Source organism: Spirillospora sp. NPDC047418 (genome assembly GCF_040643275.1).
Taxonomy (GTDB): Bacteria; Actinomycetota; Actinomycetes; order Streptosporangiales; family Streptosporangiaceae; genus Spirillospora.
Map to the genome: position 1 here is coordinate 1 of NZ_JBEYTW010000055.1, position 56,389 is coordinate 56,389.

Sequence of the window (56,389 nt, forward strand, 5' to 3'; positions counted from 1 at the left end):
ACACACCTTCTTTTCGGGGGGAGTTTTTTTTAATCCCGCCCCCCCAAAAAAAACACCACGCCGCAGGTCAACGCGGCTGGTCTAGCCGCAGGTCGTGGACGGCGCGGGGAGGCGGCCCTGTAGGAGGTAGGCGTCGACGGCCTTGCGGATGCACGGATCCCCGGTGTCGTAGGCGCCGTGGCCCTCGCCGTTGAGGGTGAGGAGTACGGCCTGCCCGCCGAGTTCGCGTACCAGGGCCGGCGCCCACGCGTACGGGGTGGCGGGGTCGCCGGTGTTGCCGACGACGAGGATCGGCGCGGCGGACGGGGCGGACACCTCGCGGGCCGCGCCGTCGTCCCGCGCGGGCCAGCCGGTGCACTGCAGCAGGCTCCACGCCATCGACGCGCCGAAGACCGGCGAGGCGTTGCGGAACTTCGGCAGCAGCCGGCGGACGTCGGCGGGCGTGTAGCGGTCGGCGGTGTCCGCGCAGGTGATGGCGGTGTTGGCGGCGGACAGGTTGCTGTACGTCCCGTCCTCGGCGCGGCCGTTCTGGACGTCGGCGAGCATCAGCAGCAGCGATCCGTCGCGGCGCTTCACCGCGTCCACCAGGCCCTGCGCGAGGTACGGCCAGGCGTCGCGGGAGTACAGCGCCGCGGCGACGCCGGCCGTGCCGAGGCTCTGCGTGAGCTCGCGGCCGGACGAGGTGGCCAGCGGCCTCCGGTCGAGCCCGGCGAGGATCCGGCCGACGGACGCGGTGACCGACGGGCCGTCGGCCCCGAGCGGGCAGGACTCGCGCCCGAGCCGGGCGCAGGCCGCGGCGAAGTCGCCGAGGGCGCGCTGGAACGCGGCCGCCTGCTGGAGGGCGAGGTCGGCGCCGCCGATCCGGGTGTCCACGGCGCCGTCGAGGACGGCCCGGCCGACGCTGCCGGGGAACTGGTGGGCGTAGACGCCGCCGAGCCAGGTGCCGTAGGAGATGCCGAAGTAGCGCAGCTTCTCCTCGCCGAGCGCGACGCGGATCATCTCCATGTCGCGGGCGGCGTTCACGGTGCCGACGTGGGGCAGCAGGCCGCCGGAGCGGGCCGCGCAGCCGCGCGCGTAGCCGGCGCGGGCCTCGGTGTAGGCGGTCTGCTCGGCGCCGGTGTCGGGGCTGTCGTCCATGGCGGCGAGTTCGTCCATGCGCCGGCCGTCCACGCACCGCACGGCGCTGCTGCGCCCGACGCCGCGGGGGTCGAAGCCGATCAGGTCGTACCGGGTGCGGAGGGCGGCGTACTGCCCGGCGACCTGGGCGAGGGCGTCGACGCCCGCGCCGCCGGGGCCGCCGAAGTTGAACAGCAGCGAGCCGATGCGGTGCCGCCGGTCGGTCGCCGGCACCCTGATGAGGGCGATGCCGATCTTCGCGCCGGACGGCCGGGAGTAGTCGAGCGGCACCCGGAGCGTCGCGCACCGGACACCGGCCGGCCGTTTCCCGCCCGGCGGCGGGGAGGGCAGGCCCGTGCAGCGCTTCCACCGCGGCGGCGCGGCGGGAGGCGGGACGAGCGGCGGCGCGGCGGGCGGCGGAGGCGTGCCGAGCGCGGCGCGGGGGACGCCGGCGGTCGTGCGCCCCTGCCCCGTCATTCCCGGGAGGGAGATCAGACCGGAAACGGCCAGCGCCGCGGCGGACACCAGTGCAATGCCGGGTATGGCCCGATACCTGGCCATTCGTCCCTCCGTTCGTGTCACGGGGGGCGATCGGGACCTACCCAGGGCCTCCTATGCTGACTCCTGATCAACTCCATAGGCTCCGCACGAGGAGGGAAGCGCGGGAGGAACCGCCGGGCGTCCCCAAGGCCCTCCCCCGAAAGTCCGGATACCGCATCAGGGTCGTACTACTCAAGGCTGAGATGAAGACCATTCATTGCGGTGATCTCATTCAGGGGGCCCTGAGGCAAAGATAGGTAGCATGGCTCAACCCGCCCCCCCAGCAGCCCGCAGAGGCCAGGCCGCCACGCGGATGCGGCACCGGGTGCTCACCGCGCCCCCGGTCTGGCGCGAGCTCCTGCTGGTGGTCCTCTTCTACACCGGATATACGCTGACGCGCGTCGTGCTGGTTCAGGACGGCACGGGCCCGGCGTTCGCCCACGCGGAAGAGATCCTGCGCCTGGAGCGCGACCTGGGGCTGGACGTCGAGCTGAACCTCAACCACACGCTGCTGGCCGTGCCGTGGCTCGCCCGGACCGCCAACATCTTCTACGCCACGATGCACTTCATCGTGACGCTCGGCGTCGTCGTCTGGCTGTACCGCTACCGGCCGCAGCACTACCGGTGGCTGCGCGCGTCCATCATGATCGCCACCGGGGTGGCGCTGATCGGCTTCTGGCTGTACCCGCTCGCCCCGCCGCGGTTCCTGCACAGCGAGGGCTTCGTCGACCCGGTGACCGCGCTGCACTCGCTCGGCCTGTACGCCAGCGACGCGTCCGGAAGCCTCACCAACCAGTACGCGGCGATGCCGTCCATGCACGCCGGCTGGTCGCTGTGGTGCGGGATCATCCTGGTCAGGCTGGCGACGCCGCTGTGGGCCAAGGCCCTCGGCGCGCTGTACCCCGCGACGACCGTGTTCGTGATCTTGTCGACCGCCAACCACTACGTGCTGGACGCGGTGGCCGGGATGGCGCTGATCGGCGGCGCGCTGACCGTGTCGTGGCTGCTCTACATGCGCTGTCCCGTGCCGATCCTCATCGCGCGGGCCCGCATCACCCACCGGCTCGCGCAGCGCGGCGGGCGCACCGCGAGCCGCTCGGGGGCCGGGTCCGCCGCCGCGCCCTGCCGGGCCGGCCGGCCCTGACCGGCGTACGACCCCGGCGGTACGTACGACCCTGGTAGTACGTCGCCGCCCCCGGTGGTGTGGTATTCGGCGGGCCCCGAGTGCTACTCGGCGCCGTAGAACACGCGGTCGACGACGGCCCGCGCACGGCGGGTGTGGCGGCGGTAGTCCTCCAGCAGGTCCCCCGGCCCGGGGTAGCCGAGGACGCGGGTGACGGCGCTGCGCTCCCGGTGGTGGTCGGTCGGCAGCAGGTCGGACGCGCGGCCCCGCACCAGCATGATCGCGCCCCTGATGCGGGTGGCCAGGCACCACGCCTCGGCGAGGACCTCGGCGTCGGCGGCGTCCAGGAGCCGGGCCCGCACCGCGGCGTCCAGCGCGTCCAGCGTGCGGGTGGTGCGCAGCCCCGGGACCTCGTGCGCGTGCCTGAGCTGGAGGATCTGCGCGACCCACTCGACGTCGGCGAGACCGCCCGGCCCGAGCTTGGTGTGCAGCCGCCGCTCGACGCCGCGCGGCAGCCGCTCGGACTCCATCCGCGCCTTCAGCCGGCGGATCTGCCGGACGGCGTCCTCGCCGATGCCGCCCTCCGGCCAGCGGACCGGGTCGATCAGCGCGCGGAACCGGTCGCGCAGCCCCGCGTCGCCGATCAGCGGGTCGGCGCGCAGCAGCGCCTGCGCCTCCCACGGCTCCGACCAGCGGGCGTAGTAGGCGGCATAGGACGCGAGGGTGCGCACCAGCGGCCCCTGCCGGCCCTCCGGGCGCAGGTTCGGGTCGATCACCAGCGGCGGGTCGGGGGCGGGCAGCGCCAGCAGCCGGCGCAGCTCCTCGGCGACGGCGTGCGCGGCGCGCCCGGCGGCCGCCTCGTCCGCGCCGGGCAGCGGATCGTGCACGAACATGACGTCGGCGTCGCTGCCGTAGCCGAGCTCGTGCCCGCCGAACCGGCCCATCGCGACGACCGCCGTCCGGGTCGGCAGCGGCGCCCCCGCCGCCAGCTCGACCTTGTGCACGGCCGCCGCCAGCGCGGCCTCGATCGTGACGGTGGCGATGCCGGTCAGGGCGTCCCCGACCGTCCGGACATCGGTCAGGCCGAGCAGGTCGGCCACCGCCACCCGGAACAGCTCCCGGCGCCGCAGCCCGCGCACCACCCCGACGGCCTCCTCCGCCGACCGGCCCCCCTCGCCGGTGTCCTGCCGGAGGGACGGCCCCCCGGACGCTCCGGCGGAGCCCCCGTACCGCCGGACCGCCGCCAGCGCCTCGGCGCGCAGCGCCTCCTCCGGGCGCGGGGCCAGATCGCCCTCGCCGCCGAGCAGCGCGACCGCCTCGGGGGCGCGCAGCAGCAGGTCGGTGGCGTAGCGGCTGGAGCCGAGCACCCACGCCATCCGCTCGGCGACCGTCACCTCGTCGCGCAGCAGCCGCAGGTACCAGGGCGTGGTGCCGAGCGCGTCGCTGACCTGCCGGAACCCGAGCAGGCCCGCGTCCGGGTCGGGGGCGTCGGCGAACCAGCCGAGCATCACCGGCAGCAGCGTCCGCTGGATCGCCGCACGCCGCGACACCCCCGAGCTCAGCGCCTCGATGTGCCGCAGCGCGCCCGCCGGGTCGGCGTAGCCGAGCGCCTCCAGCCGGGTCCGGGCGGCCTCGGGCGTGAGCCGCGCCTCCTCCCCCGGCAGCCGCGCCACGGCCCGCAGCAGCGGCCGGTAGAACAGCTTCTCGTGGATGCGGCGGACCTCCCGCGCGTGCCGCCGCCACAGCGCGGTGAACTCCCCCACCGGGTCGGTGCGCAGCCCGAGCGCCCGGCCGAGGCGGCGCAGGCCGTCCGCGTCGTCCGGGACGAGATGGGTGCGGCGCAGCCGGTGCAGCTGGACGAGGTGCTCCACCCGCCGCAGGAACCGGTACGCCGACGTCAGCACCGCCGCGTCGTCGCGCCCGACGTAGCCGCCCCTCGACAGGGCGTCCAGCGCGTCCAGGGTGGCCCGGTCCCGCAGGGTCTCGTCGGCGCGGCCGTGCACGAGCTGGAGCAGCTGCACCGAGAACTCCACGTCGCGCAGCCCGCCCGGCCCGAGCTTGAGCTGCCGCTCGGCGTCGGCGGTGCGCCGGTCCAGGTCCGTCTCGACGCGGCGCCGCATCGCCTGGACGTCCTCGACGAAGCTCTCGCCCTCGGCGGCCTTCCACACGATCGGGGTGACCATGTCGAGATAGCGGGCGCCGAGGTCGGCGTCCCCGGCGAGGGGACGGGCCTTCAGCAGCGCCTGAAACTCCCACGTCTTGGCCCACCGCTCGTAGTAGGCGCGGTGGCTGGCCAGGGTCCGCACCAGCGGCCCGGCCTTGCCCTCGGGGCGCAGCGCCGCGTCGACCTCCCACAGCGCGCCCTCCTCGGTACTGGCCGAGCACGCCCGCATCATCGCCGACGCCAGCCGGGTCGCGGTGCGCAGCGCCACGTCCTCGTCCTGCCCGTCCCGCGCTTCCGCCACGAAGATCACGTCGACGTCGCTCACGTAATTCAGCTCGCGGCCCCCGGCCTTGCCCATGCCGATCACGGCGAGCCGGCACGTCCCGTGCTCGGGGACGCCGGCGCGGGCGATCGCCAGGCCCGCCTCCAGCGCGGCGGCGGCGAGGTCGGCCAGCTCGGCGGCGACCTCGGCGACGTCCGCCGACCCGATCAGGTCGCGGCCGGCCAGCGCGAGCAGCCGCCGGCGGTAGGCGACGCGGAGCGCGGCGAGCGCGCCGTCGCCCCCGGCCACCGGCTCCCCGGCGGACAGGTCGGCGCCCACCGCGGTCAGCAGTTCGGCGCGGGGGTCCCCGGCCGGGGCGGCCGGGCCGTCGCGCAGCACCCGCCAGTGGTCCGGGTGCCGGGCCAGGTGGTCGCCGAGCGCGGCGCTCACCCCGAGCACGGCCGTCAGCCGCTCCCGCGTCCCCGGCTCGGCGGCCAGGGCCCCGCGCAGCTCGCCGCCGACGCCGTGCTCGTCGGCGGACGCGAGGAGGCGCAGCAGCCCGTCCAGCGCGAGGTCGGGGTCGGCAGTACCGCCGAGCGCGTCGAGGAGGTCGTCGGCGGGCCGCGACCCGGTGCCGCGCTCGGCGTCCCGCAGCAGCCACTCGGCGCGCGCCGCGTCGGTGAAGCCGAGCCGCGCGAGGCGCCCGGCGAGAGAGGAACGGCGTTCGGGCGTCCGCGACTCGGTCACACCGCCAACCGTAGCCCGGCAGAGGGCGCCGAGCGGAGCCCGGCCGTTAGAGGACCGCCAGGAGGCGCCTGCGCTCGAACTCGGTCACCTGGCGGCGGTAGTCCTCCCACTCCTGCCTCTTGTTGCGCAGGAAGAAGTCGAACACGTGCTCGCCGAGGACGTCCGCCATCAGCTCGCTGCGCTCCATCGCGTGGATCGCGTCGTCGAGGTCCTGCGGCAGCGGCTCGATGCCGAGGGCGCGCCGCTCGGCGACGGTCAGCGCCCACACGTCGTCCTCGGCGCCCGGCGGCAGCTCGTAGCCCTCCTCGATGCCCTTCAGCCCGGCGCCGAGGATCGCCGCGAACGCCAGGTAGGGGTTCGCGGCCGTGTCCAGCGACCGGAACTCGATGCGGGTCGAGTGGCCCTTGTGCGGCTTGTACATCGGGACGCGGACGAGCGCCGACCGGTTGTTGTGCCCCCAGCAGATGTAGGACGGGGCCTCTCCCCCGGCGCCGGCGGCCGAGCCGACGTTGCCCCACAGCCGCTTGTAGGAGTTGACCCACTGGTTGCACACCGCGGTGATCTCCGCGGAGTGCCGCAGCAGCCCCGCGATGAACGCCCGCCCGACCTTGGACAGCTTGAACTCCGCGCCCGGCTCGTAGAAGGCGTTGCGGTCGCCCTCGAACAGCGACATGTGGGTGTGCATGCCCGAGCCGGGGTGCTCGGTGAACGGCTTCGGCATGAAGGACGCGTGCACGCCCTGCTCCAGCGCGACCTCCTTCATCACCAGCCGGAACGTCATGATGTTGTCGGCGGTGGTGAGCGCGTCGGCGTACCGGAGGTCGATCTCCTGCTGGCCCGGGGCGCCCTCGTGGTGGCTGTACTCCACCGAGATGCCCATCGCCTCCAGCATCATGATCGCGTTGCGCCGGAAGTCGTGCGCGGCGCTGTGCGGGGTGTGGTCGAAGTAGCCGCCGGAGTCGGCGGGCTCGGGCTCGCTGCCGTCCTCGGGCTTGTTGTTGAGCAGGAAGAACTCGATCTCGGGATGGGTGTAGAAGGTGAACCCGAGGTCGGCGGCCCGGCCCAGCGCGCGCTTCAGCACGTAGCGGGGGTCGGCGAAGCTCGGCGTCCCGTCGGGCATGAGGATGTCGCAGAACATCCGGCCCACGCCCGGGGACTCCGAGCGCCAGGGCAGCACCTGGAAGGTGGCCGGATCGGGCTTGGCGATCATGTCGGCCTCGTACACCCGCGCGAAGCCCTCGATCGCCGACCCGTCGAAGCCGATGCCCTCGCCGAACGCGCCCTCCAGCTCGGCGGGGGCGACGGCCACCGACTTCAGGAACCCGAGCACGTCGGTGAACCACAGCCGGATGAAGCGGATGTCGCGCTCCTCCAGCGTGCGGAGCACGAACTCCTGCTGACGCTCCAAAGCCTTCTCCCTCGGTACTGCCCTGCCGGTGTCATCGGGGCGGGGGACGCATGCCGGCCGCGAGAGACGGTCCGGCTACCTCGCAGTATGCCCGGTCGCTGTTACCACGACGTTACGTCCGGCCTTTCCCGCTGACGGGAAGATATCCGACTAGTCACCCTCCCCGATCCGCGCGGCGGCCGGATCGAGGACGCGGGACAGGAACGCCCTGGTCCGCTCGTGCGCCGGATCGGCGATCACCTGCTGCGGCGGGCCCTCCTCGACGACCACGCCGCCGTCCATGAACACCACCCGGTCGGCGACCTCCCGCGCGAAGCTCATCTCGTGGGTGACGACGAGCATGGTCATCCCCGCCTCGGCGAGCGAGCGCATCACGCCGAGGACGTCGCCGACCAGTTCGGGGTCGAGGGCGGACGTCGGCTCGTCGAACAGCATCACCTCCGGGCCCATCGCGAGCGCGCGGGCGATCGCCACGCGCTGCTGCTGCCCGCCCGACAGCTGCGCCGGATAGGAGCCGACCTTGTCGGCCAGCCCGACCCGCTCCAGGTTCTCCCGCGCGATCTTCTCGGCCTCCGCCTTGTCCCGCTTCAGCACCTTCCGCTGCGCGATCATCACGTTGCCGAGGGCCGTCAGGTGCGGGAACAGGTTGAACGACTGGAACACCATGCCGATCCGGCGGCGAACGGCGTCGATGTCCACCTCCGGGTCGGTGACGTCGGCGCCGGCGACCCGGATCGTCCCCGCCGACGGCTCCTCCAGCAGGTTGACGCAGCGCAGCAGCGTCGACTTGCCGGAACCGGACGGGCCGATCACGCACACGACCTCGCCCGGCTCGACATGGAAGTCGATGCCGCGCAGCACCTCGTTCGTCCCGAACGACTTGCGCAGCCCGGTGATCTCGATCGCGTTCGTTCGCGTGTCGAGGGTCGTCATCGCTGCCCCCTGCGCTGCCGCGCCTCCAGCCGCCGGGCCAGCAGGCTCAGCGGGATCGTGATGATCAGATAGCAGATCCCGGCCACGATGATCGGGGTCGTGTTGCCGACCTGGCCCGCCAGGTCGCGGCCGAATTTCGTCAGCTCCCGCTGCTCCAGGGTGATGCCGAGGAACAGCACCAGCGAGGAGTCCTTGCAGAGCAGCACCAGCTGGTTGGTGAGCGGAGGGATGATGATCCGAAACGCCTGCGGGATAATGATCGACCGCATCGCGCGGGCATGCGACATGCCGAGCGAGCGCGCCGCCTCCATCTGGCCCTTCGGGACGGCCTCGATGCCGGCCCGGATGGTCTCGGCCATGTAGGCGCCCGCCGTCAGGCCGAGGGCCAGGCCGGTCTGCCCGACCGCGCCGCCCGGCACGGTGGTGCCGAAGGCCAGCGGCACGCCGACGCTGATGAAGATGAAGATCAGCAGCAGCGGGAGGCCGCGGAAGACCTCGATGAACCCGGCGGCGAACCACCGGTAGGGCGCGACCGACGACAGCCGCATCAGCGCGATGACGAGGCCGAGCACCAGGCCGATCCCGAAGCCGGTGACGGTGTACACGGCCGTGTTGCGCAGCCCGACCGTGATGACGTCGGGGAACAGGTCCTTCGCGACGTCCCAGTTCGCGAAGTTGAGCCGCAGGGTGGGCCAGTCGGCGAGCAGCACGACCGCGACCACGACCAGCGCGAAGAGGCCGTACTGCCCGCCGAGCGACAGCTGCCGGCGGCGCCGGCGGGACAGCCCGCCCGGCGCCGCCGCCTTGATCGGTTCCGCGGTCACGAGCCGCCGCCGGCGCCCGCGGGCATCGGACCGATCCACTTCTCGTAGATCTTCTTGTAGGTGCCGTCCGACTTCGCCTGCGCGATGACCTCGTTGGTGAGCTTCACCAGCGCCGGGTTGTGGTCCTTGCGCATCCACATGCCGTACTGCTCGCCGGTGTTCAGGTTCACGACGATCTCGTAGGCCGAGTTCGCCGGGTCCTTCAGCCAGCCCTTGACGACCGGGTCGTCCTGGACGATCACGTCGACCTGGCCGGTGCGCAGCCCGTTCAGCTCGGCGTTGGAGTTGTCGAACGAGCGCGGGTCGAAGCCCTTGTCCTTGACGTAGTCCTCACCGGTCGTGCTCGCCTGGGAGCCCAGCTTCAGCTTCTTGGCCTTGACGTCCTCCAGCGAGGTGACGCCGCTGCCCTTCTTCGCCATCAGCGACTGGGTGGCGTCGAAGTACGGGTCGGAGACGTCCATGAACTTCACCCGGTCGGGCTTGATCGTCATGCCGCCCATCTGGATGTCGCACTTGCCCGCGTTCAGCGCCGCCCCGGTCTTCATCGTCTCGAAGGGGGTGTCCACGACCTTCTGCGTGACGCCGAGCTTCTTGGCGACCAGGTCGATGATGTCCACGTCGAAGCCGACGACCTTGCCCGACTTCTTGTCCTCCGACTGGAACGGCGGGTAGGGCAGATGGGTGCAGGACGTCAGCGCGCCCTTCTCGACGAGCTTCACGCCCTGCACGGTGGCGCCGTCGTCGCCGCCGCACGCGGTCGCCGTCAGCGCCAGGGCCGCCAGGCCGGCGCCCAGTGCCCATCGCACGGTCCCTCTGGACACTTTTCCTCCTGTTTGAGCGTGTTGCTGATCACCGAACTATCGCACGCCGCGCCCGCCCCCGGCAGGGGCGACCGGACGGGACGGACATGACCGCCCCCAGAGATCCGTTTCCCGGAAATTGACGTGGCGATCATGGTCGCTCGACGAAGTGATCATTAGCGTGAACAGGGTCGTGGACATCTCTCTTCTTCTCTCGATGAGCGACCGGGTGCCCGCGCTGGCGACCCCGTCGGCCATGCACCCGGAGTCGTGGCGGCTGTGCGCGCAGGTGGAGACCTGGGCCCGCGGCCGGGGCCTCGTGCTCGGGGACCCGGACACCTCGCCGCTCGGCCGGGCCCGCTGCGAACGGCTCGCCGCCCGCGTCCTGCCGTCCGCCGACCTCGCCGGGGTGGACCTGCTCGCGCGCTGGCTGGTCTGGACGCTCGCGCTCGACGACACCATGGACCATCCGCCGCTCGCCGACAGCGGCAGCGCCGTGCACGCCCTGTACGACGACCTGCTGCGCGCGATGCGGCGCGGCCACGCCCGGCCGGGCGCGCGGCCGCTGGAGGCCGCGCTGGTGGAGCTGTGGCACGCCACGTCCAGGCACATGAGCCGCGACTGGCGGCGCAGGTTCATGCTGCAACTGGAGTCGCACCGGGACGGGTGCGCCGAGGAGTCGGTCAACCGCCGGATCCGGCACGTCCCGACGGAGGCGGAGTACGCGCCGCTGCGCCGCCGCGCGTGCGGGCCGTTCATGTACGACCTGGTCGAACCGGTCCTCGGCGTCGAACTGCCGGCGCGGCTGCTGCGCACGCCCCGCTGGAAGACCCTCGCCGACGGCGTCGCCGACGTCGTGGCCTGGTCCAACGACCTCGCCTCGCACGACCTGGAGTCGGCCCGCGGCGACGTCCACGACCTGCCCGCCGTGCTCGCCCGCACCCGCGGGCTCGACGCCGCGCAGGCCGCCGCCGCGGTCACCGAGAAGATCGTCGACCGGCTGGAGGAGGCGTGGGCGGCGGCGCGGCGGCTGCCGGAGATGCTGGACCGGCTGGAGCTGACCGTCGCGCAGCGCGCCGCCGCCGCGCAGGTCGTGAAGGTGCTGCTGGACACGCCGCGCGCCCACCTCGACTGGCTCGCCGAGTCCGGCCGCTACGAGCGGGAGTCGGCGCCCGGCACCGGCCCGCTGCGCCTGGACGCACTCGCCTCACTCCGCTGACGCACCGTCCACAAAGGGCCACCACAACGTTGATCTGCGGCGTGTTGTTGTTTTCGACGCGCTCATAACAACAACACGCCGCAGGTCAACGGAGTCGGTGGGGCTTTAGCCGTCGGCGAGGGTGTCGCCGGACGGGGTGCGGACGTAGAGGACTCGGCGGCCCATGCGGTGCCCGGTGACGAGGCCGCACGCGCGCAGGACGCCGAGGTGCTGGCTGACCGCGCCGGCCGTCACGCCGAGCCGCCGGGCCAGGTCGGTCGTCGAGGCGGGCCGGGCCAGCGCGGCGAGCAGTTCGGCGCGGCGCCGGCCGATGAGCGCGGCGAGGGCGTCCGCCCTCGGCTCGGCCGGGCGGCCGCTCTCCCAGAGCGTCGCCACGCCGCGCGGCGGATAGCTGAGCATCGGCTGGTAGGGCGGCACCATCACCGACACGTTCGGCCACACGAACGCGCTCGGGACGAGCAGCATCCCGCGTCCGGCCGGTTCGCCGCGAAAGCTCCAGCGCCGGTCGACGGTCAGCGTCCCGTCGCGCCAGGACACCGCCTCGTGCAGGTCTCCGAAGACCCCGGCGGCCCCTTCGGCGGCGAGCGCGCCGGCGCGGCGCACGACCTCCCCCTCCAGCAGGTCGCGGACGCGCGGCCAGAACGGCTCCACCGCGACCTCCCAGTACCGTTCGAGCAGGCCGGCGAGCCGCTCCAGGGTGCGCGCGGGGTCGGCGGCCAGGGCCAGCCGGGCCGGTCCCGGCCGGTTCCCGCGCTCGGTCCAGCGCAGTTCGGCGGCGACGACCGCGGGCGGCGTCGCCCGCACGACCGCCAGTTCGGCGCCGATGTCGGGCAGCGGGGTCCGCGGCGGCGGGGTCAGGAAGTCCGGGATGTAGCCGGCCGGCGGGACGACCGCGAACAGCGGCTCCAGGCCGAGCCCGCGCAGCCGCGGCCGGACGGTGCGCGCCCACGGCAGGTGCAGGGCGTGGCCGGACGGGTCGGCCAGGACCCGCAGGCTGCGCACCATCTCCCACAGCGGCGAGAACGCGAACCGGACGCGGGCCACGTCGTCCGGCGCGAACACGAACTCGATCATTTAGTCCAGGCTAAATGATTACCGCCCGCGCGGCGGACGCCCCACGATCGGGCGGGTGACCACTCTGGAAGACCCTCCCGCCGCGCCCGGGCGGGGCGGGATCGCGGCGTTCCTGCACCCGCGCGTCGGCGGGTTCCCGCGGCCGTTCTGGGTGCTGTGGGCGGGGACCCTGCTCAACCGGCTCGGCACCATGGTCGAGCCGTTCCTCGGGCTCTACCTGACGACGATGCGGGGGCTGTCGCTGGCGCAGGCGGGCGTGGTGATGGCGGTGCTCGGCGCGGGCTCGCTCGGCGGCCAGATCGCCGGCGGCCTGCTCGCCGACCGGCTCGGCCGGCGCCCGACGCTGACGCTCGCGACCGTCGGCACCGGCGCGGCGATGCTCGCGCTCGGCTACGCGCAGGGGATCGCCGCGATCGTCGCGGCGGCGCTGCTGCTCGGCGTCCTGCTGGACATGTACCGGCCCGCGGCGCAGGCGATGGTGGCCGACATCATCTCCCCCGCCGACCGCCCGCGCGCGTTCGGGCTGCTGTTCTGGGCGATCAATCTCGGCTGGGCGGTCGCGATGGTGCTCGGCGGGACGCTCGCGCAGCAGGGCTTCCTGTGGCTGTTCTGGATCGACGCGCTCACCTGCGCCGGGTTCGGGGTGCTGGTATGGCGGGCGATCCCGGAGACGCGGTCGCGGGACGCCCGGTCCGGGAACCGCGGCGGGTTCGGGCGCGCCCTGCGCGACCGGGTCATGGTCGGCTACGTGCTGGTCACCCTCGTGTACACGTTCGTGCTGATGCAGGGCATGACGACGATGCCGCTCGCCATGAAGGAGGACGGCCTCGGCCCGCAGGCGTACGGCCTCGCCATCGCCGCGAACGGCGTGCTGATCATCATCGTCCAGCCGCTGGTGAACGCGTGGCTGGCCCGGCGCGACCACAGCCTGGTGATGGTCGCCGGATTCATCCTGGTCGGGATCGGCTACGGGCTCACCTCGCTGGCCTCGACCGTCCTCGCCTATACGGCGACGATCCTGGTGTGGACGCTCGGGGAGATCACGGCGGCGTCCGTCCTGCAGGCGGTCGTCGCCGACCTCGCGCCCGCGGACCTGCGCGGCCGGTACGGCGGCCTCTACGGGATGGCGTGGTCGGGCGGCTTCCTGCTGGCGCCGCTCGGCGGCACCCAGCTGCTCGGCACCGGCGGGGCCTCCGTGCTGTGGCTGACCTGCGCGGCACTGGCCCTGGTCGCGGCGGGCGCACAGCTCGCCCTGGCCCCCGCGATCAGGCGCCGGCGGGCCCTCGCGCTCGACGCGCACTTCTCGTCAAAGTGACGAAACCGCCTCCGGCGTTCTACCCTGGGAGGGTGGCACAGCTCAGGATCGCGCTCGCGCAGGTGAACCCGACCGTCGGCGACCTCGACGGCAACGCCGACCTGATCGTGGAATGGAGCCGGCGCGCCGCCGACGCGGGCGCGCACCTGGTCGCCTTCCCCGAGATGATGCTGACCGGCTACCCGGTCGAGGACCTCGCGCTCCGCGCGTCCTTCGTCGAGGCGTGCCGGCGGGCCCTGGACCGGCTCGCCCGCCGGCTCGCCGACGAGGGCCTCGGCGACCTGCCGGTCGTCACCGGCTACCTGGACCGCCGCACGGTCGGCCTGGTCCGCTCCGGGCAGCCCGCCGGGGCGCCGCTGGACGCCGCCGCGTGGCTGCACGGCGGCGAGGTGCTGGTCCGCTCCGCGAAGCACCACCTCCCGAACTACGGCGTCTTCGACGAGTACCGCATCTTCGTGCGCGGCGACCGGCTGCCGGTCGTCCGCGTCCACGGCGTCGACGTCGCCACCGTCATCTGCGAGGACCTCTGGCAGGACGGCGGCCCGGTCAGCGTCACCTCCACGTCCGGCGCCGGCCTGCTGCTGTCCATCAACGCGTCCCCCTACGAGCGCAACAAGGACGACGTCCGCCTCGACCTGTGCGCCGAACGGGCCCGCGAGGCGGGCTGCGCCCTCGCCTACGTCAACATGGTCGGCGGCCAGGACGAACTCGTCTTCGACGGCGACTCGGTCATCGTCGGCCCCGACGGCACCCCTCTCGCCCGCGCGCCGCAGTTCACCGAGCACCTCCTCGTCGCCGACCTCGCGCTGCCCGCCGCCGCGTCCGCCGAAACCGGCCGCACGCCCGTCGACGCCCGGGACGGCACCACGATCACCATCGACCGGCACGTCCTCACCGCGGACCCGCTGCCGGCCTACCCGGTGCTGCCGCAGACCGCCGCCGAGCCCATGGACGACCTCGCCGAGATCTACGCGGCCCTGGTCCTCGGCACCCGCGACTACGTCCGCAAGAACGGCTTCCGCTCGGTCGTCCTCGGGCTGTCCGGCGGCATCGACTCCGCGCTCGTCGCCACCATCGCCGCCGACGCGATCGGCCCGGAGAACGTGCACGCCGTCCTGCTCCCGAGCCGCTACTCCTCCGAGGGCTCCGTCGTGGACGCCGAGGACCTCGTCAAGCGCCAGGGCCTCAACTCGAGCATCGTCCCCATCGCCGACATGGTGGAGGCGTTCGAGAAGCACCTCGACCTGCACGGCCTCGCCGCCGAGAACCTCCAGGCCCGCATCCGCGCCAACGTCTGGATGGCCCTGTCCAACGAGCACGGCCACCTCGTGCTGACCGGCGGCAACAAGAGCGAGCTCGCCACCGGCTACTCCACCCTCTACGGCGACTCCGCCGGCGGCTTCGCCCCCATCAAGGACGTCTTCAAGCTCACCGTCTGGGACCTCGCCCGCTGGCGCAACACCCGGGCGGGCGTCGACCTGCCGTTCCTGCACCCGTTCGCGCAGGAGCCCGTCCCCGAGGCGATCATCGTCAAGGAGCCGTCCGCCGAACTCCGCCCCGACCAGCGCGACCGCGACACCCTCCCCGAGTACACGGTCCTCGACCCGATCCTCGCCGACTACGTCGAACGCGACATGGGCCGCGAGGCCCTGATCGGCGCCGGCCACGACCCGGACCTGGTCGACCGCGCCATCCGCCTGGTCGACCTGGCCGAGTACAAGCGCCGCCAGTACCCGCCGGGCCCGAAGATCACCCCGAAGAACTTCGGCCGCGACCGCCGCCTCCCCATCACCAACCGGTGGCGCGAGAGGTAGCGGGTCTCAGCCCCGGTGGTGGTTCTCGCCCGGCCAGGCCTCCTCGGGCCAGGCGGGGACCTGTTCGGAGGCGTCGGGGTCGATGCCGGGGACGATCTGCTCGCACCACACGACCTTGCCGGCGGCGGTGCGGCGGGTGCCCCAGCGGTGCGCGAGCTGGCTGACGACGAGGAGGCCGCGGCCGTTCTCGTCGTCGTCCTCGGCGCGGCGGAGGCGGGGCAGCGCGGCGGACCGGTCCAGCACCTCGCAGACGAGGGTGCGCTCCAGCAGGAGGCGCAGCACGATGGGGCCGGGCGCGTAGCGGAGCGCGTTGGTGATGAGCTCGGAGGCGAGCAGCTCGGTGGTGTAGTCGAGGTCGTCCAGGCCCCACTCCGCCAGCTTGGAGCTGACGAGGCCGCGGGCGCGGCGGACGGCGGCCGGGTCGGCGGGCAGCGTCCAGGAGGCGTAGCGGTCCTCGGGGAGGCGGCGCAGCCGGGCGATGAGGACGGCGATGTCGTCGCGGTGCTGGTCGGCGTAGACGCCGGCGAGGGTCGCCTTGGCGAGGTCCTCCATGGGGCGGTCGACCGAGTCGGGGCCGAAGATCTTCTGCAGCCGGGCGAGGCCGTCGTCGATGTCGCGGCCCCGGTTCTCGACGAGGCCGTCGGTGTAGATGACGAAGAGGCTGCCGTCCTCGACGGTGAACTCGCGGCTCTCGATGGCGGCGCCGCCCGCGACGCCGAGCGGCGGGGCCGGCGGGACCTGCAGGTACTCGTTGTCGCCCGCGGGGCTCGCCAGCAGCGGCGGCAGGTGCCCGGCGGAGGCGATCTCGATCGTGCCGGTCGTCGCGTCGTACACCGCGTACACGCAGGTCGCGAAGTGCGGCTCCTGCTCGCCGAGCTCGATCATCAGCTCGTGCATGACGTGCAGCGCGTCGGCGGGCGGCAGTTCCAGGTTCGCGAGGGTGTGCAGCGCGGTGCGCAGCCGGCCCATGGTGACGGCGGCGCGGACGCCGTGCCCGGCGACGTCCCCGACGATCAGGGCGACGCGGGCGCCGGGCAGCGCTATGGACTCGTACCAGTCGCCGCCGACCTCGACGAGCTTGCTGCCGGGCAGGTACCGGTGCCGGACCTCGACCGAGGACGGCGCCGACAGCCGCAGCGGCAGCAGGCTGCGCTGCAGCGCGAGGGCGGTGGAGCGCTCGCGGCTGAACTTGCGGGCGTTGTCGATGACGATCGCGGCGCGGGTCGCGAACTCCATGCCGATCTCGACGTCGTAGGCGTCGAACTTGCGGAAGCCGGGGACGCGGGTGCAGGCGATGAAGCCGAGCAGGGTGTCGCGGGCGATCATCGGCAGCAGCACCATCGACACGTCCGACAGCAGCTCGCCGGCCGGTCCGCGCCGCCACAGCCGGCCGATCTCGCTGGCCGCGTCCAGCGTGATGTGCGGCAGGTGGACGGGCCGGGCCGTCTCCATGACCTCCCGGTAGGGAGTGCCCTCGGGGAAGACGAGCACCTCGCCGACGGGGAACGTGGACGTCCACGCCGGGTTGCCGTCGTCGGAGGTGACCGCTATGCGGCGCAGCACCGCCGAGCCCGACTCGCTGTGCACCTCGTCGGAGGCGACCAGGCTCTCCAGCACCAGCACGGACGCGGCGTTGCAGTAGTGCGGGACGACGACGTCGACGAGGCCGCGGGCGGACTGGTCGAGGTCGAGGGACGCGCCGAACCGGGTGAGCTGGTCGTCCATCAGCGCGCGGCGCATGAGGGCCGGGTCCTGGTAGCGCTCGCTCGGCGGCAGCTCGACCCGGACGAACAGCAGCGCGGCGGGCGCGGCGCCCGCGTCGCCGCCGACCATCGGCTGCACGGTGACGAGGGCGTTGCCGGACCCCCCGTCGCCGCGCAGCACGGTCATCACGCCGTTGCGCTCCTGGTCGCCGACCTCCAGCAGGGCCTCCAGCTCGGCCTTGGCCTCGTCCCCCACCAGGTCGGTGGCGGGACGGCCGATCAGGTCCTCTGGGGCCCGGCCGAGGACGGCCCGGGCGTTCGGCCCGCACTGCACGATCCGCCTGGCACCGTCGATGCCCAGGACCAGGGTCCGGGACGGAGAATCGGTGGCGGGCGCATCGCCTCGCGGCGCCATGACGGATCTCACCTGACGCGCTCCAGACAGCCGGTCGTCTCAGCACTACCCAGCGACAGTATGGGGCATGACACCGCCGCGCGGGGAGAAGATCACGGTTACCGTGCCGAAATCGCCCGGGTTGCGTCGTCTGGACGTCACCGCGCGGCCGTTCCGATGCCCCGTATGAGGGTGTCGACGACGGCTTCGGCATGCCCGGCGGGGACGGTCTCCTGCGGCCGCCGCGGCAGCAGCGAGCCGAGCAGCATCGACATCGCCACCTCCACGTCGAGCCCGGCGCGCAGCTCCCCGTTCTCGACGCCGCGGCGCAGCACCCGGCGGACGATGTCGCGGCGCGGCTCGATGATGTCGCGCTTGTAGCGGGCGTACAGCTCGGGATGCCGCTCCGCGCCGCCGGCGACGTTCCAGAAGCACCGCGAGTACCGGTTCTTGCGCTCGTCGGTCAGCGCGAGCGCCAGCTCGACGAGGTCGTCCCGGACGGATCCGCCGGACGGCTCGGGCAGCGGCGCCTTCGCCGCGCCGAGCGCGTCCAGGATCAGCGCGTCCTTGCTGGGCCAGCGCCGGTAGATGGTCGTCTTCCCGACGCCGGCGCGGGCGGCGACGGCCTCGATGGACAGGCCCGCCAGCCCCGGCTCCTCGGCGAGGAGGTCCAGGGCCGCCTCGATGATGGCCTTCTCGGCGCGCTCACTGCGCGGCCGCCCGCCGCGCCGCCCGGTCTCGGTCATGGTTCCCTCACGCTCTCACACCCCCGCCTTCTCCGGCCGCCGCGGCGCGTCGGCCCCGGCGGCGGGAGCGGGCTGGGCGCGTCCGGGCATCCACTTGAGGACGACCAGCGCGCCGAGGACGGCGATGACCGCCGCGGCGGCGGACGCGGTGTGCATGGCGTTGACGAACGCGATGTCGGCGTTCCCGGCGAGCCGCTGCCCGGCGGCGCCGAGCTGGGCCGCGACCGCGTGCGCGCCCTCGATGGACTCGCCGGCGGCCTCCCGCGCGCCGGCGGGCAGCGCGGCCAGGTCGGCGTCCAGGTCGCGGCGGTAGACGGAGGCGACGACGGACCCGAGCACGGCGACGCCCATGGCGACGGCGACCTGCCGGGCGACGTTGTTGATGGCCGAGCCGGCGCCCGCCTTCTCGCGGGGCAGCGCCGACATGACCGACTCGGTGGCGGGCGGCATGACGTTGGCCATCCCGGTGCCCTGCACGAAGAAGATCACGCCGAGGATCCACATCGGGGTGTCGGTGCCGATGAACCGGTAGCTCGCCAGCGCGGCGGCGACCAGCAGCAGGCCGGTCGTGCAGACCGCCTTGGCGCCGAAGCGGCGGACCATCTCGGCGCTGCGCGGCGCGAACGCCAGCTGGGCGATCGCGAACGGCAGCACCATCGCGCCGGACTCCAGCGGGGTCAGCCCGCGCACCGACTGCATGTAGAAGTTGGCGAAGAAGAACACGCCGCTCGCCGCGAAGAAGCACAGCGCGATGGAGGCGACGGCGGCCGACATCCGCGGGTCCCGGAACAGCCGGACGTCGAACGCCGGGGACGAGGAGCGTGCCTCGTGCGCGACGAACAGCGCGATGACGGCGGCGCCCGCGAGGATGGGGCCGACCACGGACGGCGTCAGCCACTCGCCCTTCTCGCCGCCCTGGATGATCCCGTACGACAGGACGACCAGGCCGATGACCGACAGCACGACGCCGAGCGGGTCGAGCCGTCCGGGCTCGGGGTTGCGCGACTCGGGCACCAGGAACGCCATGAGCGTGACGCCGACCGCGATGACGGGCACGTTGACGAGGAAGACCGAGCCCCACCAGAAGTGGGCGAGCAGCAGGCCGCCGGTGAGCGGGCCGATCGCGACGCCGAGGCCGACCGCGCCGGCCCAGATGCCGATGGCGCGGGCGCGCTCGGCCGGCTCGAAGACGTTGGTGATGATCGACAGCGTCTGCGGCATGACCGCGGCGCCGCCGAGGCCCATCAGGGCGCGGGCGTAGATGAGCTGGTCCGGGGTCTGCGCGTAGGCCGACACCAGCGAGGCGACGGCGAACACCGCCATGCCGCCGATGAGCACGCGCTTGCGCCCGATCCGGTCGCCGATCACGCCGAAGGTGAACAGCAGGCCGGCGAAGACCAGCGTGTAGGAGTTGATCGACCACTCGAGCTGGCTCTGCGTCGCGCCGAGCCCCTTCTCCGGGTCGGCGATGGTCTTGAGCGCGACGTTGAGGATGGTGTTGTCGAGCACCACCACCAGCAGGCTCATGGTCAGCACGCCGAGGATGTACCAGCGGCGCCGCCGGATCGTCTGGGGGTCCATGTCGATACGCAACGGTATCGTTTCGGAACTTGTTCCCGGCCCGGCCGGACCGGGAATCGCGGGGGTTCCCGAATCGTTTTCCAAGTGGCACGATCGGTGCTGTCTGGGTACGCCACCGTGGCGCCTCAAGACGGGAGGATCTCGCATGTCTTCTTCTGCCATGCCCCCGGCGCAGCCGACCGCACTGTACGGCGGTACGAGCGGACGCAGGGTCACCGTACGCGACATCGCCGCCGCCAAGGAGCGGCACGAGAAGTGGCCGATGCTCACCGCGTACGACGCGCTCACCGCGCGGGTCTTCGACGAGGCCGGCATCCCCGTGCTGCTCGTCGGCGACTCGGCGGCGATGGTCGTCTACGGCTACGACTCCACCATCCCCGTCACCGTGGACGAGCTGATCCCGCTCACCGCGGCCGTCGTCCGCGGCTCCAAGCGCGCCATGGTCGTCGCCGACCTGCCGTTCGGCTCGTACCAGACGGGCGTCGGCGAGGCGCTGACGACCGCCACCCGCTTCATGAAGGAGGCGGGCGCGCACGCGATCAAGCTGGAGGGCGGCCGCCGCGTCATCGCGCAGGTCGAGGCGCTGGTCTCCGCCGGCATCCCGGTCATGGGCCACCTCGGCCTGACCCCGCAGTCGGTGAACGCCTTCGGCGGCTACCGGGTGCAGGGCCGCGGCCAGGACGGCGACGAGCTCATGGCGGACGCCAAGGCCCTGGAGGCCGCCGGCGCGTTCTCCGTCGTCCTCGAATGCGTCCCCGCGGACCTCGCCGCCCGCGTCACCTCGTCGCTGTCGATCCCGACGATCGGCATCGGCGGCGGCGCCGGGACCGACGCGCAGGTGCTCGTCTGGCAGGACATGGCGGGCCTCACCCCGCACACCGCCAAGTTCGTGAAGAAGTTCGCCGACCTGAACACCCTGCTCGGCGAGGCCGCCCGCGGCTACGCCGACGAGGTCGTCGGCGGCGCCTTCCCCACCGCCGAGCACTCCTACCGCTGAGTCCGCCGCGCGGGCCCGGCCGCGCCCCGCACCCGCGGGGACGCGGCCGGGCCCTCCCGCGTCACCGGCCGGACGCGCCGGCCCCGTCCTGCGCCTCGTCCTCGGTCGCGGCGCGCAGCCGCGGCGACGAGCGCACCACGATCAGCCGGTCGCCGGATTCGAGCGTCGTGCACTCGGGGTGGTCGAACGGCAGCGTCCGGCCGTCCCGGACGACGGCGAGCGCCGGCTGGCGCACCGCGCCGAGCGACCCGCCGACCTCCTCCGGGCGCACCTCCCGCGCCACCAGGTCGAGGCCGCTGCCCTGCTCCAGGAGGTCCTCGATGACCGCGCTGACGCTCGGCTGGCTGGTGGACATCCCGAGCAGCCGCCCCGCCGCCTCCGACGAGGTCACCACGCGGTCGGCGCCCGACTGCCGCAGCAGCGGGGCGTTCTCCGACTCGCGCACCGACGCCTGGATGCCGGCGTGCGGGTTCAGCTGCCGCGCGGTGAGGGTGATCAGCACCGCGGTGTCGTCGCGGGCGCTCGCCACCACGATCTCGCGGGCCCGCTGCACCGCCGCCTGCTTCAGCACCGAGCTGCGCGTCGCGTCCCCGACGATGCTGACGAACCCGGCCTCGGCCGCCTCCGCGACCACGCGCGGGTCCGGGTCCACGACGACGATGGAGCCGCGCTCGACGCCGGTGCTCAGCAGGGTCTTGATGGCGCTGCGGCCCTTCGTGCCGTAGCCCGCCACCACGATGTGGTCCTGCACGCGCGCCCTCCAGCGTGACTTGCGCCAGTCCTCGCGGGTGCGTTCCGCCAGTACCTCCAGGGTCGTGCCCACGAGGACGATGAGGAACAGCACCCGCACGGGGGTGATGAAGACGATGTTGACGAACCGCGCCGCGTCCCCCACCGGAGTGATGTCGCCGTAGCCGGTCGTGGAGACGGTGACGGTCGCGTAGTAGAAGGCGTCCAGCAGCGACAGGTCCCCGCCGCCGCTGTCGCGGTAGCCGTCGCGGTCGGCGTACACGGCGGCGACCACGGCGAACAGCAGCAGCAGCGCGACCCCGACGCGCTTGGCCACCGCGCGCAGCGGCCCCGTCGTGGGCGAGGGCAGCAGCACGAGCGGGCGCCGCGCCGCCTCCGGATCGTTCGAACTCGGCACCGGACCGAGCCTAACGATCAGACGTCGGTGATGCGCAACCCGGCGTGGGCCTTGTAGCGGCGGTTCATGGAGATGAGGTTCGCGGTGAACGCCTCGATCTGGTGGGCGTTGTGCAGGCGGCCGCCGTAGACGCCGCGCATGCCGGGGATGCGGCCGGCGAGGGCCTGGACGAGGTCGGTGGCCTCGCGGTCGTTGCCGAGGACGAGGACGTCCAGCTCCATCTCGTCCACGCCGGGGTCGAGCAGCAGCTTGGCGGAGACGTGGTGGAACGCGGCGACGACGCGGCTCTCGGTCAGCACGGCGGCGGCCTGCTGGGCCGCGCTGCCCTCCTCGACCGGCAGCGCGAACGCGCCCTTGCCCTTCTCGAAGCCGAGCGGGTTCACGCAGTCCACGACGATCTTGCCGGTCAGCTCGGTGCGCAGCGACTCCAGCGTGGCCTTGTGGCCGTCCCACGGGACCGCGACGACCACCACGTCCGACCGTCCGGCGGCGACCGGGTTCTCCGCGCCGGAGATCCGCAGGCCGGTGCGCTCGGCGGCCAGCTCGCCGGCGGCGGCCTGGGCGCGCTCGGCCTTGCGCGACCCGATCGTCACCGTGTGCCCGGCCAGCGCGAACCGGCGCGCGAGCCCCTTGCCCTGGTCGCCGGTGCCGCCGAGGATGCCGATCGACAGGCCGCCGACGTCGGGAAGGTCGTAGGGCGTCTTCTGCTGCTGCTCAGTCATGCGGCCGAGTCTGCCAAACCCGGTCCGGGCGGCCGCCCCCCGGGCTCCCGCATCACCGAAAACGGCCTGATCAGGGCTTGCGGTGCGGCACCATGGTGCCCGTGGACGCCGAGCAGATCACCATGTTGCGCGAAGTCCTGTCGACGACGGGCTGGCTGGAGCGGACCGGGGAGTTCGGCCGCGCGCTGCGCACCACCTCCCGGACCCCCGGCGGGCTGCTGCTGGTCGGCACGCCCGGCGGCGACCCCTGGCACCTGGCGGCGCACCTGGACGACGAGAGCCGGCTCGGCGGCGCGCCCGGCCTCGCGCCGACGCTGGTGCGCTGGACGCCGCCGCCGAACGCGCCCGCGCACCTGCGGATCGGGCTGGAGCGGCTGGAGGCGGCGCGGCGCGGCGAGACGCTGTTCGTCGTCGCCGAGGAGGACGCGCCCGCCCCGCTGCTGGAGCGGGTCGACAACGCGCGCCGCACCGGCGCCACGGTCCTCGCGCTGCAGGGCGGCGACCGGGAGCTCCAGGGCCTCGCCCACGAGGCGCTGACCGTCCCGAAGGGCGAGGCGCTCATGTCGTTCGACGGCGCCCAGCACCTCGTCAGCGCGGCGGCCGGGCAGGAGCCCGCGCGGGGTCCGCGCGGGCTCCGCCACCGCCTCGCCAGGCTGCTCGACACCGTGTCGGGGCCCGTCGTCGACTAGCGGGGCCGGCCCGCGGCTAGTCCTCGTTCCGCTTGCGCCACGCCTCGTTGCGCTCACGGGCGAGTTCGAGGGCGTTCGCGGCCTCGCCTTCGGACGTGTACGGGCCCATGCGGTCCTTGCCGGGGCAGCCCGCCCCGTGCTCGACCTTCATGTGCTTCAGGCAGAACCACCAGTCACCGTCATCGTCCGCCATCGGCGCTCCTCTCGATCGCGCTCGCACGGGATTCGTTGCCCCGATCCCGCTGACTACACTCCATCACTATGACGACCCAGCTTCTCCGGCCCGGCCACGTTTCACCGATGCGCAAGGTCCCCTCGAGCATCCCGCGGCCGGAGTACGTGGGGAAGAAGCGGCCGAAGACCGGGGAGCCCGACGTCAAGACGCCCGAGGTCGTCGAGCGGATGCGGGTGGCCGGGAAGATCGCGGCGCGGGCGCTGCAGGAGGTGGGCCGGCACGTCCGGCCGGGGATCACCACCGACGAGCTCGACCGGATCGGGCACGAGTACATGCTCGACCACGGCGCCTACCCCTCCACGCTCGGATACCGGGGGTTCCCCAAGTCGCTGTGCACCTCGATCAACGAGGTGATCTGCCACGGCATCCCGGACGACACCGTCCTGCGCGACGGCGACATCATCAACGTCGACATCACCGCCTTCATCGACGGCGTGCACGGCGACACCGACGCGACGTTCCTGTGCGGGGACGTCGACGAGGAGTCGCGGCTGCTGGTGGAGCGCACCCACGAGGCGACCATGCGCGGCATCCGCGCGGTCAGGCCGGGACGCGCGCTGAACGTGATCGGGCGGGTCATCGAGTCGTACGCCAAGCGGTTCGGGTACGGGGTCGTCCGCGACTTCACCGGGCACGGGATCGGCACGACGTTCCACTCCGGCCTGGTCGTCCCGCACTACGACGAGCCGAACGCCACGACGATCATCGAGCCGGGGATGACGTTCACGATCGAGCCGATGCTGACGCTCGGCAGCCACGACTACGACATGTGGCCGGACGGCTGGACCGTCGTCACCAAGGACCGCAGGCGCACGGCGCAGTTCGAGCACACCCTGCTGGTGACCGACGACGGCCACGAAATCCTCACCCTGCCGTGACATTCCTGTTGATCTAGGGTCCGATTCGCCCCCCTTACCGGCCGGGAGACTCTCTAGAGATGAACGCCCCAGCGCCGTACGAGCCGCGGGTTCCGTCCGACAGCATGCCGCCGGGGCGGGCCGCGCTGAGCGTGACGTGGGCGGCGCTCCCGTTCCTGACCCTCGGCTACGCGACGCCGTTCACGTTCGCGGCGGCGGCGCTGTGGCGGCGCAGCCTGCACCTCATGGTGTCGACGGCCGCGTACCTCGGCGTGTTCGCGGCGGCGATGTACCTGCTCCCCGGCATCGGCGAGGACGACGGCACCGAGCGGACGGTCGGCGTCCTGCTGTTCGTCCTCGCGGTGGTCGGCTGCGGGCACGCGTTCCTGATCCGCCGCCGCGTGTTCGACCCGCACGGGCTGTCGGGGGTCGACAACGACGCGGTGGTGGAGCGGGTCAAGCGGCAGCGGCTGCTGCGCGACAAGGCGCGGGAGCTGGCCGCCGCCGACCCCGGCCTCGCCAAGGAGCTGCGGATCGGGCGCCCCGACCTGCCGCGCCAGTACAACGACGGCGGGCTCGTCGACGTCAACCACGCCCCGGCGGAGGCGCTGACGCTGCTGCCCGGCATCACCCCGGAACTGGCGGGGAAGATCGAGCGGGTGCGGGAGGAGGCGGGCGGGTTCGTGTCCGCCGAGGAGCTGTCGGCCGTCGCCGGGCTGCCGCCGTCCCTGACGGGCGACGTCGCCGACTACGCCGTCTTCATCCGCTGATCGCGGGTATGCACCCTGCGTGGCTCCCGAGAAGCGCGCGGACGGCGGCGACCGGCTGGCGGAGTACCGGGGCAGGCGCGCCCCGGGGCGGACGCCGGAGCCCGTCCCGGAGGAGAAGGCCCTGCCGCGGGGCGACGACGACACGTTCGTCGTCCAGGAGCACCACGCGACCAGCCTGCACTGGGACCTGCGCCTGGAACGCGGCGGGGTACTGGTGTCGTGGGCGGTCCCGAAGGGCCTGCCGTGGAGTCCGGAGACCAACCATCTCGCCGTGCACACCGAGGACCACCCGCTGGAGTACGCGGCGTTCGAGGGCGAGATCCCGCGCGGTGAGTACGGCGCGGGGCGGATGACCGTCTGGGATCGCGGGACGTACGAGACCGAGAAGTGGTCCGAGCGCGAGGTGAAGATCGTCATCCACGGCTCGCGGGTGTCCGGCCGGTACGTGCTGTTCCGGACGCGCGGGAAGAACTGGATGATCCACCGGATGGACCCGCCGGCGGACCCGGACGCCGAGCCGCTGCCCGCGTCGGTGCCGCCGATGCGCCCGGTGGAGAGGGCCCGCCTCCCCCGCGACCAGGACGCGTGGGCGTTCGAGTTCGGCTGGGGCGGCAGGCGGCTGGCCGCCTACGCCGAGGGCGGCCGGACCCGGTTCACCGACGGCCGCGGCCGCGCCGTGGACGGGCCCGGCGGGCTCGGCTCCCGGCTCGGCGCCGAACTCGGCGTCCGGCGCGCCGTGCTGGACGGGGAACTGGCCGTCCTGGACGGCCGCGAGACGTACATGGTCTACGACCTGCTCCATCTGGACGGGCATCCGCTGCTGGACGTCCCGTACCGGGAGCGGCGCGAGCGGCTCGACGGCCTCGGCCTGTCCGGGCCGGCGTGGCAGACGGCCCCGTGGTTCCCCGGCGACGGTGACGCCGTCCGGGACGCGGCCAGGGACCAGCGCCTGCCGGGCGTCCTCGCCAAGCGCCTGGACTCCCCGTACGAGCCGGGCGAGGAGTCCGGCGCCTGGCGCTTCGTCCCGTCCTAGTAGGCGACGGTGATCCGCCGGCGGACGGCGTTGCCCTTCTCCAGCTCGTCGACCAGCGCGATGGCGTAGTCCTCGGCGCTGATGGCGCTGTTGCCCTCGGCGTCGCTGAGCAGCCGGTCGCCGCCCAGCCGGAACGTGCCGGTGCGCTCGCCCGGCTGGATGACGGCGGCGGGCGAGATGTAGGTCCAGTCCAGGTCGCCGGCCTCGGCCCGGATGACACCGAGCTGCTCGGCCGCCGCGAGCGCCTCGCTCCTGTACATGTCGGGGAACCCGGGGGTGTCCACGAGCCGCACGCCGGGCGCGGCCTCCAGGCTCCCGGCCCCGCCCACCACGATCAGCCGGCGGACGCCCGCCCGCCGCAGCCCGTCGAGCACGCCGCGCGTGGTGGCGAGCAGCGGGCCGGTCGTCTCCGACCCGTCCCGGGGCGGCGGGACCGACAGCACCGCGGCGTCGTGCCCGGCGGCCAGCCCGCCGATCGCGGCGGCGTCGCGCGCCTCGGCCCTGGCCGTCCCCGCGCCGCCGCCGCGGGTGACGCCGGTGACGTCGTGGCCGCGGCGGCGGGCCTCGTCCGCGATCCGGCTCCCGACCATCCCCGTCGCACCGATCAGCAGGATCTTCACAGTCGTCCTCCTCGAACGTCGTCGGCGCCGACGGTATCCAGCGGATACTGGTTACTTCAACGTGCCATTGGTACCCTCTGGAAACTATGAGAGGCGACGCCTTCGATCCGGACTGCCCGACCCGGCTGATCCTCGACCGCATCGGCGACAAGTGGTCGGTGCTGGTCGTGCTCAGCCTGACCGGCGGGCCGCGCCGGTTCACCCGGCTCCGCGACATGATCGGCGGCGTGACCCCCAAGGTCCTCACGCAGACGCTCCGCACGATGGAGCGCGACGGGCTCCTCGTCCGGACGGTCTTCGCCGAGGTGCCGCCCCGCGTCGAGTACGCCCTCACCCCGCTCGGCCTGTCGCTGCGGACGCCGATCAAGGCCGTCGCCGACTGGGCGGAGGAGAACGTCGGGGCCGTCCTGTCCGCCCGCGAGGACCACTCCGCGGCGCCCTAGCGGACGGCCCCCTCGGCACCCGGCCCGCTCCCCGGACGGTCCTCGCCCGCCGGTGGAACCGGAGCGCACTCTCCCGCATCAAAGGGACGTTGCACCCGCTTCGGCGCGTCGCCACAGAAACCGATCAGGCGCCGGTTAGAGTCCCGCCCTGAGTACGGGCGGCGCACGCTCCGGAAGGCGGGGGAACGGCACATGATGGGCAAGACGCACGCCCTGAGCGGCGCGCTGGCGTGGCTGGCCGCCGTCCCGGTGCTCGGCTACGAACGGCTGCTCGGCGACCACGCGGTGTCGCTGTCGGTGGAGCAGGTCGCCGCCGGCGCCGTGGTGTGCGCGGGCGCCGCCATCCTGCCGGACATCGACCACCACAACGGCCGCATCGCCAACACGTTCGGCCCCATCACCCACCACATGTGCAAGTGGATCGGGAAGCTGTCCGGCGGGCACCGGCACGCGACCCACTCGATCCTGTTCGCGGTCGGCATCGGCTGGGCGATGGACACCCTCGCCACCCACTACGTCTACGCCTGGTGGGCCTGCCTCTTCATGATCGTCGGCCTCGGGCTGCGCGGCGTCGGGCTGGACTTCGAGGGCAAGGAGCCCCAGTCGGCGCTCGCCGACTGCGCGCTCGCCCTGGTCGCCGTCTGGCTCATGCACAAGATCGATATGAGCTTCGTCGGGTTCGCGGTCACGCTCGGCTGCCTGGCGCATGTCGTCGGCGACTGCCTGACACCCCGGGGCTGCCCGGTGTTCTGGCCGCTGCCGTGGCGGATCGACATCCCGGTCGTCCCGCGGACGGACGGCAAGGTGGAGCGCTGGGTCGTGATGCCCGTCCTCACCCTCGGCATCGCCGTCCTCGCCGTCCGCTCCGTCCTCGGCGAGGCCACCACCGACTGGCTGACCAGGAACTGATCATTCGAGCAGGTCGGCGAACTGGCCGCAGGTCACGGCCGCCCATGCGGCCCCGTCCGGGTTCGGGGCCCCCCACAGGTTGACGCCCTCGACGCCCGGGACGGCCTGCGCAGTGCAGGCGATCTGGGCCGCCGCGATCCGCGACCAGATCTTCGACCGGTACCGGGCGCCGGCCGGCCGGACGACCATCTGAGCGCGCCCGCCGGGCGCGGCGGACGCGGCGACCACCGAGTACGCCTCGAGCGGCACGTCGACCTCGGTGCGCAGGCCCATCGCGCGCTCCCGCGCCGTCGGCGGCACGCTCAGCTGGTCGAGGCCCAGTTGCGGCTGGTCGGGCAGGCCGGGCCGCGGCACGGGCCGCAGCCGGCCGCCGTGGACGAGGTAGACGGTGACCGTCGCGGGGTGCGCGCCCGCGGCCGGCGCGTCTCCCGCCGCGATGATCCCGGTCGGCCGGATCCCGCAGCCCGCGGCGGCGGCGCAGGCCGCCGCCACCGCCAGCAGCGCCCGGCGCGGCGGTCCGATGCTCACTCGTCCTCCTTCCCGTCGGGCAGCCACAGCGTGAACACCGCGCCGCCGTCCGGCCCGTTCGCGGCGTCCAGCGTCCCTCCGTGCAGCACGGCGTTCTCCCTGGCGATCGACAGGCCCAGGCCGCTGCCCTCGCTGCGCGAGCGCGCCGCCTCCGCCTTGGTGAACCGGTCGAAGACCACGGCGGCCAGATCGCCGGGCAGGCCGGGGCCGCGGTCGGCGACCACGGCCCGCACGCCGCCGGCGCCGTCCGCGGGCGGGCCGAAGCGCAGCGTGACGGGCGGGCGCCCGTGCTTGAGCGCGTTCCCGGCGAGGTTGGCGATGACGACGTCGAAGCGCCGCGGATCCAGCCGGACGGAGAGGTCCGCCGGGCCCTCGACCGCCACGTCGTCCCGCCAGCCGCGCGCCTCCAGGGTCGCGTGGACCGCGTCGGCCACGTTCACCTCGTCGAGGACGAGCGCGGCGGCGCCCGCGTCGAACCGGCTGATCTCGATCAGGTTCTCGACCAGCGCGCCGAGCCGCCGGGTCTCCGCCGCGACGAGCAGCGCCGCGGCACCGTCCGGCGCGTCGCCGGCCTCCTCGGTCAGCACCCCGGTCAGCGCGACCATCGAGGTCAGCGGGGTCCGCAGCTCGTGCGAGACGTCCGCGACGAACCGGCGGGACGCGGCCTCCATCGCGCGCAGCTCGGTGACCGTCCGCTCCAGGGCCGCCGCGGTGCCGTTGAACGTGCGCGCGAGGTCGGCCAGCTCGTCCCGGCCGTCCACCCGGACCCGGGTGCCGAGCTCACCCGCGCCGAGCGCGCGGGCGGCGGCGCCGAGGCGGCGCACCGGTCCCAGCACGCCGCGGGTCGCCAGCAGCGCGAGCCCGAGCGCCGCCGCCAGCGCGGCGGCGTCGGCGACCAGCAGGGCGCGGGTGAACAGCCGCAGATCGGCGGCCTCGCGCCGCAGGCTCGCCGAGACGAACACCATCGGCGGGGTCGTCCGCCACGGCTCGCCCACCGTGGTCGTGTAGCCGGAGACGCGGGTACCGACCAGCAGGTAGGGCGTGCCGTTCCGGTACACGCGCTGGAAGACCACGCCGCGCATCGCGCGCCGGGCGAACTCCCGGGTCACCGGGACGTCCAGCGCGCCGGGCGGCGGGACGCCGGTCTGCCCGCCGAGCAGCGGCACCGGCACCGCCACCGCCCTGCGGCCCGGAGCCGACCCGAGCGCCTCCTCCAGGGCCGCGCCGACCAGCCGCTCCGCGTCGGGCGGCAGGCTGACCGGAACCTGCTGGGCGAGCGTGGTGCGCACGTCGGTCAGCACCGCGTCCTGGGCGCGCTGCAGCATCACCCGCCGCATCAGCACGTAGGAGATGCCGGACGCGAGCACCGAGGCGAGCAGCGCGACCGCCGTGAACGCCGCGGCGAGCCGCGTCCGCAGCCCGGTGAGCCGGCGCCGGCGCGTCACGGCGCGGTGAACCGGTAGCCGAACCCCCGGACGGTCTCGATCAGCCGCGGCTCGGCGGGCTCGTCCTCGATCTTGGCGCGGACGCGCTGCACGCAGGCGTCCACGAGCCGGGAGTCGCCGGGGTAGGTGTGCTCCCACACCTCGGCGAGCAGGTGCCTGCGGGTGAGCGCCTGCCCGGGGCGGCGCGCCAGCTCCAGCAGGAGCCGCAGCTCGGTCGGGGTGAGGCGCAGGTCGGCGCCGCCCTTGGTGACCTTCAGCGACGACCGGTCGATGACCAGGTCGCCGTAGACGGAGCGGTCGGTGCGGGTCTGGTCGGCGCGGCGCAGCACGGCGCGGATGCGGGCGTCCAGGACGCGGGGCTCGACGGGCTTCACCACGTAGTCGTCGGCGCCCGCCTCCAGGCCGAGGACGATGTCCAGGTCGTCGCCGCGCGCGGTGAGCAGGATCACCGGCAGCGAGTCCGCGCGGCGGATGCGCCGGCACACCTCGATCCCGTCGATGCCCGGCAGCATCACGTCCAGGAGGGCGATCTCGGGACGCCGTGCCCGCAGCGCGTCCAAGCCGTCCTCGCCGGTGGCCCGGGACGTCACGCCGTGCCCCTGGCGGGTCAGCGCCAGCTCCAGGGCCGCGCGGGCGGAGGGGTCGTCCTCCACGAAGAGAATGCTCGCCACCGGGCCATTATCGGACATTCGTGATCAAGCTCCGGGCTGTGTCACGAAATCCGGACACTCTCCGCACCGGGCGATGACACTGCACGGGAACGGTGAGCTTCATGACGCTCGCGATCCTCCCGGCACGTCCCCGCGCGACGGCCGCTCCCCCGGGGCCGGGCCCCCGGCACGCGCCCGGCTGGCTGGTGGCCGCCGGCGTGCTCGCCCAGGTGGCGCTGCGCCTGTGGCTCGCCCGCTCCCGGACCGGACCGGCCGCCGACCCGGACGAGACCGGCTACCTGATCGCGGCCCGCTGGCTGGCCGGCGGACCCGGCGCCGACCTGTCCGGGAACACCTTCTACCAGGGCGGATACCCGCTCCTGCTCGCCCCGGTGTACTGGTTCACCAGCGACCCGGCGGTGGTCTACGCGGCCGTCATGGCGATCAACGCGCTGGCGGGCGCGGCGCTGTTCCCGCTCGGGTACGCGGCGGCGCGGCGGTTCGGGCTCGGCCGCCGGACCGCGCTGCCACTCGCGTTCGGCGCGGCGCTGCTGCCCGCCACGACGTTCTTCGGCGCGTTCGCGCTCGCGGACGCCGTCCTGCCTGCGCTCGTCCTCGGGTGGCTGCTGGCCCTCGACCGCTTCGCGCGGAGCGGCCGGGCGGGCGACGCGGTCCTCGCGAGCGCGGTCGCGTCCTACGCGGCGGCGGTGCACACCCGCGCGACGGTCCTGCTGGCCGTCCACGCGCTCGCGCTGGCCGTCCTCGTGCCGCGGCCCCTGCGGCGGCGCGCGGCCCTGGTCTCGGGCGGTGTCGCCCTCGCCGGATACGCGGCGGGCTCGATGCTGAACGCGCGGATCCTGGACGCGCTGTACCCGGGCGGCGCGCGGGACCTCGCCGGGATCCTGGAGTCCAGGCTCGGCACAGCGGCCGGGCAGGCATGGGCGCTGTCGGGGGCCGCCGGGCAACTCTGGTACCTGGTCGCCTCGACGTGGGGGCTGGCCGGTGCAGGGCTGGCGGCCGTCGCGGCGGTGCTGGTGCGGCGCCGGACCCCGGCTCCCGACCGCCTCATGGCGGCTGTGCTGCTGACCGCGACGTGCGGGATCGCGTACGCGTCGTCGGCCGCGCTGCCGGACGAGCACCGGGTCGGCAACTTCGCCTACGGCCGGTACCTGTCGTGCCTGGCCCTCGTCTACGCGCTGGCCGGGGCGGCGGTCCTCCTCCGGGCGGGTGTGCGGACGGCGCTCGGGGCGGCGGCGTCGTCCGTCCTCGTCATGGCCGGAACCGGGCTCTGGGTGACGGCCTACGCGGGCGAGCGGCTGCGCACCCACGCGTTCATCCCGTTCGACTTTCCCGAGATCACGTTCCTGACCGGCGACCGCACCGGACTGCACCTGCCGGAGGCGACGCTCGCCGCGGCCGCGCTGCTCGGCGCGCTGCTGCTGTTCTCCCGGATGGACCGGGCGCCTCTCGCCGCCATCGCCCTGACCGGGGTCAATCTGGCCGCGATGACGTTCCTCATGGCGCCGTCGCACGACCGCGTCCGGCCGGCCCAGCCGCTGCCCGGCCCGGCGGCGGGCGGGGTCGCCGCGGACGTGTCGCTCGGCTGGGTGACCCGGACCAAGCTCATGTACCCGGTGTGGTGGACGCGGATCGGCCGGATCGACGTCCGCGACGGCCGCCCGCCCCCGCCCGGCGTGTGCACGGTCGTGGTGCCGGTACCGGACGGGACGTCCCCGCAGGCGTCGTGGCCCGCCCGCCCGGCGGGCTGGCGGGCGCACGCGCGGCCCGGCTGGGCGGCCTGGCACGACCCGGCCTGCGGGACGGCTCAGTAGCGGGTGACGAGGGCGATGCGGCCGTGGTCGACGAGGAAGCCGTCGGAGACGAAGGTGACCTCGCCGCCGTACTCCAGCACGGTCTCGATGACGTCGTCCACGGCGTCGTCGACGACGTCCGCGCCCTTGAGGACGCCCGGCATGCCGTCCACCGGGACGAACTCGCCGTGCGACTTCACCGCGGGCGCGTAGTAGCCGCGCTCGACGACCAGGTGCTCGCCGCGGCCCTCCTCGGCCAGCGGCGTGACCTCGCACAGCCCGCCCGCGTACCGCTGGATGCTGCGCGCGGCCTCCAGCTCGGACAGCACGCCGACCTCGCGGAGGTCCTCGTAGGCGGCGAGCGCGGGCCGGGCCGCCTCGGCGAGCGCGCTCGGCGCGGCGCCCTCGAAGCTGCCGTCGACGCGGCCCGCCACCGTGATGTGCGGCCCGGCCACCTCGTCGAAGAACGCCTGGTGGCGGGTGACGCCGGCGACGATCAGCGGGCGGCGGTCGCGGGCCAGGACCCGGTCGAGGGCGGCCACCACGTCCCGCATGACCTGGCGCTGCCGCTCGCCGTCGCCGCCCTGCGCGGCGCGCCGCGCCTGCCGCCCGGAGCCGGCCTCGTCGAGCGGCTCGGGCTCGACCGGGAAGCCGGCGGCGGCGCGCTCGGTCAGCTCCTCGCCGTTGCCGTCCCACAGCCGCGCCCGCTGGTCCGACAGCGACAGCAGCCAGTAGCGCGGGGTGCGGGTGTAGGCGGCGACGAGGTCGCGGGTCGCGAACCCGGTGTCCACGACGACCCGCTCGTCCACGGGCTGGCCGATCGTGAAGGCGTGGTGCTCGCCGTCGGGCGCGGCGAACAGCACGAGGCCGTCGGAGGCGTGCCGCAGGTCGACCTCGTCCGCGGCGCGCTCCAGCCCGCGCAGGACGTGGTCGGCGGCGTCGGGCGCGACCCGGGCGTCGTCGTGCAGCCGGCGCCGCACCTCCGACAGCAGGTTGCGCAGCCGGATCGGGTCCTGCCGGTTGTCCGGGACGGACCGGTGCGTCGGCATCAGCACCGACACCGCCGGGTAGGCGCGCGGCTTGCGCAGTTCGGACAGGGTAACGGCGTCCATGATCCCCCGATCGGTCAGCCTTGTCTCTTATGTCCTTTTGTAGCTACCGATAGGTAAACCAGGTGTAAGCCCCGCCCGATGGACCCGCCTAGACCTGCCCGATCACGGGGCCGAGGACGTCCAGGAACGGCGCGTGCACGGTGACGTAGGAGAACCCGAAGCGCTCGCGCCGCTCCCGGATCTGCGCGGCGATCTGCGCCTGCGTGCCGAGCAGCACGAACGGTGTGTCGAGGATCTCCTCGACGGTCAGGTACGGCAGCCGCTCGGCGCGGATCCGCTCGGCCTCGCCGCGCCGGTCCGGGGTCACCTGGACGTGCTGGACCAGGACGTTCCACTCGATGCCCCCGGCCCGCTCCCCCGCCTGCTCGCGGACGAACCGGACCCGCTCGGCCGCCTCCGCGGCGGTGCCCAGCCGGAACGTCCCCGGCTCCGCGCCCTTCACCTGGTACGCCCCGGCGATCCCGACGATGTCGGCGTACCGGGCGGCGGCCCGCAGCACCGTGTCGCCGGTGCCGCCGACCAGCAGCGGCGGCCCGGACCCGCCGAACCCGCCGCGCTGCACGGGCTCCAGCGGGGCCAGCCCGAAGTGCTCGGCGACCGGCCGGTGCCGCTCGTAGCCGTCGCCGCCGAACAGCCCGCCCAGCTCCTCGATCAGCCGGGCCATCCGCCCGGCCCGCGCGCCGAACGGCTCCCACGCGATCCCGGCCGCGTCGAACTCCCACTTCATGTGCCCCGCGCCGAGCCCCAGCTCCACCCGCCCGCCGGTCAGCCGGTCGGCGGTGGCGACCTCGCGGGCCAGCAGGTGCGCGTTCCAGAACCCGGCGTTCAGCACGAGCGTGCCGACGCGCAGCCGCTCGGTCGCGTCCGCGGCGGCGACCATCGCCGGGAACGGGGCCGGGGCGCCGAGATGGTCGGGCACGAGCGCGATGTCGTAGCCGTACCGCTCGCCGCGCCGGCACCGTTCGGCGAAGTCCTCGCGGGAGGCGATGTCGAAGACGTTGAACCCGAAGCGGAAGTCCCTCATGCCCTCACAGTGCCAGCTCAGCCGGGAGTGATGAAGGACGTCTCGTAGGCGAGGATCACGGCCTGGGTCCGGTCGCGGGCCTGCAGCTTGCCGAGGATGTTCCCGACGTGCGTCTTCACCGTCTGCGGGCTCACGAACAGGTCTCCGGCGATCTCGGCGTTCGAGCGGCCCTTGGCCATCAGCCGCAGCACGTCGCCCTCCCGCTCGGTGAGCTGCGCGTGCCAGCGGGCACCGCCGCCCGCACCGGGGCCGCCATGCCGTGCGGCCAGTTCCCGGATCGCGGCCGGGAACAGCAGGCTGTCGCCGTGGGCGACCATCCGGATCGCGTGCAGGATCTCCTCCGGCCGCGTCCGCTTGAGCAGGAAGCCGTGCGCGCCGGCCTTCAGCGCGTCGTAGACGTACTCGTCGTTCTCGAACGTGGTGACGACGATGATCCGCGGCGGCTCCGGCACGGTCTCCAGGATGCGGCGGGTCGCCTGGATGCCGTCGAGCCGCGGCATCCGGACGTCCATCAGGACCACGTCGGGACGCAGCCGGCGCACCGCGTCCGGCACCTCCGCGCCGTCGGCCGCCTCACCGGCCACGGCCAGGTCGTCCTCGGCGCCGATGATGGCGGCGAGGCCCGCCCGGATCAGCCGCTCGTCGTCGACCAGCAGAACCTTGATCGTCATGTTCCGGACCTTAGCGGCAGCGAGACGCGGAACCGCCAGGCGTCCCCGTCGGCCCCCGCGGCCATGTCGCCGCGCAGCACGGTGACGCGCTCGCGGACCCCGGCGAGGCCGCGGCCGCCGCCGTGGTCGGCGCCGTCGCCCCGGTGCGCGCCGAGCGGATTGCTCATCTCCATCTCCAGCCGGTCCCCCGCGATGCCGAGCCGCAGCCGCACCGGGACCCTCCCGGCGTGCCGCAGCGCGTTCGTCAGCCCCTCCTGGACGATCCGGTACGCCTCCCGCGACACGGCCGCCGGAACGTCCTCCACCTCGGCCGCCACCTGCGCGTCGAGTTCCACCCCCGCGATCCGGGTCTGCTCCAGCAGCCGCCCGAGGTCGGTCAGCGTGGCCTGCGGCGCGGGACGGGACGCGTCCTCCCGCAGCAGCCCCAGCACGTGGTCGAGGTCCTCCAGCGCGGCGCGGGCCGACTCCTCGATCGCGCCGAGCGCCTCCCGGGCGAACGCCGGGTCGCTGTCGAGGACCCGTCCGGCGGCCCCCGCCTGCAGCGTCACCACGCTGAGCGCGTGGCCCACCGAGTCGTGCAGTTCCCTGGCCAGCCGGTTGCGCTCGGCCAGCTTCACCGCCGTGGCCTCCGCGGCGGCGAGCCTCTCGGCGGCGGACGGCCCGAGGAACCACGGCGCGAGCCGGGACAGCAGGGTGCCGGCGGCCACGATCAGCGCGAGCAGCACGGCCAGCGACGCCAGCCCGACCAGCGGCGCGGGCCACTGGTGCCAGCCGTCCTCCCACCCCAGGCCCTCCAGGAAGCGGGTGTCCCAGGTCACCATCGGTGCGAGGACCATCACGACCGCGAACGGCGGCACCGCCAGGCTCAGCCCGCTGACCACCACGCCGGCGCCGAGATGCAGGCTGAACCACGCCGCGGCGCGGAGCCGGCTCTCCCACGAGCGCGCCGACCCCGGCACGAGCACCTCGGCGGGCCCCTTCAGCAGCTCCCTGGCGAGGGACGCCTCCAGCAGGCGCACCGTCGGAACGAGCCCGGTCACGAACGTCGCCGCCCCCGGCAGCACGAGCAGCATCAGCACGACCGCGATGACGGTGTTGCCGATCGGCAGCAGCGGGGACAGGGACATCGCCAGGAACCAGTAGGGCATCAGCAGCGCGCCGCCCACCACGAGGTGCGACCAGCGCTGCCAGGTCGTCCGCTCGATCAGCGGCCGGAGCATGCGAACCACCCCCCGATCCTGGCAGACCGCCCCCGGCCGGCCCTCCCCCATGAGAGGGAGTGCGGTCCTACGCCTTGCCCTGTTCCTCGGCGGCCTTGTCGAGTTGGGCGAGTTTGGCGAGGCGGGCGTTGTAGACGGCGAGTTCGTCGTCCTCGGGGCGGCCGCCGGGCCGGGCGGCGCGGTCGGCCTTGCGGTCCGAGCGCCGGGCCTGCCGCTGGTCGGCGGCGTACCACTGGCACGCCATCACGATCAGGACGATGAACGTCGGGATCTCGCCGAACGCCCAGGCGATCGCGCCGCCGGTGTGCTGGTCGTGCAGGACCGTGGTCCCCCACGGCGGGTCGACGGCCCCGTACCAGCCGCGCGCCAGCGCCTGGCTCATGTTCATCAGCGCGATGCCGAAGAACGCGTGGAACGGCATCGTGACGAACAGCAGGATGAGCCGGGCGGGGTAGGGCAGCTTCCGCGGCGCCGGGTCGACGCCGAGCAGCACCCAGAAGAACAGCGACCCGGCCGCGAGGAAGTGCACCATCATCGCGATGTGGCCGAGGTGGCTGCGCATCGCCGTCTCGAACAGCGGCGTGAAGTACAGCGCGAACGTGCTCACCACGAAGATGATCGTGGCCACCCCGGGATGCGCGATCACCGCGAGGTAGCGGCTGTGCAGCAGCGCGGTCAGCCACTCGCGCGGGCCGCGGTCGCCGCGCTCCCGGGCGGGCTTCAGCGCGCGCAGCGCCAGCGTCACCGGCGCGCCGACGACGAGGAAGATCGGCGTCAGCATGTTCAGCACCATGTGCTGCGCCATGTGCACGCTGAACAGGATCGGCGCGTACTTGGCGACGCCGGTCTGCGTCACGACGATGATGCTGAACAGCCCGATGAGCCAGGCGGCGGTGCGGCCCACCGGCCAGGAGTCGCCGCGCCGCCGCAGCCGGACGACGGCGCCGAGGTAGAGGCCGCCGAGGACGACGACGAGGGCGGCGAAGAACAGGTCGAACTGCCACAGCGTCAGCAGCCGCACCGGGGTGACCTCGGGCGGCATGTCGTAGCCGAGCAGCGCCTTGACCGCGGACTCCGGCTCGGTCGGCGGGGGCGGCGCGGTGCGCGCCAGCGCGACGGCCAGGCCCATGGTGGCCGCCATCACGGCCGCCTCGACGGAGGCGAACCGGGCGAACGCGCCGGGCCTGCGGTCGGTCAGGGCGGGCAGCGTCCGCTCCCGGTGCCACCAGCCGAACCAGCCGAGCACCGCGAACGCGATGATCTTGCCGAGCGCGAGCCGGCCGTAGTTCGTGGACACCAGCTCGGCGGGGTCGGGCAGCCGGGCGATGACGTTCACCAGGCCGCTGACACCGACGGTGATGTAGCACCAGAGGGCCATCCGGCTGAACCGGTCCGCCATGACCGCGAGCCTGTCGCGGCGCAGCAGCGCGTGCACGCCGACGATGGCGAGCCCGCCGACCCACGGGGCGACGGCGGCGACGTGCAGCGCGACGCCGGTCACCGCGGTGGAGTGGTTGGCGGCCGAGGCCGAGTGCCCGGTCAGCGGCGCGGGGAACAGCGCGACCGCGGCCATCGCGAGCAGCCCGAACGCGGCGGCGGGCGTGGTGGTGGTGCGCGCCAGCAGCGCCACCACCACGGCCAGCAGCACCACGATCATCAGCGCGGTGCCCTGCGGCAGCGAACCGACGTAGCTGCTCAGCTCGCTGCCGGTGAGGACCTCCCCGACCGGCTGGCCGAGGACGTCGGAGACCGTGAGGACGAGGGTGGCGGCCGCGGCGGCGGCCCATCCGGCGGCGATCCAGGACGCGGCGTTCAGGTAGCCGATCGCGTCCCTGGACAGCCGGGCGGCGCCGCGCCCGCCCTCGATCGGCAGGAACGCGGCGGCGGCGAGCAGGGCGCCGACGGTCAGCGCGGACAGCAGGTCCATCGCCGTCCGGGCGGCCGGCAGCCCCCACCGGGTCAGCGCGCCGGCGTCGCCGAGGCCGGGGATGACCTTCTCGGTGACCGAGCCGCCGAGGACCAGGGCGGCCACGAGGCCCGCCCCGGCCGCGGCGACCGCGACCGCGGCGGCCCGCCAGACGACCAGGCTGCCCCTATTCACCGCTATTCACTTCCGGCCGCCGCCTGGTGCCTGCGCTTGGCGCGGTACACGATGCCGAGCCCGACGCCGATACCGATGCCGAGGCCGGCGATGATCAGCACCCAGAGCACCGCGCCGGAACCGGAGTCCTCCTCCGCGGCGACCTGGTCGGCCTTGAGCGGCTGCTCGTCGGCGGTGGCGGCGTCGCCCGTCTGCTCCTCGGCGCCGACCGCTCCCGCCGACGGCGCGGGCACCGCGGCCTCGCCCCCGGTCGCGGTGAACGTCAGGCCGGCGTCCTCGATCGGGTGCCCGTCCTCGCCGACGACCCGGTAGGCCACCGTGTAGGTCCCGGCGGGCAGCGGCCCCGCCAGTTTCTGCGTCACCGTGGTGCCGGAGCGTTCCGCCTCACCCGACTGGTAGGTCTTCTTCTGCGCGTCGGTGACGACCACCTTCGCCAGGCTGATCTTGTCACTGAAGACCAGCTTGACCTCGGTGACCGACTCCGCGGACGCGCCCTTGCCGGGCGTGCTGCTGAGAAGCCGCGCGTGCGCGAGCGCGGGGGTGGCGGTCACGGTGCCGAGGGCGAGCGCGAGGGCCGCGACGACGCCGAGGCGCCGCACGGCCGGGCGGGGCTTGCGGATGTTCATGGAGGGCCGGGTTCTGTAGTGAGCTGAAGGGCTGCGTCCACCTTACTGAGCCGGTCGCCATGACACGTTCCGGGTCAACTGCAGTCGCAGCAGCAGCCGTCGCAGCAGTCGCAGTCACAGTCGCAACCGCAGTCGCCGCAGTTGCAGCACTCGCAGCAGTCGCAGCAGCCGTCGTCGCAGTGCCGGGTGCACCAGCAGCGGTCCCCGCACGAGTCGCCGTGGTGCTCGCTCCACTCGGGCTGGAAGACGCCGCAGGTCACGCATACGGCCGCCCCGGTGAAGCAGGGGATCGGCCAGCCCGGACGCGGGGGCCGCGGCCCGTGCCGGGCGAGGTCGCGCGGATCGGCGAAGACCCGGTCGACGGAGCGGCCCACCTCCCGGTCCAGCAGCGCCCGGACGAGCCGCGGCCGCTCCAGTTCCAGGTCGGCGAGAGCGAGGCGCAGCCCGTGCAGGGCGTCGTCGGCGTGCCGGCGGGCCTCGTCGAGGGTCGTGCCAGTGGCGAGGAGCGGGTTGTAGGCGCCGGTCTCCCGGTCGTCCGCGAGGTCCTCGACGGCGTCCAGGAGGTGCGCGACGCGGCCGAAGAACCGGCCGGCCTCGGCGAGCGCCTCGGCGTTGCCCTCCCGGCCCGCGAGGACGGCCGTGTGCGCGAACACGGCGGCGACGGCCGTCTCGGTGGGCTCGGTCAGGTCGAGGAGGCCGAGCCCCGGTGCCGACTCCAGCAGCGGCTGCCGGGCGACCGCGTCGCGCAGCGCGGACGGGTCGAAACCGACCGCGGCCCCCGTCCGGCCGCCGGCCGCGTCCCAGCGGCCGGCCATCCGGCCCGCCGCGGCGGCGACCAGGCGGCGTGCGTACGGCCCGTCGCCGTCCGCGACGTGGTCGCGCGTCTTGCCCGCCGCGAGCAGCAGCGACGCGGCGGCGGCCAGTTGCGCGCCCTGCGCCTTCGCGGTGACGACCTCGGCGGTCTTCATCCCGCGCAGCGCGCACGGCCCGGCCTTGCGGCGCGGCGACAGCTCCGGGGCCTGCGCCTCGACCAGCACCGACACGAGCAGCCCGTCGTAGTTGGTGACGAGCCGCGCGGCCTGGCCGTGCTCGGCGCGCAGCGTCAGGCACAGCCCGCACAGATGGGCCGTCCAGTCCTTGAACAGCGACCCGCACAGAACATGCCTGCACGGACGTACCACACCGAACACCGGCGACTCCCCCACCTCGAACAACTCGCAGCATTATGGACGCGGCGCTGCCCGAGATGGTTCGGCTACACCCCCACGCAGGTGAGCGCGCGGCGGTAGGCGGCCATCCGGGACTCCTCGGCGGTGCCCGCCTCGGACAGGACCTCGGCGAGATCGAACCACGCCTGCGCGGCCTCGCGGGAGGCCTCCATCTGCTCCAGGCAGGTCGCGGCGCGGGTCAGCACCTCGACGGCCCGGTCCCGGCGGCCGAGCCGCACCGACGCCTCGCCGAGCACGGTCAGCGCCCCGGCGGTGGCCCGGCGCGGCGCGTCCCCGAGCAGGTCGAGGGCCTCCTCGGCGAGCGCCACCGCCTCCGCGGGACGGCCGAGCGCGGTCTCCGCGCGGGCCAGCTCGGTCAGGCACCAGGCGACGTCGATCTCCCCGGACGAGCTGGCGCTGATCTCGCCGCGCACCCGGGCCAGCAGCTCGCGGGCGCGGGACGCCTGGTCGGGGCGGGCGCGCAGCAGCAGCCCGGCGTAGATGACGCGGAGCCGGTTCAGGTCGCGGGGGTCCTCGCCGTCGCCGGCCAGCAGCAGCGCCCGCTCGGCGAGCGTGACGCCCTCCTCGTACTCGCCGCGGATCTCCGCGACGTAGGCGGCCTCCCAGCAGGCGACCATCCGCGCCCGGGGGCTGCCGATCCGCTCGGCGCGCTCGACGAGCTGGGCGGCGAGCTGGCGGGCCCGGACGAGGTCGCCGCGCTCGATGAACGCGGCGAGCAGCGCCGCGCCGAGGTGCACGGCGGCGTCGGTGGAGTCGGCGCCGGTCGCGATGAGGTGCCGCAGCGCGCGCTCGGCCGCCTCGACGCCGGCGCTGACGTCGCCGCGCTCGCGCAGGCAGCGGCTCAGCGCGACGTGCACCTTCGCCCAGTGGTCGAGGTCGGCCTCGGCGGAGGCCTCCTCGGTCAGCGCGGTCAGCCCGGCGATCGCCTCCTCCAGCTCGCCCGCGGCCTCCAGCGCGAGCGCGTGGCCCCAGCGCGCCTGGTGCAGCATGTCCGGCAGCGCGACCGCGTCCGCGCTGGCGAGGACCTCGGCGAAGCGGGCCCGCGCCTCGGCGGCCGCGCCGTTGCTCAGCGCGATCTCGGCGTAGTCGAGGGTGACGCGCAGCTCGTCCACGACGTCCTCGCTGACGCCGCTGACGAGGTAGGTCGCCGAGCAGTTCAGCTTCGCGGCCAGCAGCTCCACCACGCTCGGGGCGGGCACCCGCTTGTCGCTCTCGATCAGCGAGATGTAGCTGTCGGACAGTTCGGGGAAGGCCAGCTGGGCCTGGCTCACGCCCTGCCGGATCCGCAGGGCGCGGATCCGCTGCCCCAGTGTCTCCCGATCCATCGTGTGACCACCGCCTACCAGGTAATCGCCGCGCGCGGGGCGAGGATGAAGCCGACTCAGGTCCTCAAGTGTGCCGATATACCGGCCGGTCAGGCCCGCGATTCGCCGTATTCGGTACCGAAGCGTGTTCGAATCCGCACCACGGCAGGCTATAGCGGGCGTTCCGGGCCCGCCATCGGCCCCTCCCCGGCCCTGCCCGAGGCCCGGCCCCCGCCCGGCCCCGGGCCCGGCCTCGCCCCCGTCACGCTGCGAAGTCCGCACCGGCTAATCTGTGCTCGCCCGAACCCGGACACGCCGCCGGAACCACCGCCGCGCAGAGATGAGCGCCCGCCATGCCCAAGACCAGTACCGCGAAGACCGACGAATCGCCGCCGGCCGGCGGGCGCGGGCCGCTGGAGCGGCTGTTCGACCTCACCGCGCGGGGCACCACGGTGCCGCGGGAGCTGCGCGGCGGCGTCACCACGTTCTTCGCGATGGCCTACATCATCCTGCTGAACCCGATCATCCTCGGCGGGGCGAAGGACGTCACCGGCGCGACGCTGTCGATCCCGCAGCTGACCACGATGACCGCGCTGTCCGCCGCGGTCACCACGGTGATCATGGGCCTGGTCGGGAACGCGCCGCTGGCGCTCGCCGCGGGCCTCGGCATCAACGCGGTGGTGGCCTTCCAGGCCGCGCCGGTGATGACCTGGCCGCAGGCGATGGGCCTGGTGGTGATCGAGGGCGTGGTCATCGTCGTCCTCGCGCTCACCGGCATCCGCGAGCGGATCATGAACTCGATCCCGCTGGCGCTCAAGCACGCGATCGCGGTCGGCATCGGCGCGTTCATCGCGCTGGTCGGCCTCTACGACTCGGGGTTCGTCACCTCCAGCGCGACGAGCCCGCCGCTGTCCCTCGGCACCGGCGGCCACCTGGCGACGTGGCCGACGCTGGTGTTCGCGCTCACCCTGCTGCTGATGATCGTGCTGTACGTGCGGCGGGTGCCCGGCGCCATCCTGATCAGCATCGTCGCCGGGACGATCGGCGCGGTGGCCATCCAGGAGAACGCCTCCATCAAGGAGGGCGGCTGGGGCATCGTCACCCCGAGCATGCCGGACCAGCTGTTCGCCGTGCCCGACTTCGGGCTGTTCGGGGAGATCGACCTGTTCGGCGGGTTCGGCCGGGCCGGCGTGATCACCGCGCTGGTCGTGCTGTTCACCCTGGTGCTGTCGGGCTTCTTCGACGCGATGGGCACGATCCTCGGGGTCAGCGACGAGGCGGGCCTGCTGAACGAGAAGGGCGAGGTGCCGCGGCTCGGCCGGATCCTGTCGGTGGACGGCCTGTCCGCCGCGTTCGGCGGCATCACCAGCTCCTCCGCCAACACGGTGTTCGTGGAGTCGGCGGCCGGCGTCGGCGAGGGCGCCCGGACCGGCCTCGCCAACATCGCCACCGGCGCGCTGTTCGCGGTGACGCTGTTCCTCACCCCGCTCGCCGCGACCGTCCCCGCGCAGGCCGCCGCGCCCGCGCTGGTCGTCGTCGGCGCGCTGATGATGACGCAGGTCGCCAAGGTGGACTGGACCGACCTGGAGCTGACGATCCCGGCGTTCCTCACCATCGTGCTGATGCCGTTCACGTTCTCGATCACCATCGGGATCGGCGGCGGCATGGTCGCCTACGCGCTGATCAAGCTGGCCAAGGGCAAGATCCGCGAGGTGTCGGTCTGGCTGTGGCCGGTGGTGCTGCTGTTCCTCGTGTTCTTCGCGATCAACCCGATCGAGCAGTGGCTGAACGTGCGGTGACCGCTCCGGGAGAACACGGCTCTGCGGCCATTTGAGACTCCGGGACGCGTTTGCGGGTGTCAAATAGTGCCGTCATGGCGTAAGCAGAAGGTAGGGCTTTACCTCCCGGCGTGAAAGGCGTGGCTGTGGTGTCCGCGGACTCTCCCTCCCGTCCGTCTCCGCCAGGTCACGTCCTGCTGGCGCCTGACAGGTTCCCGGGAGCGCTGACCGCGGCGCAGGCGGCCCGGCATCTGGCGGCCGGGCTGCGCCGTGCCCGGCCGGAGGTCCCGCTGGTGGAGCTGCCGGTGGCCGACGGCGGCGAGGGCACCGTGGCGGCCGCGGTGGCGGCCGGGTGGCGGCGCGTCCAGGTCGAGGTGTGCGGGCCGACGGGGCGGCCGGTCACCGCGCGGCTGGCGCTGGACGGCCGCAGCGCGGTGGTGGAGCTGGCCGAGGCGTCCGGGCTGCGCCGGCTGCCGGGCGGCAAGCCGCGCCCGCTGACCGCCTCCAGCCTCGGGACGGGCCAGCTGCTCGCGCACGCGCTGCGGCTCGGCGCCCGCCGGATCGTGCTCGGCCTCGGCGGCGGCGCCTGCACCGACGGCGGCGCGGGCCTCGTGCAGGGGCTCGGCGGGCGGCTGCTGGACGCGCTCGGCAAGGACCTGCCGCAGGGCGGGGCGGCGCTGCGCTCGCTGCACGCCCTGGACCTGCGCGGCCTGCCCGACATGTCGGGCGTCGAGGTGGTGGTGGCGGGCGACTCCGCGGGTCCGCTGCTCGGCCGCACCGGCGCCGCCGCCGTGGACGGCCCGCGCCGCGGCGCGAGCCGCGACGAGGTGCGGATGCTGGACGCGGGGCTGCGCCGCTGGGCCGACCTGGCGGAGGCGGCGGCGCGCCGGGCGGCCCGCGACCTGCCGGGCGCCGGGACGTCCGGCGGCGTCGGGTTCGCCGCGCTCACCTTCCTCGGCGCGACGATCGAGCCGGGCCCGGCGCTGCTGCTCGACCTGCTGGGCTTCGCCGGGAAGGCGCGCGGCGCCCGGCTCGTCGTCACCGGCGAGGGCACCCTCGACGCCCGGTCGCTGCGCGGCACCGCGCCGATCGGGGCGGCCCGCGCGGCCGCCCGCGCGGGCGCGCCGGTCGTCGCGGTGGCCGGCCGCCGCGCGCTCACCGGCGAGCAGCTGCGCAAGGCGCGGATCCAGGCCGCGTACGCGCTGGCCGACATCGAGCCGGACGAGGAGCGCCGCGTCCGGCGGGCCGGGCCGCTGCTGGAGCAGCTGACCGTCGCGATCGCCGACGAGTGGCTGCCGGCGCGCCCGTAGCGTGCAACGTTCCACCGGGCGCCGGGCCGGGCGGGCTTTACAGGTTGTCGCCGATGGAGCCGATGCCTTGACATCCTGCTCGTAGCCGGGGGCGTGCCGCGGAACGCACGCTGGAAGCGCAGGTCCTGGTCAGCGTTGACAGAGGAGCCCCCGGTGAAGATCGGCGTGCCGCGAGAGATCAAGAACCACGAGTACCGGGTCGCGATCACGCCGGCGGGCGTGCACGAGCTGACCCGGCACGGCCACGAGGTGTTCGCCGAGCGCGGCGCCGGCCTCGGGTCGGCGATCCCCGACGACGACTACGCCGCCGCGGGCGCCAAGATCCTGGACGGCCCGGACGGGGTGTGGGCCGAGGGCGACCTGATCCTCAAGGTCAAGGAGCCGGTCGCGGCGGAGTACCACCGGATGCGCCGCGGCCAGGTCCTGTTCACCTACCTGCACCTCGCCGCGTCCCGCGCGTGCACCGACGCGCTGCTGGCGGCCGGGGTCACGGCGATCGCCTACGAGACCGTCCAGCTGCCGGACCGGTCGCTGCCGCTGCTCGCCCCCATGTCGGAGGTCGCCGGGCGCCTCGCCCCGCAGGTCGGCGCCTACAACCTGATGGCGTCCAACGGCGGGCGCGGCGTGCTGCCGGGCGGCGTGCCCGGTGTGGCCCCGGCCAGGGTCGTCGTCATCGGCGGCGGCGTGTCCGGCCTCAACGCCGCGCAGATCGCCGTCGGGATGGGCGCGGACGTGACCGTCATGGACGTGGACGTCGACCGCCTCCGCCACATCGACGCGATCTACCAGGGCCGGCTGCGGACGCTCGTGTCCAGCGCCTACACCGTCGAGCAGGAGGCCCGCGCCGCCGACCTCGTCATCGGCGCCGTGCTGATCCCCGGCGCCCGCGCGCCCAAGCTGATCTCCAACGACCTGGTCGCCGGGATGAAGGCCGGTTCCGTCCTGGTGGACATCGCCATCGACCAGGGCGGCTGCTTCGAGGACTCCCGCCCCACCACGCACGCCGACCCGACCTACACGGTGCACGGCTCGACGTTCTACTGCGTGGCGAACATGCCCGGTTCCGTCCCGAACACCTCGACCTACGCCCTGACCGGCGTGACGCTGCCCTATGCCGTGCAGATCGCCGAGAAGGGCTGGCACCGGGCCCTCCGGGAGAACGGCGCCCTGGCCCGGGGCCTCAACACGCACGCCGGCGACCTCGTCTACGACCACGTCGCCGAGGCCCACGGCCTCCCCTACACCCCCCTCGCCTCGATCCTGGACTGACCGGTCTCCCCCGCGTTCTCACCCGTCCCGGGGGTTCCGGGACGCCCCCGCGCCGGGTAGACACTCCGGCATGGGAGAGCTGATCCTGCTGCGGCACGGGGAGACCGAGTGGAGCCGGGCGCGGCGGCACACCGGGCTGACGGACGTGCCGCTGACCGCGCGCGGCGAGGAGCAGGCGCGGGCCCTGCGCCCGGCGCTGAAGGAGCGGCACGTCGTGCGGACGCTGGTCAGCCCGGCCGAACGGGCGCGGCGGACCGCCGAGCTGGCCGGGCTGCCGGCGGCGGAGACCGACCCGGACCTGTGGGAGTGGGACTACGGCGGCTACGAGGGGATCACCACGGCGGAGATCCGGGAGACCCGGCCGGGCTGGTTCCTCTGGGACGACGGGGTGGTCCCCGGCGGCGCCGGCCATCCGGGCGAGACCGTCGGGCAGGTCGGCGCGCGGGCCGACGCGGTGCTGGCGCGGATCGGCCCGCTCGCCGGCGGCCCGCTCCCGAACGGCGATGTAGCGCTCGTCGCGCACGGGCACTTCCTGCGGGTGCTGACGGCGCGGTGGCTCGGCCTGGAACCCGCGCTCGGCCGGCTGTTCGCGCTCGGCACCGGGACGCTCTCGGCGCTCGGCACCGAGCATGACCGGCCGGTCGTCGGCGCCTGGAACGTCCCGCCGCCGTGACCCCGGGCACCGCATAAGGTACCTGTTGGGGGATGTCCCCCAGGGGTACCCGGGCGTGCGCCCTCGGAAGATTGCGGAGGACGGTAATGGCGACCAGCGAGACCCCCACCCGCGGGTACACCGCCACCAAGGACCAGCTGCAGACCCGGCTGGCCCGGATCGAGGGCCAGGTGCGCGGCATCGACCGGATGGTCGAGGACGACCGCTACTGCATCGACATCCTCACCCAGATCAGCGCCGTCCAGGCCGCGCTGGACAAGGTGGCGCTCGGCCTGCTGGACGGGCACGTCCGGCACTGCGTGGCGGAGGGCGCCGAGGAGGGCAAGGGGGACGAGATGTCCACCGAGCTGATGGCCGCCGTCGGCCGCCTCATGCGCCGCGGCTGACCCCGCCCGCCGGCCCGCAGCTGATCACGGCTCCGGGGGGTTCTCCGGGCAGGGCGGCTCCGTGCCGTCGGGGGCGGGCGGGCCGCCGCGCTCCATGTTCTCGGCGAGCGTCCGCCAGCCGTGCAGGAAGTGCCGCCGCTCGGTCGGCGTCAGCGTCTCCAGCGTGGTCCGCAGCGGGCGCAGCCGGCGCCAGGCGAACCGCTCGATCGCCTCGCGGTGCGCCGCGGCCAGGCTGACGATCATGCGGCGGCGGTCCCGCTCGTCGGGGTGCCGGTCGACGAAGCCGCCGCGCTGCAGCTCGCCGACGAGCTGGCTGACCGTGGCGGGGTTGAGCGCCATGTGCCGGGCGAGGACGCCCACCGGCGCCGGGCCGTGCAGGACGAGCTGCATCAGCGCGGGCACGTGCCGGGGCCCGAGCCCGGCCTCCTTCACCCGGTGGATGAGGTCCTCGGCCTCGGGGCGCGCGCCCTTCATGCCGCGCATCGTCCGGCCGAGGAGCTGCACCATCGTCTCCATGTCGGCGTCGACCGACGCGTCGGTGGTGAAGCGATCCTCGGACATAGCTTGAAGTTCAACATATTTCGTGATGCAATGCAAAACATTGATCTTCAAGATGTTTCGCATCTTGAGTCACGGGGACTCCGGGCTACCGGGACTTCAGGCAAGGGGGGGCGACCATGGCCGAAAGCCCGTCCACCAAGGTGGCGCCGCCGGGCGGTACCGGCGGCGAACGGCTCGACCGGCAGACGATCGTGCTCGGCCTCGTGATCGTGGCCGGCACCCTGATGGCGATCCTGGACACCACGATCGTCAACGTGGCCCTGGAGACGCTCGGGCGCGACTTCTCCACCGACCTGTCCACGATCCAGTGGGTCATCACCGGCTACCTGCTGGCCATGGGCAGCGTCATCCCGCTCACCGGCTGGGCCGTCGACCGGTTCGGCGGGCGGAGCGTGTGGCTGACCTCGATCGTGCTGTTCGTGGCGGGGTCGGTATTGTCGGGCGCGGCCTGGAACATCGGCTCGCTGATCGTCTTCCGGGTGGTGCAGGGGCTCGGCGGCGGCATGCTGATGCCGACCGGGATGGCCATCCTGACGATGGCGGCCGGGCCGCGCCGGCTCGGCCGGATCATGAGCATCGTCGGCGTGCCGATGCTGCTCGGGCCCGTCCTCGGCCCGGTGATCGGCGGCTGGCTGGTCGAGGACGTCGACTGGCGCTGGATCTTCTTCGTGAACGTGCCGGTCGGCGCGCTGGCCTTCGCGCTCGCCTGGTGGAAGGTGCCGCGCGGCCGGGGCGAGGCCGGCGCGTCGGCGCTCGACCTGCGCGGGCTGCTGCTGCTGCCGCCCGGGTTCGCGCTGCTGATCTACGGCCTGTCCACCGCGAGCAGGGAGGGCGGCTTCGGCAACGCCACGACGGTCGGCTGGCTGATCGCGGGCGCGGTCCTGGTGGCCCTGTTCGTGCTGCACAGCCTGCGCCGCCGCGAGCGGTCCCTGATCGACGTCCGGCTGTTCGCCGACCGGACGTTCGCGACCGCGTCCGTCGCGGTGTTCCTCGTCGGCATCGCGCTGATGGGCTCGATGCTGCTGATCCCGCTCTTCTACCAGACCGCGCGCGGCGAGGGCGCGTTCGCCGCGGGCCTGCTGCTGGCCCCGCAGGGCGTCGGGGCGGCGATCGCGATGCCGGCGGCCGGGGTGATCACCGACCGGTTCGGGGCCGGGCGCATCGTGCCCCTCGGCATCGCGCTGCTGGTGCTCGGCACCGTCCCGTTCGCCCTGGTCACGGCGGACACCTCCTACTGGCTGCTCGGCGGCGCGCTGGTCGTGCGGGGCATCGGGCTCGGCTGCACGATGATGCCGACGATGTCGGCCGCGCTCACGACGCTGCGCCGCGAGGCGGTGTCGCGGGCCAGCAGCTCGCTGAACATCATCGTGCAGCTCGGCGGGTCGGTCGGCACCGCGCTGCTCGCCGTCATCCTCGCCCAGGAGATCGGCGACCGGATCCCGCAGGCGGCCGGCGGGGGCGGGGGCGGCGTCGGCGCGATCCCCGACCAGGTGCGGCAGCAGGTCGCGCCCAAGCTGGCCGACGCGTTCGGCAGCACGTTCTGGGTCGCGCTGATCCTCACCGCGCTGCTGATCGTCCCGGCGCTGCTGCTGCCCATGCACGGGGCGCGGCACGACGAGGACGCGGACGCGCCGCCGCCGGTGGCGTGAGGCGCGGGCGGGCCCGGCGGGGCCCGGTCAGGACGCCATCGACCAGGTGGCCAGGCCCGTCTCGTGCTCGCGCGTGAGGCGCCTGGCCCGCCGCGCGTCCGGCGAGTACCGGTACCGCTCCGGGACGACCCGCGTGGTCTGGTACAGGCCCTTCAGCGTCAGCGTGGCCGCGAGGTCGGACGTCGGCAGCCCCGGCAGCCCGTACATGCGGCGCGCCCAGCGCGGCAGCGTCGCGACGGTCAGCGTCCCGACGGCGGGCGCGGCGAGCTTCAGCGGCAGCAGGTTGCGCGGCACGGCCGGGCTGAACATGCGGCGCAACCCTTCGCGCGCCTCCCGGCACGCGAAGATCTTCCGCCGCATCTCCGCGTAGTACTCGCGCATCTCCGCGACCGTCGCGGGCACGTCCGCCGGGTCGAGGCCGACGACCTCGGCGGCGCGGCGCTGCTCGTCCACGAACGTGTCGGCGTCCTCGCCGCTGAGTGGGACGCCGGCGCGGCGCGCCACGTCGAGGTAGGAGTCGACCTCGCCCATGTGGACCCAGAGCAGGTTCTCCGGGTCGTCGATCGGGAACGTCTCGCCGGTCCGCATGTCGAGCCCGGTCAGCCTGCCGTGCAGCCGGCGGACGCGGCGGCCGACCCGCTCGACCTCCTCCTCCGTCCCGTAGGTGCGGACGCGGACGAACTCGACCGTCCGGGTCAGCCGCGCCCACGCCGCGGAGGGGTCCATCAGCTCGGAGTTCTGCGCCGTCCCCCACATGGACCGGGGATGGAGGGCCTGCAGCAGCAGCGCCCTGATCCCGCCGACGATCAGCACGGGCTCGCCCATGACCCGCCAGGTCACCGAGCCGGGCCCGAACAGGCCGTGGTCCGCTCCCACCTCGCTCAACTCGCGCACATCGACCGCCCTTCATCCGCCGCCGCGACCGGGCGGAACCCGTCCGGCCAGGGTAAACAAGAACTTACCCTGCCATGACCCAGGTCACACGGCCAAGGCTCAGTCGTCGGCGGGATCGGCCACCGCGTCGTCGCGGGCCCCGGGTTCGGTCTGCTCGGTGATCCAGGCGAGGTAGTCCATGCTGCCCGCCACCACCGGCGTCGCGATGATCTCCGGGGTGTCGTAGGAGTGGCCTTCGGTGATCAGCGAGGCGAGCTCGTCGAAGCGGTCGGCGGAGGTCTTGAAGAGCACCATCCACTCCTCCGCCGACTCGATCTCGCCCTCCCACCAGTAGGTGCTGGCGATCGGGCCGACCAGCTGCGCGCAGGCGGCGAGCCGCTCGGCGACCGCCGACCGCGCCAGCTCGGCGGCCTCCGCCCGGGAGTCGGTCGCGGTCGTCACCTGCACGTAAGAGGGCGCCATGGCACGACTCCTTCCCGCTCACCGTGCGCGCACGCCATCACGGGGCCGCTCACCGGGCCGGGTGGACGACGAGCGCGCTGCCGCCGCCCCGCCGGACCGGCTCGGCGACCGCCTGGACGAGCCCCGGCCGCAGGAACTCCAGCCCCGTCGCGGCGCCGATCACGCCCGCGGGCGGGCCGGGGAAGACCTCCAGCCGGTGCCCCCGCGCGGCGAGGTCGCGGCCGTACCGGTCGATGAACGGCTGCTCGGCGTACACGAGCGGGGTGTTGCGCTGCGTCGCGCGGGGCGCGTCGAGCGCGGTGGGCAGGTCCATGCCGAGGTCGATGCGGTTCAGCAGGATCTGCAGCACGGTCGTGATGATCGTCGACCCGCCGGGGGTGCCGAGCGCGAGCTTCGGGCGCCCGTCCTCGAGGACGAGCGTCGGGGCCATGCTGCTGCGCGGGCGCTTGCGCGGGCCGGGCAGGTTCGGGTCGGCCGCCTGGCCGGGCGCCGGCGGCTGGAAGGAGAAGTCGGTCAGCTCGTTGTTGAGCAGGAACCCCCGGCCGGGGACGGTGATGCCGCTGCCGCCGAACTGCTCGATCGACACCGTGTAGGAGGCGACGTCGCCCCACTTGTCGGCGACGACGAGGTGCGTGGTCTGCGGACCCTCGAACGCCAGCGCGCGGGTCTGCGTGCCGGGCGGGATGCACGGCTCGTAGGTCCCGTCCGGCGAGCCGGGCGCGACGGGCGCGGGGGCGGCCCGGTCCGGTTTGATCAGGCAGGCGCGCTCGCGGGCGAACCCGGCGGACAGCAGCTCGTCCAGCGGCACGTCCACCTTGTCGGCGTCGCCGAGGTAGCGGCCGCGGTCGGCGTAGGCGAGCTTGGACGCCTCCAGGTAGTAGTGCAGCGCCGTGACCGGGTCGCGGGCGTCGAGCCGGAAGTTGCCCAGGATGTCGAGCGCCTCCCCGATCGTGGCGCCGCCGGACGACGACGGCGGCATCCCGTAGACGTCCATCCCCCGGTAGGGGACGTGCGTGGGCTCGCGCACCACGGCCCGGTAGGCGGCGAGGTCGCCGCGCTCCACCAGGCCGGGGCGGACGTTCCTGGTCGCGTCCGGGTCCACCGGCGGCCTGGCGACCGTCCTGGCGATCTCCCTGCCGAGCCCGCCCTCGTAGAACCAGTCGGTGCCGCGCCTCGCGAGCTGCCGGTAGGTGTCGGCGAGGTCGGGGTTGCGGAACACCGAGCCGACCTCGGGCACCTTCCCGTCCGGCAGGAAGAGCCTCCGGGTGGGGACGATGTCGCGGAAGCGGGCCTCGTTCACCGCGGTCTGGTCGTGGAACTCCTGGTCGACGACGAATCCCCGGTCGGCGAGCTTGATCGCCGGGCGCAGCAGGGTGCCGAGGTCGCGGGTGCCGAAGCGGCGCAGGCCGAGGTCCCACTGGGCGAGGGTGCCGGGCACGCCGACCCCGAGGCCGCTGGTGACGGCCTGGTCGAACGGCAGCGGCCCGCCGGTGGCCGGGTCGATGAAGGAGTCCTGCCTCATCCGCCGCGGCGCGAACTCGCGGCCGTCGAGCGCGTAGACGCGGTGCTTGCGCGCGTCGTAGTAGGTGATGTAGCCGCCGCCGCCGATCGCGGACACGTACGGCTCGGTGACGCCGAGCGCGGCGCCGGCGGCGACGGCCGCGTCCATCGCGTTGCCGCCGCGCTTCAGGACCTCCAGGGCCGTGCGGCTGGCGTCCAGGTCGACCGTGGAGACGGCGCCGCCGTACCCGGTCGCGACCGGCTGCTTGACCGGCGGCCGCGACGGCCCGGCGTGCGGTCCCGGGGCGGGGACCGGCGCGGCGGCGGTGCCGGCGGCGGCGTCGGCGGCATGGGCGGCCGGGACGGTCAGCGACGCGGCGACGGTCAGCGCGGCGGCGAGCGCCGTGCGGCGCCGGACGCGGGCGGGCCCGGAGCGCGGGGGCCGGGAGCGGGCGGGGACGGAGGAGGGGTTCGAGGACGGGTTCGGGCGTGACGGGGAGCGGGACACCGGACCTCCAGACGAACGCGGCGTCCCTACGGTGCCACCGATCTTCGTCCGATGCCACCGTCCGCACCGGCCGGCCCCGGACGCCCGTGCGGGCCGGAGTCGAAAGCGCTTTCCGGCAACGGAAAAGGGACGTATTCCATCGGAACGGTCCATTAGAAAATGGTTCGGTGAGCATGCGCCGAGCGTGAGGGCGCCGCTGCGGCATGTCGCCGACCTGCACTTTGGCAGGATGCGACAACGATGAGACGACATCCCACGGGGCGAAAACGTTGCGATTATGGTCGTACCTGGTGAATTCTTAGGGACTTCGGCAAGCCATCACCTCGCGAACAGCGGCGCGGGTGCACTGACCCTGGCCCCCGGCCTGGGGGACGATCTATGACCTGGGACATGCGCATGCGCAACAACATGTTCCGCCGGCTGCCGGTGGAACAGGCCACCGGACGGCTCTACGGCGGACGGCACCGCCTCCGCGTGGTCTACCGGACCCGCGATCTCGTCGTGCTGGGCCTCGGCGTGATGATCGGCTCCGGCATTTTCAAGATCGCCGGCGAGCAGGCCAGTTCGACCGCCGGGCCCGGCGTGCTCATCTCCTTCCTCATCGCCGGCGGCGTCTGCGTGCTGGCCGCGCTGGCGTTCGCGGAGCTGTCGTCGATCATCCCGGTGGCGGGCAGCGCCTACTCCTTCAGCTACGTCGCGTTCGGCGAGGTGTGGGCGTGGGTGGTCGGCTGGGCGCTGATCATGGAGCTGCTGCTGGCCGCGTCCGTGCTCGCGCGGGTGTGGTCGCTGTACTTCACGCAGGCGCTGCACGACTTCGGGGTACCCGTCCCGGGCTGGCTCGGCGAGGTGATCGGCCAGGTCAAGGGCCCGGACGTGCTGGCCTTCGGCATCCTCGTGCTGGTCGTGGTGATGCTCGCCTCGGGCAGCCGGATGAGCCTGAAGACGCTGTGGTACATGGTGATGGCGAAGGTCATCGTGATCGGGCTCGTCATCGCCACCGGCCTGAAGTTCTTCGACGCCGGCAACCTCACCCCGTTCATCCCGCCCGCGCGGCCGGCGCCGGAGGGCGACCAGACGGTCCTGGACGCCGTGCTCGGCGCGTTCGGCGGCGGCACCCCGCACGTGTTCGGCGTCTGGGGGCTGTTCGCCGCCGCGCCGGCCATCGCGTTCGCCTACATCGGGTTCGACCTCATCGCGACCTCCTCGGAGGAGACCGACGACGCGCCCCGCAAGGTGCCGCGCGGCATCCTCACCGCCCTGCTCACCGCGATCGTGCTGTACGCGGCGGTGGCGATCGCGCTCGTCGGCATGGTCGGGATGGCCGGGTTCGCCAAGCTCGACCCGGACAAGCTGCTGCTCGCCGCCGCGTTCGACGAGGTCGGCGCCGGCGCGATGGGCAAGATCGTCGACGTGGGCGCGGTGCTGGCGCTGACCACCGTCATCCTGGTGGTGATGATCAGCCTGACCCGGGTGGTGTTCTCGATGGCCCGGGACGGGCTGCTGCCGCGCCCGCTCGCCGCGATGAGCCGGTACAAGGTGCCGTCCCGCGCCACCCTGCTCGCGGGCGGCGCGGCGGTGGTCATGTCGCAGACGTTCGACGTGCTGACGCTGGAGCAGCTCGTCGTGATCGGCACGCTGTTCGCGTTCCTGTTCGTCGCGGCCGCCGTGCTCGCGCTGCGGCACTCCCAGCCCGACCTGCACCGGCCGTTCCGGATGCCCGCGGCGCCGCTGGTCGTGCTCGCGACGATCGTCGCGGTCGGCTGGCTGATGCTGAACCTCAAGGTCGAGACCTGGGCGTACTTCGCGGTCTGGATGGCCGTCGGCCTCGTCCTGTACCTGGTGTACGGGCGCCGCAAGAGCCAGATGAGGCTGCTGCTGGACGCGCCGCCGCCGGACCGGCCGGTCGCCGCTCCGATGGCCGCCGCGCCGCCGCCGGGGGCACTTCCGGGGGCGCCGCGGCCGGGCGCGTCCGGGGGGCTGCCGCCCGGGGTCGTCCCGGCCGGCGGGCCCGGCCCGTGGCCCGGCGACCGGCGGCCGGGCGCGCCGGAGAGCCCCTATCCGACGGGCCGGTACTCGACCGGGCGGCAGCCGGGCGGCCAGTTCGCGCGGGAGCCGTACCGGGCCGAGCGGCCCGCACCGGAGCGGTACGACCGCGACGACCGGGGCGGCCCGTCCACGCCGTACCCCTCCGGCGGGTACGGGCCGGGCCCGGCCGCCGACGCCGACCCCTACGCGGTCGATCCGGACGTGCGGAACCCGTACGCGTCCGGTCCCTACGGCGAGCAGGGCTACGGCGAGGAGCAGGAGGAGCCGCCGGGCGGCGGCCGCCACCGCCGCTGAGCCTCCGTTGCCGAGCCGCCTTTTGTGAAGTTTCGCCGAACGCAGCGGGCGCCGGGCCCCCTCCAAGGGGGACGGCGCCCGCTTTTCGCAACCCTCGCACTCTGGACAACCGCTCCCACCCGGGTTAGGTTGTTCTCAATACGAGATAGACTCAGATCGAGATTGACTCACGATGAGATCGATGGGAGAGCGCGGGATGACACCGGAACCGAGGCGCGACGAGGCCGAGTTCCTCGCGAACTACGACCCGCGCGACTACGACCCGGTCGCCGTGACGGTGGACGTGGTGGCGCTGACCATCCGGGACGGCGCCCTCCACGTCCTGCTGGTCCAGCGCGGGAACGCCCCGTACGCGGGCATGTGGGCACTGCCGGGCGGTTTCGTCCAGGCGGGCGGGCCGCTGCGCGGCGGCGACGCCGAGGACCTGCCCGACGCGGCCGTCCGGGAGCTGGCCGAGGAGACCGGCCTCAGCGCGAAGGGCGGCGTGCTCGGCCGCGTCCACCTGGAGCAGCTCGGCACCTACGGCTCCCCCGGCCGCGACCCGCGGATGCGCGTGATCTCCGTCGCGCACCTGGCGTTCGCTCCGGAGCTGCCCGACCCCGAGGCGGGCGGCGACGCGGCGGAGGCGGCCTGGACACCGCTGGACGCACTGGGCCTCACCGAGTCCGGGGACCAGCGTCCCGGTACCACCCGCCGGCTGGCCTTCGACCACGCGCGGATCCTCGCGGACGGCCTGGAGCGGGCGCGCGGGAAGCTGGAGTACACCCCGCTCGCGGCGGCGTTCTGCGGCGGCGAGTTCACGATCCCCGAGCTGCGCTCGGTCTACGAGGCGGTGTGGGGCGAGGAGCTGCACGCCGGCAACTTCCACCGGAAGGTCCTGTCGGTGCCCGGGTTCGTGGAGAGCACCGGCGCCACGTCCGACCGGGGCGGCCGGCGCGGCGGCCCCCGCCCCCGGCTCTACCGGGCCGGCGACGCCCGCCTCCTGCACCCCGCCCTGCTGCGGCCGAGCCGGGAGGAGGAGATCCGATGAGCGGAGCGAACCGGGGGGTGTGGGGGGTCGACCCCCCACGGGAGACCGGGATGAACGCCCGGGACGACGCGCAGGCGCGACGGGACAGATCGGAAGAGCCGCGGGGAGGGGAAGAGTGGTGTA

General features: G+C 74.0%; 49 protein-coding genes. 20 read left to right on the forward strand and 29 right to left on the reverse strand.

Annotated features, from left to right (window positions below; translation table 11 throughout):
- Positions 1 to 81: 81 nt before the first annotated feature.
- Positions 82 to 1,677, reverse strand: coding sequence for an alpha/beta hydrolase (locus tag ABZ806_RS28640; RefSeq protein ID WP_500220511.1), 1,596 nt, complete (start codon positions 1,675 to 1,677; stop codon positions 82 to 84).
- A 241-nt stretch (positions 1,678 to 1,918) separates the two neighbouring features.
- Here ABZ806_RS28640 and ABZ806_RS28645 point away from each other — a divergent pair, with 241 nt between their 5' ends.
- Positions 1,919 to 2,800, forward strand: coding sequence for a phosphatase PAP2 family protein (locus ABZ806_RS28645; RefSeq protein WP_500220512.1), 882 nt, complete (start codon positions 1,919 to 1,921; stop codon positions 2,798 to 2,800).
- Positions 2,801 to 2,883: 83 nt separating this feature from the next.
- Here ABZ806_RS28645 and ABZ806_RS28650 read toward each other — a convergent pair whose 3' ends face one another.
- The 5 genes from ABZ806_RS28650 to ABZ806_RS28670 form a co-directional block, all read right to left on the reverse strand.
- Complete coding sequence (locus ABZ806_RS28650; RefSeq protein ID WP_500220513.1) at positions 2,884 to 5,952, reverse strand: bifunctional [glutamine synthetase] adenylyltransferase/[glutamine synthetase]-adenylyl-L-tyrosine phosphorylase; 3,069 nt, start codon at positions 5,950 to 5,952, stop codon at positions 2,884 to 2,886.
- A gap of 46 nt (positions 5,953 to 5,998) precedes the next feature.
- A complete protein-coding gene (gene glnA2 / locus ABZ806_RS28655; protein WP_500220514.1) occupies positions 5,999 to 7,360 on the reverse strand; it encodes a gamma-glutamylpolyamine synthetase GlnA2 in 1,362 nt (453 codons plus the stop codon).
- Positions 7,361 to 7,510: 150 nt separating this feature from the next.
- Positions 7,511 to 8,293, reverse strand: a complete 783-nt coding sequence (locus ABZ806_RS28660; RefSeq protein ID WP_500220515.1) for an amino acid ABC transporter ATP-binding protein — start codon at positions 8,291 to 8,293, stop codon at positions 7,511 to 7,513.
- Positions 8,290 to 9,156: an amino acid ABC transporter permease gene (locus ABZ806_RS28665; protein WP_500220516.1), complete on the reverse strand. Its 867-nt coding sequence runs from the start codon at positions 9,154 to 9,156 to the stop codon at positions 8,290 to 8,292. The genes ABZ806_RS28660 and ABZ806_RS28665 overlap by 4 nt, the downstream gene beginning before the upstream one ends.
- Positions 9,114 to 9,938: a transporter substrate-binding domain-containing protein gene (locus ABZ806_RS28670; protein WP_500220517.1), complete on the reverse strand. Its 825-nt coding sequence runs from the start codon at positions 9,936 to 9,938 to the stop codon at positions 9,114 to 9,116. The genes ABZ806_RS28665 and ABZ806_RS28670 overlap by 43 nt, the downstream gene beginning before the upstream one ends.
- Positions 9,939 to 10,134: 196 nt before the next feature.
- Between ABZ806_RS28670 and ABZ806_RS28675 the strand changes: the two genes are divergently transcribed.
- Positions 10,135 to 11,136 carry a terpene synthase family protein gene (locus tag ABZ806_RS28675; protein ID WP_500220518.1) on the forward strand — a complete coding sequence of 334 codons (1,002 nt, stop codon included), beginning with the start codon at positions 10,135 to 10,137 and terminating at the stop codon, positions 11,134 to 11,136.
- A gap of 105 nt (positions 11,137 to 11,241) precedes the next feature.
- Here the strand turns inward: ABZ806_RS28675 and ABZ806_RS28680 are convergent, their stop codons facing one another.
- Entirely contained in the window at positions 11,242 to 12,210 is a 969-nt protein-coding gene (locus ABZ806_RS28680; RefSeq protein ID WP_500220519.1) for an ArsR/SmtB family transcription factor, read from the reverse strand.
- A 55-nt stretch (positions 12,211 to 12,265) separates the two neighbouring features.
- Here ABZ806_RS28680 and ABZ806_RS28685 point away from each other — a divergent pair, with 55 nt between their 5' ends.
- Together ABZ806_RS28685 and ABZ806_RS28690 are read left to right on the forward strand one after the other, a co-directional pair.
- Positions 12,266 to 13,525, forward strand: coding sequence for an MDR family MFS transporter (locus ABZ806_RS28685; protein WP_500220520.1), 1,260 nt, complete (start codon positions 12,266 to 12,268; stop codon positions 13,523 to 13,525).
- A gap of 32 nt (positions 13,526 to 13,557) precedes the next feature.
- A complete protein-coding gene (locus ABZ806_RS28690; RefSeq protein WP_500220521.1) occupies positions 13,558 to 15,339 on the forward strand; it encodes an NAD+ synthase in 1,782 nt (593 codons plus the stop codon).
- A 6-nt stretch (positions 15,340 to 15,345) separates the two neighbouring features.
- On the opposite strand, the gene ABZ806_RS28695 is transcribed toward ABZ806_RS28690, so the two are convergent.
- From ABZ806_RS28695 to ABZ806_RS28705, 3 genes are all read right to left on the reverse strand, one after another.
- Positions 15,346 to 17,469, reverse strand: a complete 2,124-nt coding sequence (locus tag ABZ806_RS28695; protein WP_500220522.1) for a SpoIIE family protein phosphatase — start codon at positions 17,467 to 17,469, stop codon at positions 15,346 to 15,348.
- Between the two features lie 125 nt (positions 17,470 to 17,594).
- Positions 17,595 to 18,182, reverse strand: a complete 588-nt coding sequence (locus ABZ806_RS28700) for a TetR/AcrR family transcriptional regulator (protein ID WP_500220523.1) — start codon at positions 18,180 to 18,182, stop codon at positions 17,595 to 17,597.
- Between the two features lie 15 nt (positions 18,183 to 18,197).
- Positions 18,198 to 19,763 (reverse strand): MFS transporter, encoded by a 1,566-nt coding sequence (locus ABZ806_RS28705; RefSeq protein WP_500220524.1) that lies wholly within the window; start codon positions 19,761 to 19,763, stop codon positions 18,198 to 18,200.
- Positions 19,764 to 19,908: 145 nt separating this feature from the next.
- On the opposite strand from ABZ806_RS28705, the gene panB reads away from it, so the two are divergent.
- Entirely contained in the window at positions 19,909 to 20,760 is an 852-nt protein-coding gene (panB, locus tag ABZ806_RS28710; protein ID WP_500220525.1) for a 3-methyl-2-oxobutanoate hydroxymethyltransferase, read from the forward strand.
- A gap of 61 nt (positions 20,761 to 20,821) precedes the next feature.
- Here the strand turns inward: panB and ABZ806_RS28715 are convergent, their stop codons facing one another.
- Both ABZ806_RS28715 and npdG read right to left on the reverse strand, forming a co-directional pair.
- A complete protein-coding gene (locus tag ABZ806_RS28715) occupies positions 20,822 to 21,907 on the reverse strand; it encodes a potassium channel family protein (protein ID WP_500220526.1) in 1,086 nt (361 codons plus the stop codon).
- 17 nt (positions 21,908 to 21,924) lie between these two features.
- Positions 21,925 to 22,629, reverse strand: a complete 705-nt coding sequence (gene npdG, locus ABZ806_RS28720; protein ID WP_500220527.1) for an NADPH-dependent F420 reductase — start codon at positions 22,627 to 22,629, stop codon at positions 21,925 to 21,927.
- Positions 22,630 to 22,721: 92 nt separating this feature from the next.
- On the opposite strand from npdG, the gene ABZ806_RS28725 reads away from it, so the two are divergent.
- Positions 22,722 to 23,318, forward strand: a complete 597-nt coding sequence (locus ABZ806_RS28725) for a hypothetical protein (RefSeq protein WP_500220528.1) — start codon at positions 22,722 to 22,724, stop codon at positions 23,316 to 23,318.
- A gap of 16 nt (positions 23,319 to 23,334) precedes the next feature.
- Here ABZ806_RS28725 and ABZ806_RS28730 read toward each other — a convergent pair whose 3' ends face one another.
- On the reverse strand, positions 23,335 to 23,511 hold the full coding sequence (locus tag ABZ806_RS28730) for a hypothetical protein (RefSeq protein ID WP_500220529.1): 177 nt from the start codon (positions 23,509 to 23,511) through the stop codon (positions 23,335 to 23,337).
- A 68-nt stretch (positions 23,512 to 23,579) separates the two neighbouring features.
- Here ABZ806_RS28730 and map point away from each other — a divergent pair, with 68 nt between their 5' ends.
- From map to ABZ806_RS28745, 3 genes are read left to right on the forward strand one after another with little or no spacing between them, the layout of a single operon-like run.
- Positions 23,580 to 24,431, forward strand: a complete 852-nt coding sequence (gene map / locus ABZ806_RS28735; RefSeq protein ID WP_500220530.1) for a type I methionyl aminopeptidase — start codon at positions 23,580 to 23,582, stop codon at positions 24,429 to 24,431.
- Between the two features lie 59 nt (positions 24,432 to 24,490).
- Positions 24,491 to 25,180, forward strand: coding sequence for a ComEA family DNA-binding protein (locus tag ABZ806_RS28740; RefSeq protein ID WP_500220531.1), 690 nt, complete (start codon positions 24,491 to 24,493; stop codon positions 25,178 to 25,180).
- 19 nt (positions 25,181 to 25,199) lie between these two features.
- Positions 25,200 to 26,213: a DNA polymerase ligase N-terminal domain-containing protein gene (locus ABZ806_RS28745; RefSeq protein ID WP_500220532.1), complete on the forward strand. Its 1,014-nt coding sequence runs from the start codon at positions 25,200 to 25,202 to the stop codon at positions 26,211 to 26,213.
- Here the strand turns inward: ABZ806_RS28745 and ABZ806_RS28750 are convergent.
- A complete protein-coding gene (locus tag ABZ806_RS28750) occupies positions 26,210 to 26,833 on the reverse strand; it encodes an NAD(P)-dependent oxidoreductase (RefSeq protein WP_500220533.1) in 624 nt (207 codons plus the stop codon). The genes ABZ806_RS28745 and ABZ806_RS28750 overlap by 4 nt on opposite strands.
- A gap of 86 nt (positions 26,834 to 26,919) precedes the next feature.
- On the opposite strand from ABZ806_RS28750, the gene ABZ806_RS28755 reads away from it, so the two are divergent.
- Positions 26,920 to 27,276, forward strand: coding sequence for a winged helix-turn-helix transcriptional regulator (locus ABZ806_RS28755; RefSeq protein ID WP_500220534.1), 357 nt, complete (start codon positions 26,920 to 26,922; stop codon positions 27,274 to 27,276).
- Positions 27,277 to 27,468: 192 nt separating this feature from the next.
- On the forward strand, positions 27,469 to 28,185 hold the full coding sequence (locus ABZ806_RS28760) for a metal-dependent hydrolase (protein ID WP_500220535.1): 717 nt from the start codon (positions 27,469 to 27,471) through the stop codon (positions 28,183 to 28,185).
- Here the strand turns inward: ABZ806_RS28760 and ABZ806_RS28765 are convergent, their stop codons facing one another.
- The 3 genes from ABZ806_RS28765 to ABZ806_RS28775 are packed head-to-tail and all read right to left on the reverse strand — an operon-like array spanning position 28,186 to position 30,829.
- A complete protein-coding gene (locus tag ABZ806_RS28765; protein WP_500220536.1) occupies positions 28,186 to 28,713 on the reverse strand; it encodes a hypothetical protein in 528 nt (175 codons plus the stop codon). It abuts the gene before it with no gap.
- On the reverse strand, positions 28,710 to 30,158 hold the full coding sequence (locus ABZ806_RS28770) for a sensor histidine kinase (protein WP_500220537.1): 1,449 nt from the start codon (positions 30,156 to 30,158) through the stop codon (positions 28,710 to 28,712). Before ABZ806_RS28770 ends, ABZ806_RS28765 begins: the two co-directional genes overlap by 4 nt.
- Entirely contained in the window at positions 30,155 to 30,829 is a 675-nt protein-coding gene (locus ABZ806_RS28775; RefSeq protein WP_500220538.1) for a response regulator, read from the reverse strand. Before ABZ806_RS28775 ends, ABZ806_RS28770 begins: the two co-directional genes overlap by 4 nt.
- Before the next feature lie 101 nt (positions 30,830 to 30,930).
- Here ABZ806_RS28775 and ABZ806_RS28780 point away from each other — a divergent pair, with 101 nt between their 5' ends.
- Positions 30,931 to 32,640 (forward strand): hypothetical protein, encoded by a 1,710-nt coding sequence (locus ABZ806_RS28780; protein WP_500220539.1) that lies wholly within the window; start codon positions 30,931 to 30,933, stop codon positions 32,638 to 32,640.
- On the opposite strand, the gene ABZ806_RS28785 is transcribed toward ABZ806_RS28780, so the two are convergent.
- The 8 genes from ABZ806_RS28785 to ABZ806_RS28820 all read right to left on the reverse strand — a co-directional run bounded on the left by ABZ806_RS28785 (position 32,634) and on the right by ABZ806_RS28820 (position 41,927).
- Positions 32,634 to 33,731, reverse strand: a complete 1,098-nt coding sequence (locus ABZ806_RS28785; RefSeq protein WP_500220540.1) for a baeRF3 domain-containing protein — start codon at positions 33,729 to 33,731, stop codon at positions 32,634 to 32,636. The two genes, ABZ806_RS28780 and ABZ806_RS28785, sit on opposite strands and share 7 nt — an antisense overlap.
- A gap of 88 nt (positions 33,732 to 33,819) precedes the next feature.
- The gene (locus tag ABZ806_RS28790; protein ID WP_500220541.1) at positions 33,820 to 34,755 is read right to left on the reverse strand and encodes a TIGR03621 family F420-dependent LLM class oxidoreductase; all 936 of its coding nucleotides are present in this window, start codon (positions 34,753 to 34,755) and stop codon (positions 33,820 to 33,822) included.
- 17 nt (positions 34,756 to 34,772) lie between these two features.
- Positions 34,773 to 35,426 carry a response regulator transcription factor gene (locus ABZ806_RS28795; protein WP_500220542.1) on the reverse strand — a complete coding sequence of 218 codons (654 nt, stop codon included), beginning with the start codon at positions 35,424 to 35,426 and terminating at the stop codon, positions 34,773 to 34,775.
- A complete protein-coding gene (locus tag ABZ806_RS28800) occupies positions 35,423 to 36,646 on the reverse strand; it encodes a sensor histidine kinase (RefSeq protein ID WP_500220543.1) in 1,224 nt (407 codons plus the stop codon). The genes ABZ806_RS28795 and ABZ806_RS28800 overlap by 4 nt, the downstream gene beginning before the upstream one ends.
- A gap of 67 nt (positions 36,647 to 36,713) precedes the next feature.
- On the reverse strand, positions 36,714 to 38,747 hold the full coding sequence (locus ABZ806_RS28805; protein WP_500220544.1) for a bifunctional copper resistance protein CopD/cytochrome c oxidase assembly protein: 2,034 nt from the start codon (positions 38,745 to 38,747) through the stop codon (positions 36,714 to 36,716).
- 2 nt (positions 38,748 to 38,749) lie between these two features.
- Positions 38,750 to 39,373, reverse strand: coding sequence for a copper resistance CopC family protein (locus tag ABZ806_RS28810; protein WP_500220545.1), 624 nt, complete (start codon positions 39,371 to 39,373; stop codon positions 38,750 to 38,752).
- 74 nt (positions 39,374 to 39,447) lie between these two features.
- Positions 39,448 to 40,578, reverse strand: coding sequence for a DUF5685 family protein (locus tag ABZ806_RS28815; protein WP_500220556.1), 1,131 nt, complete (start codon positions 40,576 to 40,578; stop codon positions 39,448 to 39,450).
- A gap of 50 nt (positions 40,579 to 40,628) precedes the next feature.
- A complete protein-coding gene (locus ABZ806_RS28820) occupies positions 40,629 to 41,927 on the reverse strand; it encodes a helix-turn-helix domain-containing protein (protein WP_500220546.1) in 1,299 nt (432 codons plus the stop codon).
- A 332-nt stretch (positions 41,928 to 42,259) separates the two neighbouring features.
- On the opposite strand from ABZ806_RS28820, the gene ABZ806_RS28825 reads away from it, so the two are divergent.
- From ABZ806_RS28825 to ABZ806_RS28845, 5 genes are all read left to right on the forward strand, one after another.
- Positions 42,260 to 43,705 (forward strand): NCS2 family permease, encoded by a 1,446-nt coding sequence (locus ABZ806_RS28825; protein WP_500220547.1) that lies wholly within the window; start codon positions 42,260 to 42,262, stop codon positions 43,703 to 43,705.
- A 125-nt stretch (positions 43,706 to 43,830) separates the two neighbouring features.
- Positions 43,831 to 44,994: a glycerate kinase gene (locus tag ABZ806_RS28830; protein ID WP_500220557.1), complete on the forward strand. Its 1,164-nt coding sequence runs from the start codon at positions 43,831 to 43,833 to the stop codon at positions 44,992 to 44,994.
- A 153-nt stretch (positions 44,995 to 45,147) separates the two neighbouring features.
- Positions 45,148 to 46,263 carry an alanine dehydrogenase gene (gene ald, locus ABZ806_RS28835; RefSeq protein ID WP_500220548.1) on the forward strand — a complete coding sequence of 372 codons (1,116 nt, stop codon included), beginning with the start codon at positions 45,148 to 45,150 and terminating at the stop codon, positions 46,261 to 46,263.
- 70 nt (positions 46,264 to 46,333) lie between these two features.
- Entirely contained in the window at positions 46,334 to 46,936 is a 603-nt protein-coding gene (locus tag ABZ806_RS28840) for a histidine phosphatase family protein (protein WP_500220549.1), read from the forward strand.
- An 86-nt stretch (positions 46,937 to 47,022) separates the two neighbouring features.
- The gene (locus tag ABZ806_RS28845) at positions 47,023 to 47,322 is read left to right on the forward strand and encodes a metal-sensitive transcriptional regulator (protein WP_346049117.1); all 300 of its coding nucleotides are present in this window, start codon (positions 47,023 to 47,025) and stop codon (positions 47,320 to 47,322) included.
- A gap of 24 nt (positions 47,323 to 47,346) precedes the next feature.
- Here ABZ806_RS28845 and ABZ806_RS28850 read toward each other — a convergent pair whose 3' ends face one another.
- Entirely contained in the window at positions 47,347 to 47,883 is a 537-nt protein-coding gene (locus tag ABZ806_RS28850) for a MarR family winged helix-turn-helix transcriptional regulator (protein ID WP_500220550.1), read from the reverse strand.
- A gap of 116 nt (positions 47,884 to 47,999) precedes the next feature.
- Between ABZ806_RS28850 and ABZ806_RS28855 the strand changes: the two genes are divergently transcribed.
- Positions 48,000 to 49,532, forward strand: a complete 1,533-nt coding sequence (locus ABZ806_RS28855) for an MDR family MFS transporter (protein ID WP_500220551.1) — start codon at positions 48,000 to 48,002, stop codon at positions 49,530 to 49,532.
- 27 nt (positions 49,533 to 49,559) lie between these two features.
- Here ABZ806_RS28855 and ABZ806_RS28860 read toward each other — a convergent pair whose 3' ends face one another.
- From ABZ806_RS28860 to ggt, 3 genes are all read right to left on the reverse strand, one after another.
- A complete protein-coding gene (locus tag ABZ806_RS28860; RefSeq protein ID WP_500220558.1) occupies positions 49,560 to 50,408 on the reverse strand; it encodes an oxygenase MpaB family protein in 849 nt (282 codons plus the stop codon).
- A 117-nt stretch (positions 50,409 to 50,525) separates the two neighbouring features.
- Entirely contained in the window at positions 50,526 to 50,888 is a 363-nt protein-coding gene (gene cutA, locus ABZ806_RS28865; RefSeq protein ID WP_500220552.1) for a divalent-cation tolerance protein CutA, read from the reverse strand.
- Between the two features lie 49 nt (positions 50,889 to 50,937).
- A complete protein-coding gene (ggt, locus tag ABZ806_RS28870; RefSeq protein WP_500220553.1) occupies positions 50,938 to 52,896 on the reverse strand; it encodes a gamma-glutamyltransferase in 1,959 nt (652 codons plus the stop codon).
- A 378-nt stretch (positions 52,897 to 53,274) separates the two neighbouring features.
- Between ggt and ABZ806_RS28875 the strand changes: the two genes are divergently transcribed.
- Complete coding sequence (locus tag ABZ806_RS28875; RefSeq protein WP_500220554.1) at positions 53,275 to 55,236, forward strand: amino acid permease; 1,962 nt, start codon at positions 53,275 to 53,277, stop codon at positions 55,234 to 55,236.
- A 196-nt stretch (positions 55,237 to 55,432) separates the two neighbouring features.
- Complete coding sequence (locus ABZ806_RS28880; RefSeq protein WP_500220555.1) at positions 55,433 to 56,266, forward strand: NUDIX hydrolase; 834 nt, start codon at positions 55,433 to 55,435, stop codon at positions 56,264 to 56,266.
- The last annotated feature ends 123 nt before the right edge of the window (positions 56,267 to 56,389 follow it).

Coding starts and splice junctions, on each gene's coding strand:
- ABZ806_RS28780 (WP_500220539.1), top strand. CDS start 30,931: ATGACGCTCGCGATCCTCCCGGCACGTCCCCGCGCGACGGCCGCTCCC.
- ABZ806_RS28730 (WP_500220529.1), bottom strand. CDS start 23,511: ATGGCGGACGATGACGGTGACTGGTGGTTCTGCCTGAAGCACATGAAG.
- ABZ806_RS28675 (WP_500220518.1), top strand. CDS start 10,135: ATGAGCGACCGGGTGCCCGCGCTGGCGACCCCGTCGGCCATGCACCCG.
- ABZ806_RS28760 (WP_500220535.1), top strand. CDS start 27,469: ATGATGGGCAAGACGCACGCCCTGAGCGGCGCGCTGGCGTGGCTGGCC.
- panB (WP_500220525.1), top strand. CDS start 19,909: ATGTCTTCTTCTGCCATGCCCCCGGCGCAGCCGACCGCACTGTACGGC.
- ABZ806_RS28855 (WP_500220551.1), top strand. CDS start 48,000: ATGGCCGAAAGCCCGTCCACCAAGGTGGCGCCGCCGGGCGGTACCGGC.
- ABZ806_RS28700 (WP_500220523.1), bottom strand. CDS start 18,182: ATGACCGAGACCGGGCGGCGCGGCGGGCGGCCGCGCAGTGAGCGCGCC.
- ABZ806_RS28660 (WP_500220515.1), bottom strand. CDS start 8,293: ATGACGACCCTCGACACGCGAACGAACGCGATCGAGATCACCGGGCTG.
- ABZ806_RS28875 (WP_500220554.1), top strand. CDS start 53,275: ATGACCTGGGACATGCGCATGCGCAACAACATGTTCCGCCGGCTGCCG.
- npdG (WP_500220527.1), bottom strand. CDS start 22,629: ATGACTGAGCAGCAGCAGAAGACGCCCTACGACCTTCCCGACGTCGGC.
- ABZ806_RS28795 (WP_500220542.1), bottom strand. CDS start 35,426: ATGACGATCAAGGTTCTGCTGGTCGACGACGAGCGGCTGATCCGGGCG.
- map (WP_500220530.1), top strand. CDS start 23,580: ATGACGACCCAGCTTCTCCGGCCCGGCCACGTTTCACCGATGCGCAAG.
- ABZ806_RS28705 (WP_500220524.1), bottom strand. CDS start 19,763: ATGGACCCCCAGACGATCCGGCGGCGCCGCTGGTACATCCTCGGCGTG.
- ABZ806_RS28800 (WP_500220543.1), bottom strand. CDS start 36,646: ATGCTCCGGCCGCTGATCGAGCGGACGACCTGGCAGCGCTGGTCGCAC.
- ABZ806_RS28825 (WP_500220547.1), top strand. CDS start 42,260: ATGCCCAAGACCAGTACCGCGAAGACCGACGAATCGCCGCCGGCCGGC.
- ABZ806_RS28785 (WP_500220540.1), bottom strand. CDS start 33,731: ATGGACGCCGTTACCCTGTCCGAACTGCGCAAGCCGCGCGCCTACCCG.
- ABZ806_RS28680 (WP_500220519.1), bottom strand. CDS start 12,210: ATGATCGAGTTCGTGTTCGCGCCGGACGACGTGGCCCGCGTCCGGTTC.
- ABZ806_RS28725 (WP_500220528.1), top strand. CDS start 22,722: ATGGTGCCCGTGGACGCCGAGCAGATCACCATGTTGCGCGAAGTCCTG.
- ABZ806_RS28820 (WP_500220546.1), bottom strand. CDS start 41,927: ATGGATCGGGAGACACTGGGGCAGCGGATCCGCGCCCTGCGGATCCGG.
- ABZ806_RS28850 (WP_500220550.1), bottom strand. CDS start 47,883: ATGTCCGAGGATCGCTTCACCACCGACGCGTCGGTCGACGCCGACATG.
- ABZ806_RS28840 (WP_500220549.1), top strand. CDS start 46,334: ATGGGAGAGCTGATCCTGCTGCGGCACGGGGAGACCGAGTGGAGCCGG.
- ABZ806_RS28640 (WP_500220511.1), bottom strand. CDS start 1,677: ATGGCCAGGTATCGGGCCATACCCGGCATTGCACTGGTGTCCGCCGCG.
- ABZ806_RS28880 (WP_500220555.1), top strand. CDS start 55,433: ATGACACCGGAACCGAGGCGCGACGAGGCCGAGTTCCTCGCGAACTAC.
- ABZ806_RS28790 (WP_500220541.1), bottom strand. CDS start 34,755: ATGAGGGACTTCCGCTTCGGGTTCAACGTCTTCGACATCGCCTCCCGC.
- cutA (WP_500220552.1), bottom strand. CDS start 50,888: ATGGCGCCCTCTTACGTGCAGGTGACGACCGCGACCGACTCCCGGGCG.
- ABZ806_RS28810 (WP_500220545.1), bottom strand. CDS start 39,373: ATGAACATCCGCAAGCCCCGCCCGGCCGTGCGGCGCCTCGGCGTCGTC.
- ABZ806_RS28845 (WP_346049117.1), top strand. CDS start 47,023: ATGGCGACCAGCGAGACCCCCACCCGCGGGTACACCGCCACCAAGGAC.
- ABZ806_RS28755 (WP_500220534.1), top strand. CDS start 26,920: ATGAGAGGCGACGCCTTCGATCCGGACTGCCCGACCCGGCTGATCCTC.
- ABZ806_RS28645 (WP_500220512.1), top strand. CDS start 1,919: ATGGCTCAACCCGCCCCCCCAGCAGCCCGCAGAGGCCAGGCCGCCACG.
- ABZ806_RS28740 (WP_500220531.1), top strand. CDS start 24,491: ATGAACGCCCCAGCGCCGTACGAGCCGCGGGTTCCGTCCGACAGCATG.